Source organism: Bacteroides sp. HMSC067B03, assembly GCF_001811315.1.
Lineage (GTDB): Bacteria > Bacteroidota > Bacteroidia > Bacteroidales > Bacteroidaceae > Bacteroides > Bacteroides faecis.
The window spans coordinates 1-48,209 of record NZ_KV804493.1; the positions used below are offsets into that span (position 1 = coordinate 1).

Annotated in this window: 35 protein-coding genes and 2 pseudogenes; 18 read left to right on the top strand and 19 right to left on the bottom strand. The window is 47.3% G+C overall.

The features are described 5' to 3' along the window. Nucleotides 1–657 precede the first annotated feature (657 nt). The 3 genes from HMPREF2794_RS25670 to HMPREF2794_RS25680 all read right to left on the bottom strand — a co-directional run bounded on the left by HMPREF2794_RS25670 (nucleotide 658) and on the right by HMPREF2794_RS25680 (nucleotide 2,227). Nucleotides 658–960 (bottom strand): hypothetical protein, encoded by a 303-nt coding sequence (locus HMPREF2794_RS25670; RefSeq protein ID WP_022302283.1) that lies wholly within the window; start codon nucleotides 958–960, stop codon nucleotides 658–660. A gap of 78 nt (nucleotides 961–1,038) precedes the next feature. Then, a complete protein-coding gene (locus HMPREF2794_RS25675; protein ID WP_010536792.1) occupies nucleotides 1,039–1,251 on the bottom strand; it encodes a type II toxin-antitoxin system antitoxin in 213 nt (70 codons plus the stop codon). Between the two features lie 28 nt (nucleotides 1,252–1,279). Then, nucleotides 1,280–2,227, bottom strand: a complete 948-nt coding sequence (locus HMPREF2794_RS25680; RefSeq protein WP_070753071.1) for an SPFH domain-containing protein — start codon at nucleotides 2,225–2,227, stop codon at nucleotides 1,280–1,282. A gap of 268 nt (nucleotides 2,228–2,495) precedes the next feature. On the opposite strand from HMPREF2794_RS25680, the gene HMPREF2794_RS25685 reads away from it, so the two are divergent. From HMPREF2794_RS25685 to HMPREF2794_RS25695, 3 genes are read left to right on the top strand one after another with little or no spacing between them, the layout of a single operon-like run. After that, the gene (locus tag HMPREF2794_RS25685; RefSeq protein WP_070753073.1) at nucleotides 2,496–4,706 is read left to right on the top strand and encodes a S9 family peptidase; all 2,211 of its coding nucleotides are present in this window, start codon (nucleotides 2,496–2,498) and stop codon (nucleotides 4,704–4,706) included. After that, nucleotides 4,706–5,554, top strand: coding sequence for a lipoyl synthase (gene lipA / locus HMPREF2794_RS25690; protein ID WP_010536789.1), 849 nt, complete (start codon nucleotides 4,706–4,708; stop codon nucleotides 5,552–5,554). Before HMPREF2794_RS25685 ends, lipA begins: the two co-directional genes overlap by 1 nt. A gap of 57 nt (nucleotides 5,555–5,611) precedes the next feature. After that, nucleotides 5,612–6,733: a hypothetical protein gene (locus HMPREF2794_RS25695; RefSeq protein ID WP_010536788.1), complete on the top strand. Its 1,122-nt coding sequence runs from the start codon at nucleotides 5,612–5,614 to the stop codon at nucleotides 6,731–6,733. On the opposite strand, the gene HMPREF2794_RS25700 is transcribed toward HMPREF2794_RS25695, so the two are convergent. The 3 genes from HMPREF2794_RS25700 to HMPREF2794_RS25710 are packed head-to-tail and all read right to left on the bottom strand — an operon-like array spanning nucleotide 6,699 to nucleotide 9,327. Continuing rightward, nucleotides 6,699–7,403 carry an SAM-dependent methyltransferase gene (locus tag HMPREF2794_RS25700; protein ID WP_010536787.1) on the bottom strand — a complete coding sequence of 235 codons (705 nt, stop codon included), beginning with the start codon at nucleotides 7,401–7,403 and terminating at the stop codon, nucleotides 6,699–6,701. The two genes, HMPREF2794_RS25695 and HMPREF2794_RS25700, sit on opposite strands and share 35 nt — an antisense overlap. 52 nt (nucleotides 7,404–7,455) lie before the next feature. Beyond that, nucleotides 7,456–8,463 carry a gliding motility protein GldB-related protein gene (locus HMPREF2794_RS25705; RefSeq protein ID WP_010536786.1) on the bottom strand — a complete coding sequence of 336 codons (1,008 nt, stop codon included), beginning with the start codon at nucleotides 8,461–8,463 and terminating at the stop codon, nucleotides 7,456–7,458. 6 nt (nucleotides 8,464–8,469) lie between these two features. Then, on the bottom strand, nucleotides 8,470–9,327 hold the full coding sequence (locus tag HMPREF2794_RS25710) for an enoyl-ACP reductase FabI (RefSeq protein ID WP_010536785.1): 858 nt from the start codon (nucleotides 9,325–9,327) through the stop codon (nucleotides 8,470–8,472). Nucleotides 9,328–9,680: 353 nt separating this feature from the next. Between HMPREF2794_RS25710 and HMPREF2794_RS25715 the strand changes: the two genes are divergently transcribed. The 4 genes from HMPREF2794_RS25715 (at nucleotide 9,681) to HMPREF2794_RS25730 (ending at nucleotide 15,571) form a co-directional block, all read left to right on the top strand. Next, the gene (locus HMPREF2794_RS25715) at nucleotides 9,681–11,297 is read left to right on the top strand and encodes a glycoside hydrolase family 28 protein (protein ID WP_029425336.1); all 1,617 of its coding nucleotides are present in this window, start codon (nucleotides 9,681–9,683) and stop codon (nucleotides 11,295–11,297) included. Nucleotides 11,298–11,600: 303 nt separating this feature from the next. Beyond that, nucleotides 11,601–12,833, top strand: a complete 1,233-nt coding sequence (locus HMPREF2794_RS25720) for a DUF4861 domain-containing protein (protein WP_010536783.1) — start codon at nucleotides 11,601–11,603, stop codon at nucleotides 12,831–12,833. 165 nt (nucleotides 12,834–12,998) lie between these two features. Then, nucleotides 12,999–14,675 (top strand): glycoside hydrolase family 43 protein, encoded by a 1,677-nt coding sequence (locus tag HMPREF2794_RS25725; RefSeq protein ID WP_010536782.1) that lies wholly within the window; start codon nucleotides 12,999–13,001, stop codon nucleotides 14,673–14,675. Nucleotides 14,676–14,920: 245 nt separating this feature from the next. Next, the gene (locus HMPREF2794_RS25730) at nucleotides 14,921–15,571 is read left to right on the top strand and encodes an HAD family hydrolase (protein ID WP_022302240.1); all 651 of its coding nucleotides are present in this window, start codon (nucleotides 14,921–14,923) and stop codon (nucleotides 15,569–15,571) included. Nucleotides 15,572–15,634: 63 nt separating this feature from the next. On the opposite strand, the gene HMPREF2794_RS25735 is transcribed toward HMPREF2794_RS25730, so the two are convergent. Then, the gene (locus HMPREF2794_RS25735) at nucleotides 15,635–15,811 is read right to left on the bottom strand and encodes a hypothetical protein (protein ID WP_022302239.1); all 177 of its coding nucleotides are present in this window, start codon (nucleotides 15,809–15,811) and stop codon (nucleotides 15,635–15,637) included. Nucleotides 15,812–16,154: 343 nt separating this feature from the next. Between HMPREF2794_RS25735 and HMPREF2794_RS25740 the strand changes: the two genes are divergently transcribed. Further along, the gene (locus tag HMPREF2794_RS25740) at nucleotides 16,155–20,453 is read left to right on the top strand and encodes a hybrid sensor histidine kinase/response regulator transcription factor (RefSeq protein ID WP_070753075.1); all 4,299 of its coding nucleotides are present in this window, start codon (nucleotides 16,155–16,157) and stop codon (nucleotides 20,451–20,453) included. Between the two features lie 87 nt (nucleotides 20,454–20,540). Beyond that, entirely contained in the window at nucleotides 20,541–23,510 is a 2,970-nt protein-coding gene (locus tag HMPREF2794_RS25745; RefSeq protein WP_070753077.1) for a glycoside hydrolase family 2 protein, read from the top strand. A gap of 142 nt (nucleotides 23,511–23,652) precedes the next feature. Here the strand turns inward: HMPREF2794_RS25745 and HMPREF2794_RS25750 are convergent, their stop codons facing one another. The 7 genes and pseudogenes from HMPREF2794_RS25750 to HMPREF2794_RS25780 all read right to left on the bottom strand — a co-directional run bounded on the left by HMPREF2794_RS25750 (nucleotide 23,653) and on the right by HMPREF2794_RS25780 (nucleotide 33,595). Next, the gene (locus tag HMPREF2794_RS25750) at nucleotides 23,653–24,933 is read right to left on the bottom strand and encodes a GDSL-type esterase/lipase family protein (RefSeq protein WP_055268715.1); all 1,281 of its coding nucleotides are present in this window, start codon (nucleotides 24,931–24,933) and stop codon (nucleotides 23,653–23,655) included. A 10-nt stretch (nucleotides 24,934–24,943) separates the two neighbouring features. Beyond that, on the bottom strand, nucleotides 24,944–25,729 hold the full coding sequence (locus tag HMPREF2794_RS30035) for a sialate O-acetylesterase (protein WP_371441459.1): 786 nt from the start codon (nucleotides 25,727–25,729) through the stop codon (nucleotides 24,944–24,946). 213 nt (nucleotides 25,730–25,942) lie between these two features. Continuing rightward, nucleotides 25,943–26,614, bottom strand: a pseudogene (locus HMPREF2794_RS30040) (rhamnogalacturonan acetylesterase); the annotation flags it as partial. Nucleotides 26,615–26,820: 206 nt separating this feature from the next. Next, nucleotides 26,821–31,125, bottom strand: a complete 4,305-nt coding sequence (locus HMPREF2794_RS25765) for a hybrid sensor histidine kinase/response regulator transcription factor (protein ID WP_070753079.1) — start codon at nucleotides 31,123–31,125, stop codon at nucleotides 26,821–26,823. A 143-nt stretch (nucleotides 31,126–31,268) separates the two neighbouring features. Continuing rightward, complete coding sequence (gene rhaM, locus HMPREF2794_RS25770; RefSeq protein WP_010536774.1) at nucleotides 31,269–31,583, bottom strand: L-rhamnose mutarotase; 315 nt, start codon at nucleotides 31,581–31,583, stop codon at nucleotides 31,269–31,271. An 18-nt stretch (nucleotides 31,584–31,601) separates the two neighbouring features. Further along, a pseudogene (locus HMPREF2794_RS25775) lies at nucleotides 31,602–32,426 on the bottom strand (glycoside hydrolase family 105 protein); the annotation flags it as partial. Nucleotides 32,427–32,968: 542 nt separating this feature from the next. Then, nucleotides 32,969–33,595 (bottom strand): WG repeat-containing protein, encoded by a 627-nt coding sequence (locus HMPREF2794_RS25780; protein ID WP_224262758.1) that lies wholly within the window; start codon nucleotides 33,593–33,595, stop codon nucleotides 32,969–32,971. Nucleotides 33,596–33,854: 259 nt separating this feature from the next. Between HMPREF2794_RS25780 and HMPREF2794_RS25785 the strand changes: the two genes are divergently transcribed. The 8 genes from HMPREF2794_RS25785 to HMPREF2794_RS25825 all read left to right on the top strand — a co-directional run bounded on the left by HMPREF2794_RS25785 (nucleotide 33,855) and on the right by HMPREF2794_RS25825 (nucleotide 40,722). Continuing rightward, the gene (locus HMPREF2794_RS25785; RefSeq protein WP_008627610.1) at nucleotides 33,855–34,157 is read left to right on the top strand and encodes an immunity 17 family protein; all 303 of its coding nucleotides are present in this window, start codon (nucleotides 33,855–33,857) and stop codon (nucleotides 34,155–34,157) included. A gap of 30 nt (nucleotides 34,158–34,187) precedes the next feature. Continuing rightward, the gene (locus HMPREF2794_RS25790) at nucleotides 34,188–34,706 is read left to right on the top strand and encodes a hypothetical protein (RefSeq protein ID WP_008627612.1); all 519 of its coding nucleotides are present in this window, start codon (nucleotides 34,188–34,190) and stop codon (nucleotides 34,704–34,706) included. 223 nt (nucleotides 34,707–34,929) lie between these two features. Next, on the top strand, nucleotides 34,930–35,775 hold the full coding sequence (locus tag HMPREF2794_RS25795) for a helix-turn-helix domain-containing protein (RefSeq protein ID WP_009040051.1): 846 nt from the start codon (nucleotides 34,930–34,932) through the stop codon (nucleotides 35,773–35,775). 147 nt (nucleotides 35,776–35,922) lie between these two features. Beyond that, nucleotides 35,923–36,759, top strand: a complete 837-nt coding sequence (locus HMPREF2794_RS25800) for an RteC domain-containing protein (protein ID WP_004327325.1) — start codon at nucleotides 35,923–35,925, stop codon at nucleotides 36,757–36,759. A 238-nt stretch (nucleotides 36,760–36,997) separates the two neighbouring features. Beyond that, nucleotides 36,998–37,426: a helix-turn-helix domain-containing protein gene (locus HMPREF2794_RS25805; RefSeq protein ID WP_032581435.1), complete on the top strand. Its 429-nt coding sequence runs from the start codon at nucleotides 36,998–37,000 to the stop codon at nucleotides 37,424–37,426. Next, nucleotides 37,389–39,488, top strand: coding sequence for a bifunctional DNA primase/helicase (locus tag HMPREF2794_RS25810; protein ID WP_009040054.1), 2,100 nt, complete (start codon nucleotides 37,389–37,391; stop codon nucleotides 39,486–39,488). Before HMPREF2794_RS25805 ends, HMPREF2794_RS25810 begins: the two co-directional genes overlap by 38 nt. Continuing rightward, entirely contained in the window at nucleotides 39,463–39,822 is a 360-nt protein-coding gene (locus HMPREF2794_RS25815; RefSeq protein WP_004327328.1) for a helix-turn-helix domain-containing protein, read from the top strand. Before HMPREF2794_RS25810 ends, HMPREF2794_RS25815 begins: the two co-directional genes overlap by 26 nt. 408 nt (nucleotides 39,823–40,230) lie before the next feature. Further along, complete coding sequence (locus HMPREF2794_RS25825; RefSeq protein ID WP_008627633.1) at nucleotides 40,231–40,722, top strand: dihydrofolate reductase family protein; 492 nt, start codon at nucleotides 40,231–40,233, stop codon at nucleotides 40,720–40,722. Between the two features lie 248 nt (nucleotides 40,723–40,970). Here the strand turns inward: HMPREF2794_RS25825 and HMPREF2794_RS25830 are convergent, their stop codons facing one another. From HMPREF2794_RS25830 to HMPREF2794_RS25850, 5 genes are all read right to left on the bottom strand, one after another. Beyond that, complete coding sequence (locus HMPREF2794_RS25830) at nucleotides 40,971–41,354, bottom strand: type II toxin-antitoxin system RnlB family antitoxin (protein ID WP_005647599.1); 384 nt, start codon at nucleotides 41,352–41,354, stop codon at nucleotides 40,971–40,973. A 1-nt stretch (nucleotide 41,355) separates the two neighbouring features. Continuing rightward, nucleotides 41,356–42,417, bottom strand: coding sequence for a type II toxin-antitoxin system RnlA family toxin (locus tag HMPREF2794_RS25835; RefSeq protein WP_008627639.1), 1,062 nt, complete (start codon nucleotides 42,415–42,417; stop codon nucleotides 41,356–41,358). A gap of 130 nt (nucleotides 42,418–42,547) precedes the next feature. Further along, a complete protein-coding gene (locus tag HMPREF2794_RS25840) occupies nucleotides 42,548–43,024 on the bottom strand; it encodes a DNA-binding protein (RefSeq protein ID WP_070753081.1) in 477 nt (158 codons plus the stop codon). Beyond that, nucleotides 43,021–45,123, bottom strand: coding sequence for a type IA DNA topoisomerase (locus HMPREF2794_RS25845; protein ID WP_008627642.1), 2,103 nt, complete (start codon nucleotides 45,121–45,123; stop codon nucleotides 43,021–43,023). The genes HMPREF2794_RS25840 and HMPREF2794_RS25845 overlap by 4 nt, the downstream gene beginning before the upstream one ends. 89 nt (nucleotides 45,124–45,212) lie before the next feature. Beyond that, complete coding sequence (locus HMPREF2794_RS25850; RefSeq protein WP_008627643.1) at nucleotides 45,213–46,733, bottom strand: DUF4099 domain-containing protein; 1,521 nt, start codon at nucleotides 46,731–46,733, stop codon at nucleotides 45,213–45,215. A gap of 277 nt (nucleotides 46,734–47,010) precedes the next feature. On the opposite strand from HMPREF2794_RS25850, the gene HMPREF2794_RS25855 reads away from it, so the two are divergent. Next, nucleotides 47,011–48,141 carry a tyrosine-type recombinase/integrase gene (locus HMPREF2794_RS25855; RefSeq protein ID WP_009040058.1) on the top strand — a complete coding sequence of 377 codons (1,131 nt, stop codon included), beginning with the start codon at nucleotides 47,011–47,013 and terminating at the stop codon, nucleotides 48,139–48,141. Nucleotides 48,142–48,209: the final 68 nt, after the last annotated feature.

Here is a 48,209-nt window from a genome sequence, read left to right on the forward strand (position 1 = left end):
GAAGAAAAACACGGCATCGCCGAGACGCTTACGAAATTGCTCTGATATCGCCTATCTATCATACTATTTTGTCTTATCTCTCATGCAAATAGAAAGTAGATATGTTAGTGTTCATGTAGTTCCAAGATTAATCTCATGTAGTTCCAAGATTAGTTTCAACCGGTGAAACAAAGTGTTTCATGCCTTGGAACAAAGTGTTTCAAGCAATGAAACAAAGTGTTTCGTACGGTGAAACAAAGTGTTTCAAGCGTTTGAAACTATTTGAAACACCTGTTGAAGTTCTTTGGAGCACCTATCTACTTGATTAACTTGACTGTAGCTACTGTTTCGCTTAACCTGTTCTTTCAGGAAGTACTAAATCATTTTTCAGCCGACAATGCATGAGTTATCAGCTATTAACGCCTGATTGTCCAACTATTAACAACTGACACATCAATCATTAATAACTGACACAACAGGCGTTAACATCCTGAATGCAAGGAGTAAGTAGAAAAAAAAGATGTATTATGGCATACATACAAAGTGAGAGCAACCGCTTGCTCTCATACTGCCACCACACTTGCTACAATCGCTGTAAGGCCGATGGATAAAGGGATACAGACCAATAGTTAGAGCATGAGAGCAAAACCTATGTTTAATTCATGTGGAGGGATATTTCTATCCCAGTAACTTATCAATGATAAAATGACCGATGAAAAATAAATCACCCATGAAGACAACACTGAATATCAGAAAAGCGATAGCGGTACTCCAGCGATAATCCCCTTCGTCCTCCCCGCGCTTGATACGCAGCAGGGAGCTATACAAGCAATCGCCCGCAATGAACAGCACAAACAGACTCGGTATCAAGTCACCCCACGATACCAACCACAAGTTATCACCCTTTCCCATCAGGAAGGTCAATGCTACGGCCAACAGGAAGACAGAAGCATACTGCAAATCTTTTCTCTTCGAATTCATAGCGGTCATATTTAAAGTACTTTTCACAAAGATATCGAATCTCTTCCAATAATCCTTATCAATTCCATCTAAAAAAGATTATGTCTGATCAGAAGGTTCGGACGGACCGCTCCCCGCTCTGGCGGATTTCTTTTTCAGCCGGCCACTCTTTTTCAGCGCCTCGGCAATAATCCACTGAAGTTGTCCGTTTGTACTGCGAAATTCATCGGCGGCCCATTTTTCAATGGCATCCATCGTCTCGGCATCTACACGCAAAACAAAACTCTTGATTGAAGATTCTTTTTTAGCCACTACTTTCCTACCTTACTTTTTTTATTGATTAATGATTCAACGTACCTGTATTGACTACCGGCTGCGCAGCTTCATCCGCACAAAGAACTACAAGCAGATTGCTGACCATCGCTGCCTTCTTGTCCTCGTCCAATTCCACAATTTCCTCTTCAGAAAGTTTATGCAAAGCCATACGTACCATAGATACGGCACCCTCCACAGTCTTCTCACGGGCACTGATAATAGCCGAAGCCTGCTGACGACGCAACATAACCGCCGCAATCTCAGGAGCATAAGCCAGATAGTTGATACGAGCCTCCACAATTTCCATTCCAGCCATTGCCAGACGCTCGTTAAGCTGATGCTCCAACTGGTCGTTGATTTCATCCCCTCCGCTGCGTAAGGTCAACTCATCCGCATTCGCCTCATTATCATCGTAAGCATACAACCCCGCCACCTGACGAAGAGCAGCATCACTCTGCACACGAACAAAATCTTCAAAAGCATTCATTCGTCCGGCAACGGTTACGCTCATCTGTCCGGTTCCTTTGTTATCCGCCATCGTCTGCGCATCGATTTCGAACATTGCCTTATACGTATCTTTCAGTTTCCAGACAAGCACCAGCCCTATCAAGACAGGATTACCGATTTTGTCATTCACCTTTATAGGTTCTATATCCAGATTACGGGCACGCAAAGAAAGTTTCTTCTTATTCATGAAAGGATTCACCCAGAAGAAACCGGTTTCCGTAAACGTACCCTTGTACTTTCCGAAGAATACCATTGCCCGGGCTTCATTCGGTTCCTGAGAAAAATATCCCGGAATCATCATAACAGCCGCTGCAATAAAGAGGATCAGCAGCAAGAACAAAACAATACTCCCTTTAAAAAGGAGAAAACTCATCACAACCAAAAGGGGGAGTATCGCCAAATTAATAAACAAGGCTACAAACCCATTAATAACCACGTCATTGTACTGAAATTCTTTTGTATCCATAGCATTATATTTTGATATTATTTTGATATCACAAATATATCACTTTTTAATTTTATAATGCAAGAAGAAAGACTCTTTTTTCTCGGTTATACATCATTTTTAACTAAACAGCAGTCATCCGATACTAAACAAATTTAAAAGGTGAAGAAAATAAGGGGTTATCTCAAACTAAAACGGACATGTATTTTGAGGTATTTAAGTTTATTGTTATTTTTGCAGGGTATGAACTTAATACCTTAGACAAGTAAAATATAAAACGACCTATAAAATGAGAAAAGTAAGTTTAGCCCTGCTCCTCTGCCTTCTCTGCCTCGCCGGAATGGCACAAGGACAAAAGGCACTTGATTTAAAAGATATTACCTCCGGACGTTTCCGCCCGGAAAACATTCAGGGAGTCATCCCTATGCCCGATGGGGAGCACTACACACAAATGAGCGCCGACGGTACGCAAATCATCAAATACTCATTCCGTACAGGAGAAAAGGTAGAAGTGATTTTCGACGTAAACCAGGCACGTGAATGTGACTTTAAGAATTTCGACAGCTACCAGTTCTCACCCGACGGTGACAAACTGCTGATTGCTACCCGAACAACCCCGATCTACCGGCATTCTTACACAGCTGTACATTATATATACCCTTTGAAACGAAATGATAAGGGAGTTACGACAAACAACATTATTGAACGGCTGTCCGACGGCGGACCTCAACAGGTCCCCGTCTTTTCTCCGGATGGGACGATGATCGCTTTTGTGCGTGACAATAATATATTCCTCGTGAAGTTGCTCTACGGCAACAGCGAAAGTCAGGTTACCGAAGACGGCAAGCAAAACAGCGTTCTCAATGGTATCCCCGACTGGGTATACGAAGAAGAATTCGGTTTCAACCGTGCTCTGGAGTTCAGCGCCGACAATACCATGATTGCTTTCATCCGCTTCGACGAATCGGAAGTTCCTTCCTATTCCTTCCCGATGTTCGCGGGTGAAGCACCGCAGATTACTCCTTTGAAAGATTATCCGGGCGAATATACGTATAAGTATCCGAAAGCAGGATATCCGAATTCGAAGGTAGAAGTACGTACATACGATATCAAATCACACGTGACCCGTACGATGAAGCTACCGATAGATGCAGACGGATATATTCCCCGTATCCGCTTCACGAAAGATGCCAGCAAACTTGCTGTCATGACACTGAACCGTCACCAAGACCGTTTCGATCTTTATTTTGCCGATCCGCGTTCAACTCTCTGCAAATTAGTGTTGCGTGATGAATCACCTTATTATATTAAGGAGAATGTCTTCGACAATATCAAGTTCTATCCCGAAACTTTCAGTCTGCTTAGTGAGCGTGACGGTTTCAGTCATCTGTACTGGTACAGCATGGGTGGCAACCTCATCAAGAAAGTGACCAACGGCAAATATGAAGTGAAAGATTTTCTGGGTTATGATGAAGCAGACGGTTCGTTCTATTATACCAGCAATGAGGAAAGTCCTTTGCGCAAAGCTGTCTATAAGATCGACAAGAAAGGCAAAAAACTGAAACTGTCTCAACGTGAAGGCACCAACACACCGCTTTTCAGCCAGTCGATGAAGTATTACATGAACAAATTCTCGAATCTGGATACTCCTATGCTCGTTACGCTGAACGACAATACAGGCAAAACCTTAAAGACGCTCATCAACAACGACCAACTGAAGCAAACGTTATCCGGTTATGCGATTCCGCAAAAAGAGTTCTTTACTTTCCAGACGACGGACGGAGTGACTCTGAACGGATGGATGATGAAGCCGGCCAATTTCTCCGCATCCAAGAAATATCCGGTACTGATGTACCAATATAGCGGACCGGGTTCACAACAAGTACTGGATACTTGGGGAATCAGTTGGGAAACTTACATGGCAAGCCTCGGTTACATTGTTGTATGCGTAGATGGTCGTGGCACAGGAGGTCGCGGAGAAGCGTTCGAGAAATGCACATATCTCAAAATCGGTGTGAAAGAAGCCAAAGATCAGGTTGAAACGGCTCTCTATCTGGGTAAACAGCCCTATGTGGACAAAGACCGTATCGGAATCTGGGGATGGAGCTATGGCGGATACATGACATTAATGAGCATGAGCGAAGGAACTCCGGTGTTCAAAGCCGGTGTAGCTGTTGCCGCACCTACCGACTGGCGTTTCTACGACACCATATACACGGAACGCTTTATGCGTACTCCGAAAGAGAATGCGGAAGGATACAAAGAGTCATCTGCTTTCACACGTGCTGATAAACTGCATGGCAATCTGTTGCTGGTACACGGCATGACAGATGATAATGTTCACTTCCAGAACTGTGCAGAATATGCCGAACATCTGGTACAGTTGGGCAAGCAGTTTGATATGCAAGTATATACCAATCGCAACCATGGCATATACGGCGGCAACACCCGTCAGCATCTATATACACGATTAACCAACTTCTTCCTGAATAACTTGTAATGGCTGACAGAGTGCGTAAGCCCGAGTGGCTGAAAATAAATATCGGCGCCAACAACCGTTACACCGAAACTAAAAGAATAGTCGACTCCCACTGCCTGCATACAATATGCAGCAGTGGGCGTTGTCCCAATATGGGAGAATGCTGGGGAAAAGGAACCGCCACATTTATGATCGGGGGGGACATCTGTACCCGTAGCTGCAAATTCTGTAATACGCAAACCGGACGCCCGCATCCGCTGGATACCAACGAACCCACGCATGTGGCAGAGTCTATCGCCCTCATGAAACTAGATCATGCGGTAGTTACCTCAGTAGACCGTGACGATCTGCCTGACTTGGGAGCCGGACATTGGGCACATACGATCCGTGAAATCAAACGACTGAATCCGCAAACCACTATCGAGGTGCTGATACCCGATTTCCAGGGTAGAATGGACCTGGTCGATCTGGTCATAGAAGAGAATCCCGACATTATCTCTCACAATATGGAGACGGTAAGACGTATCAGCCCGCTGGTCCGCAGTGCTGCCAACTACGATACCAGCCTGCAAGTAATCGGTCATGTTGCCGGAAGCGGAATCAAATCGAAAAGCGGTATTATGGTCGGGCTGGGAGAAACTCCCCGGGAAGTAGAAACAATCATGGACGATCTGCTGGCAGTCGGCTGCCAGATTCTTACGATAGGACAATATTTGCAGCCTACGCACCGGCATTATCCGGTTGCCGAGTATGTGACGCCACAGCAATTTGCCGCTTATAAAACAATCGGATTAGAGAAAGGATTCAGCATTGTAGAAAGCGCTCCTCTTGTCCGCTCGTCCTATCATGCAGAGAAACACATACGATAGAAAACAAAACACATTCCCTATTTGTTTTATAGGTAAAACCGGCAAATAAACATAAAGATGGATCATAAAGGAACACTTTCTTCCGCGTTTAACATGTCATTGGGTTTTATCCCCGTTATTATTTCCATTTTATTGTGTGAATTTATAACGCAAGACACGGCTATTTACATCGGTACTAGTATAGGTATCGTAGGGATATACCTATTACTACACCGCAAAGGAACGCTGATCCCTAATTTTATTCTTTATATAGCTACCGGAATGCTGGCACTGCTCTCGCTCGCAGCCTTGATTCCCGGCGACTATGTTCCGCCCGGCGCCCTGCCCCTTACACTGGAAGTCAGTATCCTCATTCCGATGCTGATACTCTACATGCATAAAAAAAGATTTATCAATCACTTTCTGAGACAGATAGGCTCCTGCAACAAACGCTTGTACGCGCAAGGAGCAGAGGCTGCCGTTGTCTCAGCACGCTTTGCATTGATCTTCGGCATATTGCATTTTATCATTATCAGCATTGTGGTAGCCTGTCAGGACCCTTTAAGCCAGACAAGTCTGATGGTACTTTACAAAGTATTTCCACCTGTCGTATTTGTGATGGCTATCCTGTTCAATCAGATCGCTATCCGGTATTTCAACCATCTGATGTCGCACACGGAATATGTACCTATAGTCAACACCAAAGGAGACGTAATCGGGAGAAGTCTTGCCATAGAAGCGCTCAACTATAAAAATACATATATCAATCCGGTCATAAGAATAGCCGTATCCACTCACGGGATGCTGTTTCTTTGCGACAGACCGATGAACGCTATTCTGGACAAGGGGAAAACGGACATACCAATGGAATGTTATCTCCGCTATGGTGAATCGCTCACCGAAGGAGTCAACCGTCTGGTACACAATGCGCTCCCACAGGCAGCAGAAGATATCAAGCCACAGTTCAACATCGTCTATCACTTTGAGAATGACATAACCAACCGGCTCATCTATCTCTTCATCGTCGACATTAAAGATGATTCTATCCTTTGTACTCCCCGCTTTAAGAACAGTAAGCTATGGAATTTCAAGCAGATAGAAGAGAATATGGGCAAAGGCTTTTTCAGCAGTTGCTTCGAAGATGAATACGAACACTTGAAAGATGTTATTTGTATAAGAGAAAAATACAAGGAATCTTAGATAATTCGGGAACATGTCCTTTCCAGTCTTTCACTGTACGAGTTTGTATCAACTCACCTTCACAAGTGATATTGGCAGCAATGCATAGTTTTGTCTGCGGACGGCAGTTCTGCAATATATCCTCTATCATCTTATGATTCCGGTAAGGAGTTTCGATGAATAGCTGTGTCTGGCTTTCGGCGTAGACGCGTTGTTCCAGTGTCTTCAGTTTCCTGGCCCGTTCGCCCGGTTCTATCGGCAGATAGCCGTGAAAGGCAAAGCTCTGTCCGTTAAATCCCGAAGCCATCACAGAAAGAATGATAGATGACGGGCCTACCAGGGGAACCACTTTCAACTTCTTGCGCTGGGCAATGGCAACTACATCTGCTCCCGGATCGGCAACGGCAGGACAACCTGCCTCTGAAATCACCCCCATTGAGGCTCCATCCGCCAAAGGTTTCAGATAACCGGAAATGTCTTCGGGAGAAGTATGCTTATTCAGCGGATAGAATGTCAGCGAATCAATGTCAATCTCCCGATCAACCTTCTTCAGAAAGCGACGGGCAGAACGAACATCCTCGACAATAAAATGCCGGATACCACGAATAATCTCCGTATTATAAGAAGGCAACACCTGTTCAAGAGGTGTATCGCCCAATGTGACAGGCAACAGATAAAGAGCAGTTTCCACTTTGAAAATGAAGAATTAAGAATGAAGAATTAAGAATAATAAATTTGGCGGATCAGAGTTTCAGGTAGCCCGATTCCTCAAACATATTCTGATAATCGGTAAGCTCTAACAGATCCTTTATTTTAAGGTCCTTATGCTTTTTCATATACGATGCGATAATCCGCGCACCCACCCACGAACCGATCAATGCAGGCGCTTGTCCTCCCAGCATGTCAACAGTCGGCGCCGGTTTCATATAGTAACGGATCACCATCGGGTCTCGTGCATGCAAGTGATCGTTTGCACAGATATACTCCCAGATGTCCTTCTCATTTTTCTTGCACCAGTCGTTTTCCTGCTCCGAATACCCCATCACCTGACCGATATCTTCATAACCGAGCAGATGCTGCACGACGTAATTGATTTTGCCGGAATGCATCATCAGATCGACCAGGCAAGTACCTTCGTGATAGTTCAGTCCGTAACGGCTGAGAAGATAGAATGAGAAACAATCCGGTACAATCCGTTCCGGGCGCATCGAAGCACATTGATAATCGTAATAGAAACGTTTATAAAGAGGATAGTCTTCTCCCATATACTTATCGAGGCTGATCCCCAGCAAGGTATCCACCAGAATAATCGATTCATTGAATGCGGATATCTGCGAATAAATAAATGGTACTTTCGTGTCGGGAACCTCCTTCTTCAGTTTCCGGAATCCTTTGGTGAGTCCTTTTTCTACTCCGTCAAGATTAGGATATTTCGCTTCGACATCGCTCAACAAACGAAGCAATGTACTGTCCGAATAGAACTTTTGCAGTCGTTGTGAAATGGTGTCGTCCTTCACCGTACCGATAGAAAGCACATCTTCTATCAGAATCTTTGTCGGCTGCCGATAGTCCATAGTCAACTTCTGCATAGCAGAAAAGCTGTTGGAGCGAACATATTCGCTCAACAGCTTATCGTATCTCAGAACAGAAATCCCTTCATCTTTCTGCTCCGCAACCTTTCCTGTGCTTAAGCCGCAGGAGGCGAAAAGCATACCTATTAATATAGTAAGAAGAGAGATCCGTAGTTTCATAACTTTTTATCCGTAAATGATATTACCATTTTCGTCCATGTACTCATCCAGTCCTTTCTCGTAAGTAGCCATTGCACGAAGACTCATACCTACGCTGGAGAAACCACCGTCATGGAATAAGTTCTGCATAGTCACCTTACGGGTGAGATCGGAGAACATGACGATACAATAATCGGCACATTCGTCAGCCGTTGCGTTTCCGAGCGGAGACATACGGTTAGCAAAGTCGTACAGTTTATCCATACCTTTCACTCCCGAACCGGCTGTAGTGAATGTAGGCGACTGTGAAATCGTATTCACACGTACACTATGCTCACGTCCGTAGATATAACCGAAGCTGCGTGCGATAGATTCCAGCAATGCTTTGGCATCTGCCATGTCATTGTAACCGTAGAAAGTACGCTGTGCAGCTACATAACTCAAAGCTACAATAGAACCATAGTCTGCAATAGCATTCAGCTTCTTGGCAGACTGGATCATTTTATGGAATGAAACAGCTGAAATATCCAATGTTTTATCCAGCATTCCATAGTCAAGGTCATCATAAGTACGTTTCTTGCGCACGTTAGGAGACATACCGATAGAGTGCAATACAAAATCAATTTGTCCACCCAGTACATCCATAGATGTCTTGAATACGTTCGACAAATCTTCCACACTGGTAGCATCTGCCGGCACTACCTGACAGTTCAGTTTTTCAGCTAATGCATTGACTTCTCCCATACGGATAGCCATCGGAGTATTTGATAATGTAATGATCGCACCTTCTTCTACGGCACGCTCTGCTACTTTCCAGGCGATAGACTGGTCGTTCAGGGCACCGAAGATAATTCCTCTTTTTCCTTTCAACAAGTTGTTACTCATATCTTCTAATAGTTAAATTTTGTGCAAAGATAGTATCTTTCTGCATAAAAACACGAGAAGTGTGCAAATATTAGACATAAATGACAAAAAATACACGTATTCTATCAATAACTCCACATCCGCCTGCAGTTTCCCCCCTATCTTTGCCAATGATAATTAAGAGGTTTTTTCATAATATTTATTTAAGGTTAGAATTAGGTTAACATGAATTGGTCTTATTCCTTTCCGGCAGGCCGCCTGCGAGAGGTCGCCTGCCGAGGGAGATAAGCGTTATGAGAAAACCATCTTAGCAATCAGAAAAGAGAAATACCAGAAAAACAATAAATGTATAACCCTATAGAAATAGTTACTAAATGAACACAATGACAAGAAGACTCCTCTGGATGGTCGTATGTTGTTTGCCGTTTATCTCGGGATGCAAACAAAGTGAGTGCGCAATAAGCGAGAACGCAATAGACGACACCATTTACCAGAATTTACCTTTCGATATGCCGAAAGTGCAACAGCCGGTTTTTCCCGCTTATGAGGTAAATATCTCTAAATTCGGAGCCAAAGGGGACGGAATGACCCTGAATACGAAAGCCATCAATGATGCTATAAAAGAAGTAAACCAGCGTGGCGGAGGTAAGGTGATTATCCCGGAAGGTACCTGGTTGACCGGCCCTATCGAACTGCTCAGCAACGTGAATCTTTATACGGAACGGAATGCACTGGTACTCTTTACGGGGGACTTCGAAGCATATCCTATTATCCCGACTTCTTTCGAAGGACTGGACACCCGCCGTTGCCAATCACCGATTTCAGCACGCGACGCCGAGAATATAGCCATCACAGGATATGGAATATTTGACGGCAACGGAGATTGCTGGCGCCCGGTGAAGAAGGAAAAGCTAACTGCTTCGCAATGGAACAAACTGGTAAAATCGGGTGGTGTGCTCGATGCGCAGGAAAGAATCTGGTACCCTACGGCAGGTTCGCTGAAAGGTGCAATGGCTTGTAAAGACTTTAATGTACCCGAAGGCATCAATACAGACGAAGAATGGAATGAAATCCGTGCATGGCTGCGTCCGGTATTGCTCAGTTTCGTAAAAAGTAAAAAGGTACTGTTGGAAGGTGTCACTTTCAAGAACTCACCGAGTTGGTGTTTACATCCGCTATCTTGCGAAGATATTACGGTAAATAATATTCAGGTGATCAACCCCTGGTATTCTCAGAACGGAGACGCACTCGACTTGGAATCTTGCAAGAACGCGCTGATTATCAACAGTGTATTCGATGCGGGAGATGATGCGATCTGTATCAAATCCGGTAAAGACGAGAACGGTCGTCGTCGCGGAGAACCTTGTCAGAATGTAATTGTAAAGAACAATACAGTGTTGCATGGACACGGCGGATTCGTGGTAGGCAGCGAAATGTCCGGTGGTGTGAAGAACATCTATGTAGAAGATTGTACCTTTCTGGGCACTGACGTAGGTCTGCGCTTCAAGAGTACACGCGGACGGGGTGGTGTTGTAGAAAATATCTATATCAACAACATCAACATGATCAATATACCGAACGAACCGTTACTGTTCGACCTGTTCTATGGTGGCAAAGGAGCCGGAGAAGAATCGGAAGAAGATCTGCTGAGCCGTATGAAAACAGCGATTCCTCCTGTTACCGAAGAGACTCCCGCCTTCCGTGATATCCATATTTCCAATATTATTTGCAGAGGTTCGGGCCGGGCAATGTTCTTCAACGGACTTCCGGAAATGCCTATCCGCAACGTAACAGTGAAGAACGTGGTAATGACAGAAGCTACCGACGGGGTTGTTATCAGTCAGGCAGACGGTGTCACACTGGAAAATATTTATGTAGAATCCACCAAAGGAAAGAATATTCTGAACGTCAAGAGTGCCAGAAACCTGAAAGTCGACGGCGAAACTTATGAAGAGATTGACGCAAAAGGACAGATATTGAATTTCAAATAAGAGATTCCACCACAGATACATAGTTATAAATGCTGGTTTTAGAGAGAGGGAAAGCTTTAAGGAACGTAGACTAATCCTATTTCATTTTGCAGAGAGCTGTTTGAACCTACGTTTTTAAGAGAATAAAATAATCAGCATTAATCTATGGCGTCTGTGGTTAATCGCAGAAAACCACAAAATCATTATATAGAGTAAAAAGCTCAAATAGCAGACTAATTTATCCTCCAAAGATAAGCCGGTCTGCTATTTTTTCAACTACTTTTGCAAAGAGAAATACGACGTATCACATCATGTATTAAAATCATGAAGAAGAATATTTTTATCATAGCACTCCTTACCGGATGTTGCTCTTTATCTGCCTGGGCTCAAAAACAGGAGAAAACCATTACTGTAGAAGTAAATAATAACTGGAACCGGGCAAAGACGGATGAACCGGTAGTAATCAATTTACATGATCTGCATACCGGATTTAAAGTAAAGTCCGCCGTAGTCATGGAAGGAAGTACTGAAATCCCTTCTCAGCTGGACGACCTGAACAGAGACCGCAAGATGGACGAACTTGCATTCGTCACCAGCCTCCCTGCTCACGGTAGAAAATCCTTTCAGGTCACACTGTCTTCCGAAAAGAGTACGAAGACTTATCCGGCCCGGGTTTATGCCGAAATGTTTATTGCCGACCCGAGAAAAGGAAAGCATCAATCGGTGCAAGCGATTACTGTGCCCGGCACCAGCAACATATACAGTATGGTTCGCCCTCATGGTCCGGTACTGGAATCGGAACTGGTAGGTTATCGTCTTTACTTTAACGAAAAGCAGACTCCGGATATCTACGGTAAGTTCAATAAAGGACTGGAGATCAAAGAATCTCAGTTCTACCCTACTGATGAACAGTTGGCAAGAGGATTCGGTGACGATGTCCTCCGGGTATTCGACAGTTGTGGTCCGGGGGCTTTCAAAGGATGGAACGGAAAAAAAGCAACTCATATAACTCCTGTAGATACCCGCACGGAGCGTATTATCTCTTACGGTCCGGTGCGTGTCATTGCAGAAATCGAAGTGACAGGCTGGAAATATCAAAATGCGGAGCTGGACATGATGACCCGTTACACACTCTATGCCGGACACCGTGATCTTCGCATTGAGGCATTCTTCGACGAACCTATCAAAAACGAAGTGTTCTGTACAGGCGTTCAGGATATTGTCGGTACTGCGGAGTCTTACTCGGATCATAAAGGACTTGTCGGCAGCTGGGGAACAGACTGGCCGGTAAACGATACCGTAAAATATGCCAAAGAAACGGTAGGACTTGGCACCTGCATTCCCCAACGATATGTAAAATCGGAAGAGAAAGACAAAGACAACTACCTTTACACCATCACATCTCCGGGAAACAAATACTTACAGTATCACACCACTTTCACTTCTATGAAAGAAACTTTCGGATATAAAACACCGGAAGCATGGTTTGCTTACCTCCGTGAATGGAAAGAAGAACTGGCACATCCGGTAACGGTGAAAATAAAAGATATTCATTAAACAGAGCGTACAAATACAACTAAACAATCAAATACCGGAGTGTTTACCAGTTTTTATACCGACTCCGCACAATTATTACTCCTTTGTGCGGAGTCTTTTTTTTACCTTTGCCCCATGGAGAAACGCTGATTGAATCTTTAAACATTAAACTATTATACCTATATCATGAAACGATTGACACAGACTTTAGCTTTCTGCCTGCTGACTGTTTTTACAGCAGTGGCACAGAAAAACTATGTATCCGAAGTATGGGTTTCCGATCTCGGAAACGGTAAATACAAGAATCCGGTGCTCTATGCCGATTATTCCGATCCGGACGCTTGCCGCGTAGGAGATGATTTCTATATGACTTCTTCCAGCTTCAACTGTCTGCCGGGATTGCAGATTCTACATTCCAAGGATTTAGTGAACTGGACGATCATCGGAGCCGCGGTTCCCTACGCCCTCACTCCTATTGAAACACCGGAACGTCCGGAACACGGCAACCGTGTCTGGGCACCCAGTATCCGCCATCACAACGGAGAGTTCTATATCTTCTGGGGAGATCCGGATCAAGGCGCTTTCATGGTAAAAGCCAAAGACCCGAAAGGTCCGTGGACGGAACCTGTTCTGGTAAAACCGGGAAAAGGAATCATCGATACCTGTCCGCTGTGGGATGAAGACGGAAAAGTATATCTGGTACATGCCTATGCGGGAAGCCGTGCCGGACTGAAAAGTGTAATCACCATCTGTGAATTGAATAAGGAGGCGACCAAAGCCATTACGCCCTCACGCATTATCTTCGACGGTCACGAAGCACACCAGACGTGTGAAGGCCCGAAGTTCTACAAAAGAAACGGTTATTATTATATCTTCCATCCGGCAGGCGGTGTGCCAACCGGTTGGCAGGTAGTGCTCCGTTCTAAGAATGTGTATGGTCCTTATAAATGGAAGACTGTACTGGCGCAGGGTGATTCTCCCGTCAATGGACCTCATCAGGGAGCCTGGGTAGATACTCCTTCCGGAGAAGACTGGTTCTTCCACTTCCAGGATGTAGGCGCTTACGGTCGCCTTGTCCACCTGCAACCTATGAAATGGGTGAATGACTGGCCTGTAATAGGTATCGACAAGGATGGTGACGGCTGCGGCGAACCGGTACTGACCTACCAAAAACCGAATATAGGAAAGACATATCCCATCTGTACACCGCAAGAAAGTGACGAATTCGACGGATATACGCTCTCTCCGCAATGGCAGTGGCATGCAAACATCAATGAAAAATGGGCATACTATGCCGGAGACCAAAGTTATGTCAGACTGTATTCTTATCCGGTGCCACAGGATTATAAGAATCTGTGGGATGTAGCTAACCTGTTGTTACAAAAAACTCCTTCCGACAATTTCACCGCCACAATGAAACTGACCTTTACGCCTAACCCCAAACTGAAAGGTGAACGTACAGGTTTGGTAGTAATGGGCAGAGACTACGCCGGACTGATTCTGGAAAACACGGACAAAGGTCTCGTTCTGTCCCAAATCGAATGTAAAAAGGCAGATAAGGGACAACCGGAACAGACAAACTCTTCAATCGATCTTACTCAAAACACAGTTTATCTAAAGGTACGCTTCAGCTGTGACGATAAAAAGATCAAAGCCAGCGAAGGAGGAAACGACCTCATTGTGATGTGCAACTTCAGCTATAGTCTTGACGGAAAGAAGTTCTCTCCATTAGGCAACCCTTTCCAAGCTAAAGAAGGACAATGGATTGGCACCAAAGTCGGCATGTTCTGCACCCGTCCGGCTATAGTTACCAACGATGGAGGATGGACAGATGTAGACTGGTTCCGGATTACAAAGAAATAACCTATTGGTCCGGATTCAGTAAGAAGGCATTGCGCAAGCAGTGACAATAGGTTGGCACAACTGTGCCATCGCATTGGCACGCCCGTGCCACCGTACTGGCACAGTTGTGCCAATGCGGTGGCACGGCCTCTTCTCCAGATGCCTTGACTGGAGCATTCTACAGTTATCAGTAATCCGTTTTTTATTCCTATCTTTGTAAGCAGAAAGAAAGGAAAACAGGATTAACATTTAAAACAAGAAGTTCAATGAAGAAACTAGTCATTTTCGATTTGGATGGTACATTACTAAATACCATTGCCGACCTTGCACATAGTACAAATTATGCCTTGAATAAGTTAGGATATCCCACACATGAGATCGAGAAATATAACTTCATGGTAGGAAATGGCATCGACAAACTTTTTGAGCGTGCCTTGCCGGAAGAAGAAAAGTCCAAAGAGAATGTACTGCGCGTACGCAAGGAATTCGTCCCTTACTATGACATTCATAATGCCGATGACAGCCGCCCTTATCCCGGTATTCCGGAATTGCTCTCATACTTACAGGATGCAGGTGTTCAGATTGCCGTAGCTTCCAACAAGTATCAGACAGCCACTCAAAAATTAGTCGACCACTATTTCCCGGAAATTCATTTTACAGCTGTATTCGGACAACGGGAAGGAGTCAAAGTTAAACCCGATCCGATTATTGTATCCGATATTCTGGAAGTTGCCAAAGTAGCCAAAGAAGAAGTGCTGTACGTAGGTGATTCCGGCGTGGATATGCAAACGGCTGCTAATGCAGGAGTGACTGCTTGTGGAGTGACGTGGGGTTTTCGTCCGCGTACGGAACTGGAGAAATTCAATCCTTCGTATATTGCAGATACTGCCGGAGAAATCAAAAAACTTATTCTATAGTATAAGAAGAATGACCGTACGATATCTCTATGCAAGTCATATTGGCATAGATACACCTTACGGTCATTCCTCAATATCTCCGGGAAGGGCTTTTGACTGCGCTTCTTGTAAGGTGGCAAAAGGCTTGTCAAGCGTGCCCGCATTTGAATCATCACCGTTGGTAGCTACCAAATAATTCGTAGCCGAAAGAGACAGGAAACACCCCATAAAAAAAAGACTAATACCTATATGCTTCTTCATTTGCCTGTATTTTAAAACCTATTGATAACTAATTTCCATTTTACTGTTAATTGTGTGCTTCTGTGTAACCTGACTCCTCTCTTCTACTATTAAACAAATACACCGTAACGGGAGTTTCTTTCCAGTTACCGTTTTCATGCCGCTAAATTACAGCTTTCTTTATAGTTTAGAATGTACATACGTACACAAAGCCTAGAAAATCGTATTTCACCTGAGATTTACATCAAGAGTGAACGATAATACATCGTTTCCTTGTTTTTCCGTACGCTATTACATTCTCTATTCTAAAAAGAAAATTAACTTTGTAACCATTAATAATAATGTAGAATCGTAGAAATCAAATATGAAAAATGCACTGCTGATATTCGCATTCTTATCTTTCTATCTCAGTTCAGTACATGCATCTGTCGAGATACGTTCGAACAAACTGACTACCGGTGACGGACTGGCGAATAATTCCATCCGATATATGTTTCAGGACAGCAAGGGATTTATGTGGATGGGAACCGTCAACGGATTAAGCTATTATGACGGTAACTCTTTTGTCAGTATCTACCCGGACCCTAATCTGCCGGTTTCATTGGCCGACCCGCGCATCCGGAATATGGAAGAAGATTCTAACGGTTTTTTATGGATCGCCACTCTCTCTTCTTTGTATAGCTGTTACGATTTAAAACATGGGCGTTTCGTCGATTTCACCGGTTGCGGAGAATACAAACAGAGCTATTCGAAAAAAATCATAGCATCCGACCAGTCTGTCTGGTTGTGGGATAACAATAACGGATGTCGTCGTGTCGTCTATCAGGATGGCCAGTTCTCGTCGCAGGCATACAAAAAAGAATCAGGCAACCTATCTTCTGATGAGGTATTGTTTGTCTACGAAAGCAATGACAGTCCCGGACATGTGTGGATAGGAACCAGGCAAGGATTATGGAAATACCATGAAGGCAAACTGGAAGCAATGGATACACAGGGGGAAAGCTGGGAACATATCTTTTCCTATGGCCAATATACCTGCATCATTACCGGAAAAAAAGAAATCTACCGCCACTCTCTTTCCAATAACCGACTGGAGAAAATCGCTTCATTAACCGAACTCGGAGATACAGGTGTTATCACCGGAAGCCTCCGCCTGCAACATCAATGGGTGATGTTTACCGCCACCGGCAGTTACATCCTGGATCCCGTTACAGGAAAGCTGCGCCGGTTCTCCCGCCTGAATATAAAAAACGGTAATGTCACCAGAGACAATAAAGGGAATGCATGGGTACACAACTATACCGGCAATGTATGGTATGTCAATACCAGCACAGGGGATATCAAGCCCTTTCAGTTTCTTTCATCCGAGCATTTGGGATACATCGATGTGGAACGTTACTCTATTATCCATGACTCGCGGGATATCATCTGGATTACGACTTACGGAAACGGGCTCTTTGCCTACGACCTGAACACCGGTGGTCTGCAACACTTCACTTTCGAAGTCAGTCACTCCAGCCACATCAATTCCAACTATCTGCAATATATCATTGAAGACCGTTCAGGGGGTATCTGGGTCAGTTCCGAATTTTCCGGATTATCCCATCTCGAAATTCTGAATAAAGGTACGTTGCGTATCTATCCGAACGGTGAAAATGCTTCCGACCGTTCCAACACCATCCGTATGCTCTTACGGGGTAAAAACGGGAATGTATTTATGGCAAACCGCATGGGTACCTTATATGAGTATGATGCCGGACTGAAAAACATACTTCGCAAAGAGAAGTTCACACATAACGTATACAGTATGTGCGAAGATAACGAAGGACAACTCTGGTTAGGCATGCGTGGTATAGGGCTGCGTATCGGCCCTGACCAATGGTACCGGCACAACAGCAAAGACCCAGGCTCGTTATCAAACGACAATGTGTATTTAATCTACCGTGACCGCAAAGGCCGGATGTGGATAGGGACATTTGGCGGAGGACTGAATCTGGCTGTCAAAACAGACAACGGCTATCAATTCAAGCATTTCTTTCAAGACAGTTATGGGGAAAAACGGGTACGTGTCATTCAGGAAGACCGCAACGGCATGATGTGGGTAGGTACCAACAACGGTATTTATATCTTCCATCCGGATTCACTGATCCACGCACCCAAGAACTATATACTTTACAACCACGTTAACGAAACATTCCCCAGCAATGAAATCCGTTGTCTGGTAAATGATCACGAAGGAAACATGTGGATCGGCACAACGGGAACAGGCTTTGCTATCTGTAATCCGGGAGACGACTACCAGCATCTGACTTTCGATTGTTACAGTATGAAAGACGGATTGCCCAACGGGGTTATACAATCCATTGTGGAAGACCAAGACCATAAAATGTGGATTGCAACCGAATATGGCATTTCCCGTTTCACTCCCGCCACCAAGCAAATAGAGAACTATTATTTCTCTTCGTATACACTGGGAAATGTGTACTCTGAGAATACAGCCTGCATAAACACCGACGGAAGACTCCTTTTCGGAACGAACTACGGTCTGGTAGCCCTCGACACCCATAAGGTAGAAAACATGGAAAAGCCTGTATCGACTGTATTCACGGGACTCCATATCAATGGCACACACATGCTGCCCGGCATGGAAGATTCACCTCTTGACGAAACAATGTCTTATACACGTGAATTAAAACTGAAACACTACCAGAATTCATTTGTCATCGCTTTTTCAACCTTCAATTTCTTAAGCGGAGCATCCAAATATTCTTATCGGATGCCTCCTTATGATTCGGAATGGAGTATTCCCTCGGCACAGAATCTGGCAACGTACCGCAATCTTCCTCCCGGCAAATATCAGCTACAGGTGAAGGCTTGTAACGTAGCCGGAATGTGGGGAAAAGAAAGTACCCTGGAGATTGTAATAGCCCCTCCTTTCTGGCAGACAACCTGGGCCTATCTGATTTATCTGGTACTGATTGGAATTGCCGGCTATTTCAGTTTCCACATCATACGCAATTTCAACCGGCTGCGTAACCGCATCGCTATTGAGAAGCAATTGACTGAATATAAACTGGAGTTCTTCACCAACATATCTCACGAATTCCGTACTCCGCTTACTTTAATTCAAGGTGCTCTCAACAAGCTGGTCAATATAGAGAATCCTCCGAAAGAAATGCAGCGTCCTTTAAGAACGATGGATAAAAGTACGCGGAGAATGCTACGTCTCATCAATCAGCTGCTGGAGTTCAGAAAGATGCAGAAAAGCAAACTGGCTTTATCTCTGGAAGAGACGGATGTCATTGCTTTCCTTTATGAAATATTCCTGAGTTTCAAGGATACAAGCGAATCCAAACATATGGATTTCAGCTTCGAACCGTCACAACCTTCCTATAAAATGTATATTGATAAAGGCAACTTAGACAAGGTTACCTATAATCTGCTGTCCAACGCTTTCAAGTACACGCCTTCTAACGGAAAGATTATATTCAAAGTAGACATTCTGGAAGACAAGCAACAACTCCGCATCCAAGTAATAGATAACGGAATTGGCATACCCAAAGAAAAGCGTTCCGAACTGTTCAAGCGTTTTATGCAAAGCAGCTTCTCCCACAGCAGTGTCGGAGTAGGGCTCCACTTGACGCATGAACTGGTCAATGTACACAAAGGCAGCATCAGCTATGAGGATAATGAAGGGGGAGGCTCCGTCTTTACCGTCATACTGCCAACTAATTCAGAAATCTATCAAGAGAAAGATTTCCTGGTCCCCAACCAGCTATTAATCGAAGAAGAGGAGCAACAACATGCCAAAGAGTTTATCCGGGAAGAAAAGCCGGAAGAGACCTTCCAGCCTCCTGTCGATCCGTTGAACAAACGCAAAGTCCTGATTATAGAGGATGATACTGATATCCGCGAATTCTTAAAAGAAGAAGTGGGAGTTTACTTTGAAGTAGAAGTAGCTGCCGACGGAACATCCGGGTTTGAAAAGGCAAGCACGTATGATGCAGATTTAATTATTTGTGATGTCCTGATGCCGGGAATGAGCGGATTTGAAGTGACACGCAAGCTTAAAAATGAATTTACGACCAGTCATATCCCCATCATATTACTGACTGCTCTCGATATAGAAGAGAAATACCAGGAAGGAATTGAATCCGGAGCTGATGCGTATATCACGAAGCCATTCAATGTCTCTTTACTACTGGCAAGAATCTCCAAGTTAATCGAGCTACGGGATAAACTGCGCCAAAAATATTCCAACGAACCGGGATTGGCTCATTCCATTATTTGTACCAATGACAAGGATCAGAAGTTCTCGGCGAAACTAAATGAGGTATTGAATGAGCACATGACCGACACTGAATTCTCGGTCAATGACTTTGCCGGAATAATGGGATTAGGGCGTACTGTGTTCTATAAAAAAGTGCGGGGAGTAACCGGTTATTCTCCTTATGAATATTTACGTGTCATACGATTGAAAAAGGCTGCTGAAATGTTATTGACAGAAGATCTCACTATAGCCGAAGTCGCCTACAGCGTAGGTATCAATGATCCGTTCTACTTCAGCAAATGTTTCAAAAGCCAGTTCGGAGTATCTCCTTCCGCCTATCGGAAAAAGCTGCCGGAGGGTGAAAATGAACCGACAAATGACGTCGACGTATGATCTTACATGTTTTCCGTACTAATTTAAAGGGTGTTTATTGGACTGATGTGCTTTCTTTGCCAATGAAAAATTAATCATTAAGAAATCATGAGAAACAAACTCTTTTTATTTGTATTTCTGTTTGCAGTGCTGGCTATTGTTGATAGCCATGCTTTCGAACGCAAAAAATACAATTTCAACAGTGAATGGCGTCTGCAAATCGGAGACTTTCCCGAAGCTAAACAATCTCAATTCGACGATAGCCGGTGGAAAGCAGTCACTTTACCGCATGCCTTTAATGAAGACGAAGCTTTCAAAGTATCTATCGAACAGCTGACGGACACAGTGGTATGGTATCGGAAACATTTTCGAATTCCGGCTTCCGGTAAAAAACAAAAAGTATTCATCGAGTTTGAAGGAGTGCGCCAAGCCGGTGACTTCTATTTGAACGGGCAATATCTGGGCAAACATGAAAACGGAGTAATGGCGGTAGGCTTCGACCTGACTCCCTACATCAAAGAAGGGGACAATGTACTGGCAGTACGTACAGATAATGACTGGATGTATCGCGAAAAAAGTACCAACTCCAAATTCCAGTGGAACGACCGTAACTTCAACGCAAACTACGGCGGCCTGCCCAAGAATGTATTCTTGTACGTTACAGATGAAGTGTATCAGACTCTTCCTTTATACAGTAATCTGAAAACTACCGGAGTTTATATCTATGCTAAAGATATCGACGTAAAAGGACGCACTGCCACCATCCATGCAGAATCGGAAGTAAAAAACGACAGTCGTGAACCACGCCAACTCAGCTACCAGGTAGTCTTGCTGGATGCTGACGGCAAACAGGTGAAAAGCTTCGAAGGTGAGAAAGTAACCTTACAAGGTGGCGAAACTAAAATAGTGAAAGCTGCTTCCAAAGTAGATAACCTCCATTTCTGGAGTTGGGGATATGGGTATCTTTATACTGTTCAAACGATTTTAAAAGACAATAAGAATCAAGTCTTTGATGAAGTAAGTACGCGTACAGGTTTCCGCAAGACACAATTTGCAGAAGGCAAAATCTGGCTGAACGACCGTGTGATCCAGATGAAAGGGTATGCACAACGCACCAGTAATGAATGGCCGGCGGTGGGCCTCTCTGTTCCGGCGTGGCTAAGTGACTACTCTAATGGGCTGGTAGTAAAAAGCAATGGCAATCTGGTACGCTGGATGCATGTTACCCCATGGAAACAAGACGTGGAATCCTGCGACCGCGTAGGTCTGATTCAGGCAATGCCGGCAGGAGACTCCGAGAAAGACCGTACAGGACGCCAATGGGACCAGCGCACAGAACTGATGCGCGACGCGATCATCTACAACCGTAATAATCCGAGTATCTTATTCTACGAATGTGGAAACAAAGGTATCAGCAAGGAACATATGATAGAGATGAAAGCTATCCGCGATAAATACGATCCTTTTGGCGGACGTGCTATCGGCTCTCGTGAGATGCTGGACATCCGTGAAGCAGAATATGGCGGAGAAATGCTTTATATCAACAAGAGCGTACACCATCCGATGTGGGCCACAGAATATTGCCGCGACGAGGGTCTGAGAAAATATTGGGATGAATACAGCTATCCTTTCCACAAAGAAGGAGATGGTCCGCTACATCGTAATCAACCTGCAACAGACTATAACCACAATCAGGATATGCTGGCTATAGCAATGATCCGCACTTGGTATGATTATTGGCGCGAACGTCCGGGAACAGGTCGCAGAGTCAGTTCCGGAGGTGCCAAAATTATATTCTCGGATACCAACACACACCACCGTGGTGAAGAAAACTATCGAAGAAGTGGAGTAACAGACCCTATGCGTATCGAAAAGGATGCTTTCTTTGCACATCAGGTCATGTGGAACGGATGGGTAGATACGGAAGAGGATAATACCTATATCATCGGCCATTGGAACTATCCGGCAAATACTGTGAAACCTGTCTATGTAGTATCTACCGGGGAAGAAGTAGAACTTTTCCTGAATGGTCAGTCGCTAGGTAAAGGCAAACGCGAATATAATTTCCTGTTCACCTTTGATAATGTTGCTTTTAAAGCCGGTAAACTGGAAGCTGTCAGCTACAACAAGGCCGGTAAGGAAATAAGTCGCTATGCAGTAAGCACCGTTGGTGAACCTGCCAGACTGAAACTGACTACTATACAAAACCCGGAAGGATTCCATGCGGATGGAGCCGACCTGGCGCTCATACAAGTAGAAGTGGTAGACAAAGACGGAAAACGTTGTCCGCTCGATAATCGCATCATCCAATTCGACCTGAAGGGAAATGCTGAATGGCGTGGAGGTATCGCACAAGGAAAAGACAATTATATTCTTAATACCAGTCTCCCAGTGGAATGTGGTATTAACCGTGCTCTGATCCGCAGCACTACCCAAGCCGGTAAAATCACTCTGACCGCTAAAGCAGAAGGGCTTCCCAGCGCTACAATTACATTAGAAACCCTTCCCGTCAAAGTTAGCAACGGACTGAGTACGTATTTGCCTCAGATGACTCTGAAAGGTAATCTGGATAAAGGTAAGACTCCCCTTACCCCATCTTACAAGGATACGAAACGGGATATACGAATTGTATCCGCCAAAGCCGGAGCCAACAATGAGACTGTAGACCAGAGCTGCGATGATAATGAAAGAAGCGAATGGATGAATGACGGCAAACTCAGCACCGCATGGATTACATATACGCTCGAAAAAGAAGCTGCAATAGATGATATCTGTATCAAATTGAATGGATGGCGTTCACGCAGTTATCCTTTGGAAGTATTTGCCGGTAATACCATGATCTGGAGTGGAGATACGAATAAAAGTCTGGGATATGTTCATTTAAATGTGGAGAAGCCGGTACGTTCCAATCAAATTACCATCCGTCTGAAAGGTAATACCAGCGATCAGGATGCTTTCGGACAGATTACTGAGGTAGCGGCAAAAGCAGCAAATGATATGGAACTCGAAGCGAAAGCGAACAAAAATAATGCTAATCTGAGAATTATTGAAATAGAGTTTCTGGAAACAATCAAATAGAATAAAACATTCTCATTTATAAAAAAGAGGGTTGTAAAGACCCTTATAAATTAAAAATCACCCTCGCCACAGATAGTTGTAGCGAGGGTGATTTTGCTGAGAGGGGAGTTTTGCCACATCCCCTTTTATATTTTTCAGTTCATTAATTTCCATCCGGCTTTTCATTCTCCGTAAATGAACCCAAATTCCATTTGAAAGACTCAAAGCTGTCCGGTTGTGCCGGATCAAAACCGCTATAATCCGGTCGCAGGTATTTCACAATCTCCAGATCAGCCTTTTTCATTCCTTCAATTACGCATTTTGAAACTTCATAAGCTCCGTAAGTACTAAAGTGAGTATTGTCTTTAAGAGTTCTAGTCTGACCGGGAAAAGTTCCTGCCGGATAGTGTACGAATGCTTTTGTAGAATTATCCACACCTAAAGCATTGAAAAGAATAGCAGTCATACCATTTAATTCTATCAGAGGAACGTTCTCTTTTGCAGCTACCCAACGGACTGCATCAGGATAATCACCATGAGTATTTACCGACTTTCCATTCTCGTCAAAACGACGACGGCTTGTAGGAGTCACCAATATCGGATGAGCACCTTTAGCACGGGCCTCGTCTATAAAGATTTTCAGATTATATGCAAAAGAGTAAAACGCTCCTTTACCGGGTCCTTTCTGCTTTTGGTCATTATGTCCAAATTCAACCAACAAATAATCACCTTCTTTAATCTGACTCAGTATCTTTGCAAGACGCTTTCCACCGATGAATGTATTTGCAGACAGTCCTGACTCCGCATGATTGGCTATACAAACCTGATCTGTAAAGAAGCGGGGAATCATTTGCCCCCAACTTGCCCACGGTTCATTATCCTGATCAACTACTGTGCTATTCCCACAAAGATAGACTGTAGGTATGTTTTCAACCCGTTCTATCACCAAAGAATTCACACGGGGCAGATCACCATTAAACTCCAACGTCAACTTATCATCCCAGTTCAATTTCTTCTTTTCCTTCTCTTTTATGCTGACTCTTTCTTTTCCCGAAATCACAGGGTTACGTTTATTAATGGTAAACGTTTCTGTTATCATCTCTCCTTTTTTAGTCGAAAGGTTCTCAACAAACAGCCTGCGCGATTCACCACGAACTGTTGTACTGGCAGCCTCTTTTTTACTCCCCAAGGTGACGGTTACTTTATAGTTTCCATCCGGTACATTCAGTGAGAAAAAGAAAGGTTGATTACTCTTCCCATCCCATGACGGTAATAAATCATATCCATAGCCCCGTTCATTATTGAACAAAGTTTCAGAAGTCACTTTTATATAACCGTCTTTTACCTTTTTATCAATAGAAAAGTCGAATTTATAAACTTGCGCTTGCATCAGGATACTACCTGTCATCAAAATAGCACTGATTAATAATGTCAATCTCTTCATTTTTGTTATTCTATTTATTTATTAGTTTCTTTACTTCTTTGGCATAGCGTCTGCCTAAAATTATCTGGCTTGCCGCATCAAAATGAGGATCAGTCTCGTCCTTCAAAGGAGTAAGCCCTTCGGAAGAAACACAGGCACTATGAGGCAAAAAGGCGGAAATCTCTTTTATCATATCATTAAAAGGTTTTGTTCCCTCGGGGATATGAGGTTTCCTGGTCCAGTTCCATTGCGCAATCTGCCCTACTACAACAGGCAAATCAGGCATTCCCAAATCATTACGCAAATCCGTCATCAACTGAGTGATTTTCTCTCTGTATGCTTCGGAATGGTGACAATCCGCTTCTCCCTGATGCCAGATAATCGCTTTCAACGTACCATATTTCATTGCCTCTTTGGTACGTCGTACTGCTTCATCATAGTATCCGCCGGACTGTTTGGCATTTTTAACCCAGGAACGGATAGAGGACCCTCCGCGAGCATTGACTATCAGCCCTATCGGATGTTTTTTAGTAGCCATTTCCTTGGCGAAACCATATGCAGGTCCTAATTGTTGCCAGCCAAGTCCTTTTCCTATCGTAGAATAGCGATTCAAAGGATTCACTGCTGGTTCGAATTTATCTTCCGCATTCAGCAGATATACATTTCGTAAGGTGTCCATTACTTCCGGTGATAATTTTCCTCTCCCTGCCATATTCGACTGTCCAACGCAAAGATACAAATCAAGATTCTTCAACGGTTTTTCAGCATGTGCTGCCGAACTTCCCCATGATACCCCTTTTTCTTCCGTAATCTTAATTTTCTTATTCACAAAAGGCGGTTTCGGACCATACTGACCGGAACGTACCAAGACTGTACATTTTCCTTTTAACGGAATCATTTCCAAAGCTTCCTCTAATGTGAAAAAATCTCCGCTTCCATCGGTAGCAACAACATAATCATAACGCCTGATCTCTTTGCCCAAAGCCGGAATCTTTTTGCCGACTTCTTCAATTGCCAATGAAGCCACTATTCTCGCTCCTTTTATGTTCAGATGAGTATCATCTTTGCGTTTTCCAACCCACATAAAAAGCTCTTTGGATTTTTCCGGTCCCATCTGCTTTACCAAATCGTGAGTAATCTTATTCATATCTATAAAGACTACTCCCTTCTCTTCAGCTATCCGTTTCGGAGAAAGCAGATAATCTCCATGGGTATCTATTAAAGAATCCGTATATAGTCCATTTTCGTTGCAATAAAATTTACGGCGAACCATCGAATTAAAAAGCACAGGGATTCCTCCTTTTGAACGCGTCTCGGCAACAAATTTCCTTAAATTATCATCAAAAGTAGTACCCGGTTCCGTATGAAGTTTCGGATCTTCTTTCTCATCATTATGTCCGAACTGGATAAAGACATAATCACCCGGCTGAATCCGGTCCAAGACTCTCTCCCATCGTTTCTCATTGATAAAACTTTTCGTACTTCGACCACTAGCCGCATGATTATCGACAATCACTCTGTCTGTCAGGCAACCGGCAAGCATCATTCCCCAACCCCGTTCTTTATTGTTCTTATTTTGAATAGATCTGTTGGCCATTGTCGAATCACCAATCATAAAGACAGTGACAGGTCTATTACTTATAAACGAAGAAGTGGAAAATAGAATAATTGCAATCAACAGTAGTTTTGTTTTCATTACCATTATATTATCAGATTACACTTAAAATGACATAGCAAAGATAACCAGGAAAGGGGCTTGTCTTGGGCACATGTTCATTCGTATTTCAATGCAAAAATAAGCATACTTTCGCTATCAGACCATAGACAATTGTACACAAATACAGGATAGATCATTCACATCGAACACCGAAAAGAAGATTTAAAGCAAAATATAGAATAATCAGTTACTCATCTTTCTTCTGCTGCCTCATTATCTCCTTGTTCTTTCATTTCACCGCGTTGATATACGGACGGTGCTACCCCAAACTGAGTCTTAAAGCACTTGCTAAAATAGAACGGATCACTGATACCAACCTTGTAAGAAACTTCCGCAACAGTCAGATTCTCGCCGGACAATAATAGTTCAGCCGCCTTTTTCATTCGTACCACCCGCAAATATTCATTTGGAGAATAACCGGTCACACCACGCAGTTTCCTATAAAACACCGTTCGTCCCAGCTTCATCAACTGCGCAAATTCATCTATTGAAAATTCCGGACGGGAAAGATTCTGTTCCAGTACGGCAGCCAATCGGTCGGCAAACTCCTTATCACGATCGGTAGAGCATACGGCAGCACGTACAATCCCCGGCTCACTGGAGAACTTCTCCCGCAACTTGTCACGCTGTTCTATCAGTCGGAAGACACGTGCCAGCAAAAGCTTTATACTGAAAGGTTTCGCAATATAAGCATCAGCACCGGATTCAATACCTTCCAGATGTTTCTCCGGAGAATTTAATGCTGTCAGCAGGATAATAGGAATATGACTGGTAGCAAAATCTGATTTTAATTTCTTTGTAACCTCAAACCCGGTCATTCCCGGCATCAGTACGTCACAAATAATCAAATCAGCATCATAAGTACGAGCCTTTTCAAATCCGGCTGTTCCGTCAGCAGCTACTTCTACTTCAAAATATACGCCAACCTCTTCTTTTAAGAATTCACGGATATCATTGTCATCTTCTATAATCAGAACTTTACGTTTATTCAAAGGCTCCGCTATTTTCTCCGGCTCCGGCAGTTCTTCCGAAAGTTCCAGCAAATGATGCGCCTGTCCGCCTGCCTCTTTCAACAAGACATTGCCGGGGATGAGGAAATCTTTTTCCGAATAAATTGTTTTATCTGTCGGGATACAAACTGTAAAGACAGAGCCTCCACCTTCATTGTCTTTGTATTCAATTGTACCTTTATGAACTTGCACCAGTTCATGACTCAAATGCAAACCAACCCCGATACTATCTCCGGAGAAACTACTCTGCATGAATCTCTTGAATAACTCATTTTGTTTCTCTTTAGGAATACCCACTCCAGTATCGGACACTTGAATCTGCAACATCTTGTTCACTTCATCCACAGTGACAGAAAGTATAATCGTACCGTTTGAAGGAGTATATTTAAAGGCATTAGACAATAAGTTATAAGTCACTTTATCCAGATTGCCCTTATCAAGAAACATTTTGTAAGATGGTATAGACGGAATAAAACGGAAATTCATGTTCTTTTGCTCCGCAACATCGCCGAAACTCAGGAAGATTTCATAAAGAAAAGCAATCACATCCGTCTCTTCCAAAGAAAGTGCCAGTTTGTTATTCTGCATCTTCCGGAACTCCAATAACTGGTTAATCAGCCTCAACATGCGTTGAGTGCTTTTATCCATCGTTTTGAGCGGATGTATCAGATCACGGGGAATATCAGATACCCGCTGAATCTTTTCCAATGCCCCCTGTATCAAAGTCAACGGAGTGCGGAACTCATGAGAGATATTGGTGAAGAAAACCAGCTTATACTCTGTCAGCTGTTTCTCCACATTAATACGGTTACGTAAACCATTGAAATTACGCACAATACGGAAAGCAAAATACAAAGTTACAATTAGCAACAATACATACCCCAACATTGCCCAGTTCGTTTTCCAAAAAGGAGGCACTATGACAATCTTCAAGGTCGTTTCGCTTTCGTTCCAGACTCCTGCTCCATTACATGACTTCACGTGAAGTATGTAAGTACCGGGATTCAGGTATTTAAAAGAAGCAAAATTCAATGATGAAGGAGTACTCCAACCTTTATCATAATTTTCCAGCCAGTACATATACTTGGTACGTCCACTATCCGAATAGTCAAAAGTAGAGAAATCTATTAAGAATGAATTTTGAAAATACTTCAAAGTGATTTTATCCGAATAAGCCAGAGATTGTTTCAAAGGAGAGTCCTCCATAGTAGGATTTACCTGAGTACCATTCACATGCAGGTCTGTAAAAACAACAGGAGAAAAAGTTTCACTGTCCTGTATCTTATCCGGATCAATGACAAGCAGCCCATAATTAGTACCGAAAAGTAATTTACCGTCTACCCCCACACAAGCACTGTTCTCACTATAAACATTACCTAATGTATAGGAAGAAAAGAAATAATTCTCAAAGGAGTGATTGTTTGGGTTGAACTTAGAAATACCATATTCAGTGGCAACCCATAAGTTTCCGTTATTATCTCCTAAAATAGACTGAATCACATCATTGACCAACCCTTCAGAAGTTCCGTAATGCTCATATTTCAATGAACGGTAATTATCTTGAGGCTCACAGAGATTCAAGCCGGAGCCGGAAGTTCCCACCCACATACGTCCTTTTGTATCCCGGTAAATACATCTGATTTCATTGCTGCAAAAAGTTCCGTTGGTATAATTGAACAGATGATAATCATCACTATTAGCTATCAATGAATCCGGATGAAAGATGCAAACGCCCTCACTGGTACCCACCCAGATCATGCCATTATCGTCTTCTTCTATCACCCGTATCATACGCAGACCAAATTTCTGCTGTAAAAAATGACGGAAGTTATATTTACCATCCTGCATCGGTTCGGCCAGTTCAAGCCCGCCTCCAAATGTACCGATCCACATCCTGTCTTTTCGATCCTTATAAAGAGAGAATACATTATTATCTGCTAATGAAGCTGGATTTGAAATGTCATTGCGGTACCATTCTTCTCCTATTTTCAATCCGTTTCCACGGGTTCCTACCCACATCTTACCCCTATTATCTTCTGCGATCGCATAAATATTGGAATGGAAATATTGATTGGTCATTTTAGAATGAAGATTCGAATCAAATGTGTACAATCCGCCTTTACGCGTTCCAACCCAAATATCTCCATCCGGCATTTTTGTCAGCATACGAATTGTATTCGAACGGTCAAACAACTCACGGGACTCCGGGTATATGCGTGAAGTACCCTCATTCAATACAGAAATGCGGGACAAGCCGGAATATTCGGAACTTACCCAAATGCCACCGGCACGATCTTCCATTACATACAATAGAAAATCAGAACTTATGTGACTTTGATCATTTATATTTGCCAGAAAATGTTCTAGTTTATCCTCTGTTGTATCATAAGCAAAAAGTCCGTTACCATAAGTAGAAATCCAGATAATTCCCCGGGAATCATGAACCATGTGATAACGTTCATAATCAATATACCCCAGTTTATCCTCAGGAATCAATTGAAATTCTTTTTTTGCCCCATTCTTGGCAAGAATGTAAGTGACATGACCGGTATGATTATATATCCAAAAGTCTCCGTGATTATCACGAATGACTTCACCATTTTTAACATTGAGGTCTGCATCCACGCTGATCCGATGCGAATTAAGATCATAGTTGTAAACTCCCGTATTAGTCAGTATTACCCACTTATTCTTTAAAAGAAAATTGCCTGTAGGAGCCGTTTTACCTGCAATAGTCGAAAGAGCAGCTACCTTTGTTATTTTCTGACTGGCAGCCTGGTGGCAATAGACATCGCCGTCTGCCGTTAGAAAATACATATTATCTTTAAATGCCAGAGAAGAAGTAAAATGAAGCAAACGATCTTCCACTTTATACTGACCGTCAGATACAGATACCAATCCACGTTGCGTTCCAATCCAAATTCGCCCACCGGCATCTTCATTAATAAATTGTACCCGGTTATCCGGCAAATTACCACGTTCCGTCTTAAATTCAGTAGATACCATTTTCCTGTCTTCCTGGTGGACGATTCTACGACATCCATTGGCCGAATGCCGAAGCCATACATCCCCATTGGCAGCAATAAATACAGCTGAGTAATTCTGCTCCAACGCACCGGTTCCTGTATAATCAACAAAGCAAGCACGCTGCAAATCATAACAACTGAATAGTTCCGGAGTAGTAGAAATCCACAGAAAACCATTTTTATCTTCAGTCAGGTCATAAATCCGGTTATCTGCCAGTGAGACTTTCTCGCCGGACTCCGGACGGAAGGTCAGGAAAGAATTGCCATCATAGCGACTTAATCCGTTCAAGGTAGCTAACCACAGAAAGCCTTTACTGTCCTGATACATGTACCGAACCGAATTATTCGGTATACCGTCACTCGTTCTCATTTGTTTAGAACGGAGCTCAATACCCCCATAAACCGTATTGAAGATAAGAGTTATGAAAAGTGCGACAAGTAATAAGCGCTTTTGTGTCATAATAGATTCCAAGATTAATGATAAATGCCAGACAAAAGTAATCAAGATAGTTGAAATAATAAAGAAACAATCATAAAATAGTATTAGGAGGATGCCTGTTTTTTATCAAACATCCTCCTAAGTCTGAATCTGCTTAGAGAGTTTTAATCCATATGAAATACTTCCGGCAGAGGAATCGAAACGGGTGAATTATCCGGATTCACTTCCATGATATCTGCCATATAGTCCCACCATTTCTGTACAATCTCTGTAGTTCCCAAGTCCTGCGAGCCTCCCTCACCTTCCGTTTTCTGGAAAGCAAAAAGGATGTTGGTTTCTCTATCCCAATATATAGAATAATCTGATACTCCATTTTTTGAAAGCAGGGCTTTTAGTTCAGGCCAGATAGCGGCATGTCTTTTTTCGTATTCTGCTTCATAACCCGGTTTCAAATACATTTTAAAAGCTTCTCGTTTCATGGTTCTTATAGTTTAAAGTTATTCTTTCGTGTCTTCCTTATCTACGGCAAAAATAGGAGCTGTTGTCTTTTGCTTTTCCTGATAATACTGCACGGCACTATCATTCATCTGAGGATGCTGAGTGTTCAGCAAACGAATCATTTCCGCACCGGCCCAAAGTACCGGTCCATATCCGTGCGCCGCATATACATTGACCGGACGATAATAATAGAAAGCCGAATCAAAAGCCATGCCAGTCCCCACACAAGTACCTTCTACCTGTCCTTCTTCGTTTATCTTTCCGGCTACGGCATGCCATCCCAACTGGGCAACAGGACCATAAGCAATTGCGTCAATCCAACCTTTATTGATAGCATGTGCCAGACAATATACATAAATCGCAGTGGCAGAAGTTTCCAAATAAGAATCATTCCGGTCGAGCAACTGGTGCCAAAGCCCTTCTCCGCTTTGCAAAGCCGTCACTCCACGTACATGGGCACGGAAATAATCCATCACTTTCGGACGCTGAGGATAATCTTCCGGTAATACATCCAGCAATTCACAAGCTGTCAGCATCGCCCATCCATTCGCACGTGCCCAACAAAAAGCCGGATGATCCGTACTGCTCTCTACCCATCCATGTCTGTACAATCCTTTTTCAGGAATAAACATGCGATCGGCAAATTGCAGGAATTGCTTTACCGCTTCAGCCAGATATCGGTTCTTTGACTCTTTATCATAACAACTCATCTGTGCTACTGCCGGAATCCCCATAAACATGTCATCCAGCCAAAGAGTATTCCGCTGAGGACGATTACGTGCAAATGTCCCGTCCGCCAGACGATATTCTTTATTGATAAAAAACAATCGTTTTTTTGTAATCGGTTGGTAGATAAGACTTAAAGAGTAGAAAGTTCGGTAGCCGGTAGCGATTTGGTAGCTGTGCGGGTTTCGCTGCATTGCTTCGCTCTGCTCTTGGAACTGATGCAAATATAGGAATTTTGACCGAAAAAGGGAAATGTTTCGGGGATTTTTTATTTTTCGGGATTACCGGATTACAGGAAAAGCATAAAATCAGGAGGCGGTGCAAAAAACGAGGTTGCACCCGTGGTTTTACTCGAAGTGTAAAATGTTGATTTTCAGTGTGTATTTCTGTGGTGCAAGGTGCAGCTATATTTATATATATAGCTGCACCTTGCACCAGCCACACAGGGCTGTTTTGCGGCTTGCACCGATATTCTTTTAAGTTTCTGTAAATGAGTTGGTTTTGAGTTTTGGTGTTTGTTTCGGGGGAAAGGTGGGATGAACGGGATGTTCCGATAGGGCTTGGCGGCTTCGTGTTTGCCCTGCAAGGGCTTGGCAGGTGGGGTGGCTGGAATGTCGGGCTTAGGGCAGTCTTGGGGCTTTTATTCAATCCTTTGCCCTTTGCGGTCGATGTAATACCAATCATCGCTTTCCCAATAGTGGTATTCCCCATCCGAACCGGGAGCTTCTTCCAGTTCTCCCGTGTCGGTTACTTTCGCCTTCCCGTTCTCGAAAGGAAAGCCAAAAGCGAAGCGTGGTTCTACGAGGGTATTGCCATGCTCGTCCGCATATCCGATACGCCCTTTTTCATCGACGATGCGGTAAACGCCTTCCTGCACGGGGTCGTTGCCGTTGTCATACCGGTACGGGACATAGAGGCTTGCGGGATGGCTGTTGCCGGAGGATATGGCCGTGCAGCGGTCATGATAAAGGGTGAACAGCCGTATTTCAAGCAGGATGGCAAGGACTGCAAGCACCGTGCAGACAAGGAAACGGAGGCGATAGCGTTGCCGTACCGATACATGGAACGCCCCGTAATAGTCGTGCATCATGCGGTAACGCTCCTCGGTATAGATGCGCATATTCCTCCAGAGCAATACGGGGAACGGCAGTATCAGCGGGAAAAGCGTAAGGCGGTCGTCTGTTTCGTAAAGGAAGCGGACAGCCGGAGTGCCCAAGAACTGTAAAGCGATGGCGACAGGAAACAGGAGGCAGGCGAACTGGACCACACTGATGACCGCAAAACTACGATCCGGGAAGCCGTGCCGACAACTGCGCCACGTCCAATAAAAGAGGTGGTCGAAGAATCCGGGGAGCTTCGGCCGACTGGTTCTTTTATGTGGGGAGGCTTTCTTCATACGTTGCGGCTATATAGGTGCAAATAAAACGTATTTCTTCCAAACGGAAAAGATTTTTGCGGTGAAACTTTTTGAGTGATTGGACTTTTCACTATTTTTGCTTTGATGTATAACGGTTCGTCCGTAAGGTATGAATTTGGCTTTTTCTGTTATTGCTATGGAATGGTTCGATAAGATAAGCGAGTTTATGGAGGGTCTGCCGGAGTGGTTGCAGGCGCATCCGAGGTACGGCTACCTGATCGTGGCGGGAATCCTGCTGCTGTGGCTTGTGGGGATTGTCTGCGGATGGCGGTGGACGTACTCCCGTCCGGGAAGTTGGGAAGGGAATTTCTGGCTGGGTACGCTGGGTGAAAGGAGTTACCGTTTCTGGCTGGGGCTGATCGTTGCCGCCGCAACGGGATGCGCCCTGTTGCTGTTCTTCGTAACGGGATAAGCAAGCGGAAAACAAGGAAAGGAGGAAGCTATGTTCAAGGAACCGGCATACTGGATGTATTACTTCTGGAGCAAGAACAAACGTGCAAGGAAAGACAAGGCGGTTATCTCCAATGCCACGTGGACGATGGCAATCCTGTGGCTTCTTAACCTGATGGCTCTCCATCTTTTGTTCGAGGCATGGGGATGGGATATGCTGACGGGCTGGTTCTCTTCCCTGACGGACAAGGTGGAATGGAGCAGGTTCAACCCGGTTGCCTATCTGTTCGCCGCAGCGACGCTCGCTCCTTTTATCTGGATTGCCAGAAAGTTGTATTACCGTCCTGCGAAGCTGAAAGCGATGCAGGCGAAGTACGAGACAGTGGGCGAATACCGGAAATTGCTCGGTCAATGCCTGTTCTGGCTGTATGTTATCGGCAGTTTTGCATCGTTCTTCATTATAGCCGAACAAAAGAACCATTCCAAGGAGCAACCACTGATCGAAAGGTTGCAGGAGATACGGGACGGCAAATATCCCGTTGAAAAGACGCACTCACCAACCGGCGAATGACTTTCTTCCGGCTCCCCCTGCTTACTGTCATGCCGTTCTGCGGGTGGAACCGGTACAGCCTTTCTGTTTTTTCACGACTGAATATCCGAACCTATGGAGCAAAATCCGAATCTGTAATTCAAGGAAATATCGTGACCGATACGGGGTGTCGGCAGGACATCTATTGCAAACAATTTGTAATTTCGTGTAAGATTTGTATTATTTAATATCGTGTTGAAACAAAATGAAACAGAATCTTACACTAATTCTAATGAATGAAGCCGTCCGGGAGGGATGGCGGGAATGGATGGAAAAGGTACGCAGGGTATTGCCGCAAACGGATGCGGAGCGTCCGGTGACATGGATTGCGGCGGAACGGCTCGCACGGGAGAACGGACGGATGGTGCGGCTGGTGGAGCTGCTGCGGGAACACTGCCCCGTACTTTCGTGCCGGGTAAAGGAGGAAGCCGGGCTGCTGATACTGGTCGCCTATCACCGCCACGGAAGCTCGTCAGACTTCCTGCTGGAAACGGCGGAGGCGTATTTCCGGGAGAAGGACTGCAGAGGATTCCTGTTCCTCTGCCGGATGCAGGCAAGCATCAACGCCTACGACGAATACCCGCACCTGAACGTGCTCTGCAACCGTCTGGCGGGACTGCTGTTCCGCTTCCGCCGTGAACGGGCGTCCGAGTACCGCAAGGGCATACCGCCGATGTTCGGCAAGGCGGACTTGCAGGAGGTGGAAAAGTACCTGCCGCACCTGCGGGGCTGCTCGTTCCGGGAAGAAATCGCACTGGCTCTGCCCAAGGTGAAGAACGTGGAGGAACTGGCACGGGAATGCGCCATGTCGGTCAATACGCTGGGACGGCGTTTCAAGGAGGAGCTGAACACCACTCCGCACCGCTGGCTGACGGAACAGCGGAAAGCGCACGTAACCTCCCTGCTGGCGGACACGGACATGCCCCTTCAAGAGATTGCCGACGTGTGCGGCTTCGCCACTCCGAGCTACCTGTGGGACTTCTGCAAGAAGCACCTGAAGGCTACTCCTGCCGAAATCCGTGAAATCGCCCGGTGCGCCCGTACAGTTTAGCCTCCCTTTTCCAGCCCTGCCGTGAAAAACCGACCGTCCGGGGCCGATTGGCGGACAATCCGAATCCGGCGGTGAGGATTCAGAACGTCCGTTTCCCTGCCGTCCGCTAACTTTGCGCCCTTATAAACAACATGAAACAAGATTTATATGGAAGAATATTTTAACGGGCTGCTGAAGGAGGTGGATCAGCGCATGGCGACCACAGCCCCCGGCATGGACGGCAAGGAGGTGATAGGCGTCTGCCGTGAGATGGTCTCGTACCTGAAAGGCAAGAACCGGGAACTGAAGGAGTACGCCCTCGCCCATCCGTTCGCCGGGGACGCGAAGGAGATCCTCTACTTCAAGTATTACAAACCCGCCCTGACGGGCAGGCTGCTGTACTATTACCGGGTGTACCAGATAGAGAGCGGCTGCCCCGCCTGCCTGCGTGTCGCCGAACCGTACTACCGCAAGGCGATGGAGCGTGCCGAGCGGATGATGGAACGCTACCTGCCCTTTTACCAGTATTATCACAGCGGGGCGACGTACCGGGACAGCTACTATTTCCTGCGGGCGAAGGGCGAGCTAAGCCCCGAGAGCGGCAGCTTCGTGCTGGACGAGGAGGCGGAGTTCTCCACGGGCTACGACATACTGGCGGCACGGCTGATCTCGGTGGAGATGCTGCTGGTACACTTGAGCCGCCGGATGGAGCGTGCGGCGCAGGGGACGGAGACGGAAGCCGTGCCGGAGAAGGAACACCGCTGGACGAACACGAAGGTTGCCGCCATACTGCTCGTCTATGGCATACACGTGACGGGAAGCGTGGACGAGGGCAACGCCGAGATCGGCGAGCTGGCTGCGCTGTTCGAGAAGCATTTCCACGTGGATCTGGGCAACGTGTACCACGCTTTCGGCAGGCTGCGGGGGCAACAGAACCCGACGGCGTTCTTGGACGAGATGAAGGAGAGGCTGCTGAAAAAGATGCGGGACATGGATAGCCGGTAGCAAGTTGGCAACGGGGCGGCAGAGACGGCAGGACACGGGAAGGGAGCGTCCGAAGGGCTGGAAAGAGCCTTCCGGACGCTCTTTTTTACCCCGTCTCGGTCCTTTTTACCGCCCGGAACGGCGGCAAGGGCGAAAATGCGCCCCGAAAAAAAATCTTTGCCAAGGTGCTGGTATAGTGGCAGGAAAAACCGGCGAATCGGGCGACATTTGCGGCAGAAACCTAAAAATGAGTACGACAATGGAAATAATGACCATCGAGAGCAACGCCTACCGCCTGCTCGTGGAGAAGATCGAGAAGATAACCGCCTACGTGGAGGAATCCCGGAACCGGGAGGAAACGGAGCGCAAACGGAAAGAGGAAGCGGAAAGCCCTGTGACCAAGGGACGGAAAGCCGACCCGAAGTGGATGACGCACAAGGAGGTGTGCGAGGCGCTGGACATCAGCCACCGCACCCTGCAACGCTACCGCCAGAAGAACATCGTCCCCTATTCGATGATCGGGCGGCAGATACGCTATCCCCGGCAGGCTGTCGAGAGCCTGCGTGAGCGGTGGATGGTGGAGACGCCCGCCGCCAAGATCGACCGGATGATAGCGGAACATCCCCTGCATAACCGAAAAAACGGAAGCTATGGTAAGAAAGGAAGAAGTGCTGGCAAGAACCAGTAACGGGCTGGACGTGTTCCGCCACTACCTGCCCGTGAAGTGGCGGGTGGGCAGGAACTTCCTGAACCCGCTGTACGCCGACAGCAAGGCTTCGTGCAACGTGTATTACGACCGCCGGAGCGGTACGTACCGGATGAAGGACTTCGGCAACGGGGACTATTCGGGAGACTGCTTCTTCCTCGTGGCGAAGCTGAAAGGGCTGGACTGCCGGAACGCCGCCGACTTCGTGGAGGTGCTGCACACCATCGACCGGGAGCTGTGCCTCGGACTGGACGGGGACAGCCCGACCGACGGGACGGTGGGAACCGGGGGCTGTCGGAGATTGCGGCTCGTGCCGGGCGCAAGGGGCGGCGGTGCCGGGGAAGCCGGAACGGACACGGAAGAGGCGGCTGTGTCCGCCGACCGTCCCGAACCGAAGCCCTACCGGGCGGCGGAGAAGCCCTTCACCGAGGGGGAGCTTGTCTACTGGGGCGCATCGGGCATCACCGTGGAGGTGCTGCGCCGCTACGGGACGGTATCGCTCGCCGAGTACCGGGGCGAGACGAGGGAGGGCAAGGCGTTCGGCTTCAGTTCCACCCCGGCGGAACCGATGTTCGGGTACAGGGGGAAATGGGGCGTGAAGGTCTATCGCCCGATGTCGGAGGTGCGCTTCGTCTATGGCGGGCACACGGGCGACAACTACTGCTTCGGGCTGGAGCAACTGCCCTCGAAGGGCGACCTGCTCTTCCTCACGGGCGGCGAGAAGGACGTGCTGACGCTGGCGGCGCACGGCTTCCACGCCATCTGCTTCAACTCGGAGACCTCGGTCATCCCGGCGAAGACCGTGCGCAAGCTGGTCTATCGCTTCAAGCACATCGTGCTGCTGTACGACACGGACAAGACGGGGCTGGAATGCTCGGAGAAGCACCGTGCGCAACTGGCGGAGTACGGGGTGAAACGGCTGGTGCTGCCATTGTCGGGGACGAAGGCGGAGAAGGACGTGACGGACTACTTCAAAGCCGGGCACACGAGGGAGGAGCTGATGGGGCTGTTCCTGAAACTGCTCGACACGCTGTACGGGGACACGCTGGCGATGCTGAAATCGTGCGAGATCGACTATGACCACCCGCCCGAACAGGCGGTCGCCATCGTTACCGCCGGGGACGTGCCGTTAGGCTCGGAAGAGAACATCCTCTGCATCACGGGCGGTGAAGGGACGGGCAAGAGCAACTACACCGCCGCACTGGTCGCCGGGGCGATCATGGAACGGGAGACGGACGCCGATCTCTTGGGGGTGCGGGTGGAACCGAACCGCAAGGGGCGTGCGGTGCTGCTCTACGACACGGAACAGAGCGAGCAACAGCTCCACAAGAACACGGGGCGGCTGCTGCGCCGTGCCGGGCGTGAGCGGATGCCGGAGTATCTGCACGTGTACTGCCTGACGGGGATGTCGAGAAGCGAGCGGTTGACCGCCATCGTGCAGAGCATGGACCGGTACTACTACCTGCACGGGGGCATCCATCTGGTCGTCATCGACGGGGTGGCGGACCTGATCCGCTGCGCCAACGACGAGGCGGAGAGCGTGGCGCTGATTGACGAGATCTACCGGCTGGCGGGAATCTACCGCACGTGTATCGCCGCCGTGGTGCATTTCGTGCCGAACGGACTGAAGCTGCGGGGACACCTCGGCAGCGAGCTGCAACGCAAGTCCGCCGCCATCCTCTCCATCGAGAAGGACGAGAACCCGGAGGTGTCGGTGGTGAAGGCGTTGAAGGTCAGGGACGGCAGCCCGCTGGACATTCCGCTGATGCAGTTCAGATGGGACAAGCAAGCCGGGATGCCCGTCTATGTGGGCGAGAAGCCGAGGGCGGAGAAAGAGAAGCGCAAGGAGAAGGAGCTGGCGGAGATGGCACGGGAGGCGTTCGCCCGGCAGGAGAAGTACGGCTACATCGAACTGTGCGAGCTGATACAGGAGATGCTGGAAGTGAAGGAACGGACGGCGAAAGGCTACATCCGCTATATGCGGGAAAAGGAAATCATCGAAAAGGAGGGCGACTGCTATGTACACGGACAGGGAAGAGTTTGAGGGCTGGATGGAGCGCATCATGGAACGCTTCGACCGGACGGAGAAATTGCTGGAAAGGGTGCTGAAGAAGAACAACACGCTCGACGGCGAGGAGGTGCTGGACAACCAAGACCTGTGCCTGCTGCTGAAGGTGGGCATCCGCACGCTGCAACGCTACCGTGCCATCGGGGTGTTGCCGTACTTCACCATCAGCGGCAAGGTGTTCTACCGCACGAAGGACGTGCACGAGTTCATCCGCACCCGTTTCGCCGACGTGGAGGAACGGGCTGCGAAACGCAAGGAGAAGGAAGCCCGGAAAGAGGAAAGGCGCAGGAAAAGGGGGTTGTTCCCGTGAAAATGACATTTTTCTGACGGTGCTTTTGGTGGATGAAGCCCTGCCGGATCGTGAGATTAGGCGGGGCTATTGTTTTGTTATTCGGGAAGTTTCGCTATCTTTGCTCCACGAAGACAGAAGGCGGTGCTTTCGGGCACGCCCGCTGTCGTGACATAGAAGATTCATGCCCGGCTTGGAAACAGGCAGGGATTGATATACATATTGTACGTTCGCTGAACGTCTTGGAATAGAAAACTGGTAATTTTTGACAAACAGGACGGATGGTGTAATGCACATGCTGTATGCTTATACGGCGTGCGCTTACCTATTCTGTTTGTCGGGTATACCAGTGCCTCTATTCCGGAATAGCGTGAGTTCACGCCGTTCTTTTGGGTGCGAGGCGGACATAATCCTTAAAAACACATTGATATGAAACAGATTACCTTGCACGTGTACCAATCCATTGACGGTTGTCCGGTCAGATCGGACAAGTATTTCGATGCGGCGGTGGACGCCTCCGGCTGCGTGCTGATCGACGAGGAAACCTACCTGCGCATTTACCTGAACCATCTGGGCTGGCCGCTCACGGCAAAAGAAACTTTGGTCGTGACGGACGGCTGTATTGATTTGACGGAGAAGGAACGGGTGCGGTTTGTTACAGGGGATGCGGCAGCGGAACTGCGGGGAATAAAAGCGGACGGCGAAGGTACGGTAACGGCTTACGGAGCGGAAACCGGGGCTTTGCTCTTGGATAACGGGCTGGCGGACGAAATCGTGGTGATAACCGTGCCGGTACTGGTCGGCGGCGGTGAGAAGGCACTGGAGTGCGGGCTGAATGACGACAGGACGTGGGTCGTGCGGTCGAGCAAGGTATTGGAGGACGGGAAAATCCGGACGGTGTACGGAAGGGTATGCCCATGAAATGCAAAAAGCCACTGAAAAGTGGCTTGGGTCATTCAGGAAAGGATGACGGGTTATAAAAAAACGACCCGCCGATTTGAGCATTATCAAGAGGCTTGGCGGGTTCTATTGGTGCAAAGATAAGGTAAATTCTTTGAAAGACAAAAGAATATTAAATTTAGGTAATACCGTTGCCTAAATTTGAGGTACAAAATAACAAAGGTGCATCAATGATGCACCTTTGTTGTATAATATGTAACTGACAAACATTACAATGCCGTTGGCAATGACTGAGTGTCAATAATTCTCTTTTTATAAAAGATTTTTTGGAAAGAAGACAATACACTACTGTCAATCCATTTAGAATGTGAAGCAAAAAAAGTATCGGCAACCTTGATATATTCTTTGGGTGCCTCACATTTTCTTAATGAATTGGAAATTAACATCATCCCTTTAAGTTTAGACTTAAAGAATCTATTTTTTAATCCATTGCGGTACAGAAAATCAAAATAGACCTCTGCATCGGCAATGTTGAGATTTGCCAATTCAGTCTGAAGCTCTTTCCAGTAGTAGTTCGTCATTTCTGACGATAAAATAACCACTAACAAGCTCCGTCCTTGCAAGGGGATTATTTGAAATTCTTTATTTTCCATTTTACCAATTATTACATATATTATTAATAATAACAAGGCAGTCCTTAATAATGTTTACGGCTTCATCGTATTCAAGGGTTCTACTTGTTTCCACATTAAAACTGTCCACATGGAATGTCGAGTGCCTATGTTGATTGAAGAATGAATATCCTTGTTCCAAAGCCTGCTTCAAATGTAGATTGTTGTCATACGTTCCGATACCACTTTTAAAGCAATACGCCCCACTATTATTTTTCTGAAAATATGTCCCGTATTCGTCAAAATCAGGCGCATCTTCCAAAAGACGAGTGCGCAATACCGCATCTAACGCTTTCAAAATGCCAAAAGTATAACATCCATAATCATCCACCTTAACCGCAGAGTTAGCCAAATTGATTGAAGTATTGATAAAGTTTTCTATCACACTTCCATCAATATGCTCTCTGTTTCCAATATACTTGCTAAGATCGTTGTCTAATGCATAGCCAGCACGTGCTTGGATAGCAAACACTTCTTCTATAGCTTCGGAAGGAATGGAAGATATAGCTTGCAACACTTCGGTTATAAATTCCACATAAAATGATGTGATACATCCTTGTACCATTAATGTTCCGTTATTATAAAAGATAACAGAAACCTTAGCATCGTATTTCCCTTTCAGATGATATTGGTTCCGGATGTTCGGACTCTTATCCGTGTTTACTTCGGAAACAACAACATTATTATATTCTTTTACCGCTGAAATCAATGTATCAAAATCATCGCTCCTTACACCTTTCAATTTGAAGCATTTTTGATCCATATCCGGTATCGCAGTCTGTTCCACAATATACTCCCAACAATCCTTGCAAATTCCATTCAAAGTTCCATTTTTGCCTTGTATATTATGAGAAACTTGTCCACCAGTAATAAAACAATTTAATGTGCTTTTTTCCTGATTTTTTATATTGATAATCTCTATCTGCTTTTGCTTTCCTTGGTTACATTCCTTTATGTGAAGCGTATAAGCAGGGCGGGCAGCAATAAATTCTTTTGCTACTTCATCTATTTTCTCAATAGCCAGAGAGTATTTTTTAGTCGCCATTACATTCAAATTGGTCTGCAAAGTTATACATTTTATTTATATTACAATGTAGATCAGTATATTATTAACTATATTATTAATTTACAAGAGAACTACATGGTTGTTTTTTAACAATTGTGCTTAAAAGCCTTTACGGGTACAAGATCTTGAAATCCCGTGGGCTGCCGCCGTCTGTCAAGCCGTCCTGCCGGAGCCGCCGGAGGGTCTCGGCTGCCGATCCGCTGCCGAAGTTGCGGACACAGTACAGGCGGGAGAAGCGGAAGCGGTGGAGGTGGACGAGCAGGTGCTCCACGGTGAAGACGCCCAACTCCCGGCACGCCCGGACGATGCGCTGCGACAAGCCGAAGGTGTCGAGCGGGGTATCGAGCAGGCGGCGGAGCCTGCCCGGTCTGCCGGGCTTGCCCCGCTGTTGCGCCACGTCTTCGTAGATGGTGGCGACCCGGTTGCGGCTGAACAGGGCGGCAAGGGATGCGCCGTCGATCATCAGGATGCCGTCGAAACGGGCGTAGGCGATGTGGTTGCCGTTCATCCAGAGGGTGATGCGCAGCTCGTCCGTGCCGCAGAGCCGGGCGGCTTCCGCCACGGTGATCCAACCGATGCCGTTCATCGCCTGCGCTCCTTTCCTTTGGGCTTGTCCGTGCGGGGCGGGAACCCGTACACGGTGCGGAAGTCCTTGTCGAAGGTGAGGTACGCATCGAAGGGCTTGCCGTCCCTGCTCCTGAAGCCTTTGATAAGGGATGTTTTGCCTTTGGTCACGAGGTCGGCAATCTGGCTGTCGGTGAGCTGCTTCTCCCCCTTGTTGCGGAAGACGGTAAGCCCACAATCGACGTTGCTGCACTTGGCGACCTTCGGGTAAAGGAGGATGCGACCGGAACGGCACTTGGGACACGGGATATGTCCGCCGTCCGCCACCGATACCTGCACTTGCAGGAGTTCTTCGGTAATCTGGGCGGCATAGACCTCGATGCCCTTGCGGAAGGTGTCGGGATTCATCTCCCCGCTCTCGATCTTGGCGAGGGCGGTCTCCCACTGCCCGGTCATCTCGACATCGGCGATGCGCTTGTCCTTCACTATCTGGTACACGGCAAGCCCCTTGCCGGTCGGTACGAGGCTCTTCTTCTCCCGGCGCACGTAGTCCCGGGCAAAGAGGGTCTCGATGATGGAGGCACGGGTGGCGGGCGTGCCGATGCCGTTCCCTTTCAGGCTGTCCCGCAGCTCGTCGTCTCGCAACTCCCTGCCGCAATGCTCCATCGCCGAAAGGAGGCTGCTCTCGGTGTGCAGGGGACGGGGCTTGGTCTGTTTCTCCACGCACTCCGCCGATTGCAGGGGGAAAGCCTCGCCGGGCTGCAAGGGCGGCAAAGCGGCTGTACCCTCGTCGTCCTCGTCCCGCTCGCCACGCACGGCACGCCATCCGGCAGACCTGACGACCGTTCCCTTGGCGGTGAACACGCTGTTTCCCGCCGTGAAGGAGACGGTGGTAACATCCTTGAGGCAACGGGCGGAGAAGGCTTCGAGCAGGCGGGCGGCTACCATGTCGTACACCGTGCGCTCGTCGGCGGACAGCTCGCCGGGCAGACACTCGGTGATGATGAGCGCATGGTGGTCGGTAACTTTCCCCGCATCCACGCTGCGGCGGTTGAGCGAAGCTCCTTTCAGGGCGGCGGCATGGGCGGCGAAAGCCGGGTACCGCTTCAGCAGTGCGATGCGGTCGGGTATCTCGTCGAACACATCGTCCGAGAGGTAGCGGGAGCCGGTACGGGGATAGCTCAACACCTTCTTCTCGTAAAGCGACTGGGCGACGGAGAGGGTCTTGTCCGCCGAGAAGCCGTACCTGCCGTTCGCCTCTTTCTGCAAGGCGGTCAGATCGTAGAGCAAGGGAGGCTCTTGGCTCACTTCCCTGCGCTGCACGTCGGCAACCTGCACCGTCCCCGTTGCGGTAACAGCGGCGAGGGCGGCGTTTGCCGCCGGAAGGGTTTCGTAACGCAATTCAGAGATGGCGGCGAAGGGCGTGCCGTCCTTTTCCGCCGTAACCTTCAGCCGGAAATAGGTCTGCGGGGTGAAATCCCTGTTCTCCAGATAACGGGAGCAAATCATCATCAAGGTGGGCGTCTGCACCCGTCCGAGGGAGTAGATGCCCTGCCCGGCGGCGATGGAAAGCGCTTGAGTCGCATTCAATCCAATCTCCCAGTCGGCGATGGCACGGGCTTCGGCGGCACGGTAGAGGTTGTCGTAGTCGCTGCCGGGTCTGAGGTTGTCCAGCCCTTCCCGGATGGCACGGTCGGTCAGCGAGGAGATCCAGAGGCGCAGGCAGGGTTTGCGGCAGCCAAGGTAATTGTAGATGTACCGATGAATGGCTTCGCCCTCACGCCCGGCGTCGGTCGCCACGACGATACGGTCGGAACGGTCGAAAACCTCCCTGATGACCTTCAACTGTTTGAGCACGCCGGGGTCGGGCTTGTACTCCTTGCCCTCCCGTATCTGGCGGGGGATGTACTTGAACTCCTGCGGCAGAATGGGCAGGTTCTCACGCCGGAAGCCCGTGTAGCCGTATGCTTCGGGCATGGCGAGCTGGACGAGATGGCCGAACGCCCAGGTAACGAGGTAGCCGTTACCTGAGAGGTAGCCATCGTGCCGCTCCCGGACATTCAACACGTTTGCTATATCCTTCGCTACGGAAGGCTTTTCAGCGATGACTGCTGTAATCATATTTCTTTAAAATTTAACGGTTTGACAAAAGTTATCCCGCCGCTCGGACGGGATAACCGGGTAATTCATTTACAGAATGGCGGGGGAAATCATCGACGGACACCCCGGCTGCGCTTGGGCTTGTCGGGCTGTTCCTGCTTCTGTGCCTGTTTCCGGTCCTCTTTCTGCTCCTGCCTGCGCTCCTGCTGCTGTTTCTGCTCCCCGGTGGGTCGCTGCTGTGCGGATTGCAGGGCTTCTTTCAGGTTGCGGGTCGCCTCGACGGTCTTGCCCTCGGAATTGACCGCCACCTGCACCTCGTTCTCCACGGCGGGCTTGACACGCCCCTCTTCGAGCGCCGCCTTGTAGTCCTTGGGGAACATGAAGGCGGGCTTCTCGCCGGGCTTCCATGTGATGTAGCCTTGGTAGGCTTTTCCTTTCTTGTCCACCAAGCCGGAGACCTTGACCGTTCCCCCGGCTTCGAGTTCGAGGCGGGACTTCTCGGTAAGCTCCTGCTTGCGGAAGGTCTTCGGTACCTCCTGATTGGCGGTCTGTTTCAGGTTCGCCTTGTACGCATCCATCGCCAGCCTGCCCCGGTCGCCGAAGAGAAATTCGAGCTGCATCTTGGCTGCGCTGAACTGCACGGGTGCCGGGTAGAGCTTGGGCTGCTCCCCCTCCTTGGCTCTGGAAAGGAACTGGCAGACCACCGCCTCGCCCTGTTTGAGCCGGGCTATCTCGTCCGGGGTGAAGGTATGCCCGTTCTTCTCCGCCGGGATATTGACCTTGGAGAGCGGGAAGGCGACCAGCTCGTTGGTCTTGAGGTTGCGGCTGACAAGGGCTTCGACCTGCTCGCCCGCCCGGTTGGTGACAGTCGCCGGATGCCCCATGTTGCCCGTCTGCCGGAGCACCTGCTTGTCGGAGTCGGTGATGTCGTAGCCGAAGAACTGCTTCTGCATCTTCTCCGGGTCGAGGATGCCGTGGCTGCACACGGTCAGCCTGCCGTCCGTGCCGGGCTTGAGCGAGAGCTGGCTGTCGTTGCTGTGCGAGATGCCGTCGAAGTGGAAATGCACCCGGACGGTCTTGTCGGTCTGGAAGCCCCGGAGCATCTGGTCGAGCATCCCGTTGCCCTCGATCTGCTCCCGCTGCACGCCGAGGGCGGCGAGGCTGTTCCAGTCGATGTCCTCCGGGCGGTACTTGTACTGCGGGTTCTGTTCGGTCTGCCCGGCGGACTGCTGCGGCGCACCCTCCGGCTGTTGCTGCTGCCCGGCTTGGGTCTGCTGCTGCGCCTGCACGGGCGGCTGCACCTCGTACTGTGCAACGAGCGGCTCGCCCGTCTTGACGGACTGGCTCTCCCGTTGCCGGAAATCGGCGGCTACCCGCTGCACCTCCTCTTCCGGCACACGGAAGAAGTGGAAGCGGGTCGGGTCTTTCAACTGGTTCCAGAGGTTGGAAAAGAAATTCGAAAACATATCGCCGTGGCGATCCACCCGCAGGAGGTCGTTGTTGTCCTCCAGCGGGTTCTTGGTCTGTAACTCGCCGTCCTTTACTCCGCTGACGGCTTGGAGCGTGCCTTTCTCGTCCATGACGAGCAGGATGTCCATCAACTGCTGGCTGCTGTCCGGTCGTTCGTCCATAATCTAATGTTTTTAAATGGTGAATACTATTGGTTCTCAAGTGAAACCGGGCGTAAATATAGAGGGAGAAACACGGGGAACGTGCAAGTCCGGGGCGGGCTGTCCGCACTTGTCGTCCGGTTCGCAGGTTTGTCGCAGCCCTTTCCTGTGAAAAATACAAAAAAATCATGCCCCACACGCATTTTTCTCCTCCGGAAAACGGCGATAATTCGTTGTTTTCTCTATATTTGTAAAATATGGGTAATGAGGGACACGGTCTGTCATTGCCACCCATGCGATGCGTATGAAAGTTTATCAGAGCAAACCGAGAATAACGCTTTCACCTGCCATCCGTGACGGGCAGAAATACGTGGAAGTGGAGTTCGACGAGGACGATGCCATCCGGCTGTCGCTGTCGAAAGAGAAGGGCGTGCGGTTCGAGGGGGACAGAGCCTACCTGCCGGAAGAAGGCTTCGACCTGTCCGGCTTTTTCGACCGCCATGTGGAAACGGCGTATATCAATTACTCCGCCCTGAAAAACACCTTGCCCAAGAAGAGCGGGAAAACCAGCCCCGCCATCCCGCCCGGCTATGCCGAGACGCTGCGGCAACTGCGGTACAGCGAGCATACCGTCCGTGCGTACACTGTCTATTTCAGGGAGTTCCAGCAATACTTTGCGGGAAGAAACCTTCGCTACATCCGACCGGAAGAAATCAACGCCTACATCGTACACCTGATTGACACACGGAGGATCTCGTCGTGCCAACAGAACTTGCGCATCAACTCGATCAAGTTTTATTTCGAGAAGGTGCTGGGACAGGAACGGAAATGTTACGAGGTAAAGCGAGCCAAACGGGAACGGACGCTGCCCGACGTGCTGAGCAAGGAGGAGATAAAATCCATCCTTGACGCAACCGGTCCGGACATCCGGCTGTTCTGCATGTTCTCGTTGCTCTACTCCGCCGGGTTGAGAATCAGCGAGCTGCTGGACTTGAAGCCCCACGACATCAACGTGAGCCGTTCGCTGATACGGGTACGGCAGGGCAAAGGGAGGAAAGACCGCTACACGCTGCTGTCGAAGCCCCTTGTCAGGAAGCTGACCGAGTACACCAAGCTGTACAAGCCGCAGGAATGGCTGTTCGAGCGGTACAAGGGCGAGCCGTTCACGGAGAGCATCGTGTCGAAGAAGCTGAAAGAGGCGGCGAAGGAAGCCGGAATAACCAAGCGGGTGTACCCCCACCTGTTGCGGCACTCGTTTGCCACGCATCTGATCGAGCAAGGCACGGACTTGAAAATCGTGAAAGAGCTGTTGGGACACAACCAACTGAAAACGACGGAAATGTACGTGCATATAGCCGACACTTTCAAGAGCAGCATCCGCACTCCATTGGATGATATTCTTGAAAGTGGTAATGAGATAGTTAAATAAGAAAATAACAGCGAAAACCGCTGATAATTACATGTTATGGTAGAAAAATGAACAATAGCAGGATTAAA

Excerpts from the sequence above, each read along its gene's own strand:
- HMPREF2794_RS25725 (WP_010536782.1), top strand. The coding sequence starts at position 12,999 with ATGAAACGATTGACACAGACTTTAGCTTTCTGCCTGCTGACTGTTTTT.
- HMPREF2794_RS25750 (WP_055268715.1), bottom strand. The coding sequence starts at position 24,933 with ATGAAGAGATTGACATTATTAATCAGTGCTATTTTGATGACAGGTAGT.
- HMPREF2794_RS25845 (WP_008627642.1), bottom strand. The coding sequence starts at position 45,123 with ATGATTACAGCAGTCATCGCTGAAAAGCCTTCCGTAGCGAAGGATATA.
- HMPREF2794_RS25765 (WP_070753079.1), bottom strand. The coding sequence starts at position 31,125 with ATGACACAAAAGCGCTTATTACTTGTCGCACTTTTCATAACTCTTATC.
- HMPREF2794_RS25710 (WP_010536785.1), bottom strand. The coding sequence starts at position 9,327 with ATGAGTAACAACTTGTTGAAAGGAAAAAGAGGAATTATCTTCGGTGCC.
- HMPREF2794_RS25720 (WP_010536783.1), top strand. The coding sequence starts at position 11,601 with ATGAAGAAGAATATTTTTATCATAGCACTCCTTACCGGATGTTGCTCT.
- HMPREF2794_RS25795 (WP_009040051.1), top strand. The coding sequence starts at position 34,930 with ATGAAACAGAATCTTACACTAATTCTAATGAATGAAGCCGTCCGGGAG.
- HMPREF2794_RS25855 (WP_009040058.1), top strand. The coding sequence starts at position 47,011 with ATGCGTATGAAAGTTTATCAGAGCAAACCGAGAATAACGCTTTCACCT.
- HMPREF2794_RS25670 (WP_022302283.1), bottom strand. The coding sequence starts at position 960 with ATGAATTCGAAGAGAAAAGATTTGCAGTATGCTTCTGTCTTCCTGTTG.
- HMPREF2794_RS25730 (WP_022302240.1), top strand. The coding sequence starts at position 14,921 with ATGAAGAAACTAGTCATTTTCGATTTGGATGGTACATTACTAAATACC.
- HMPREF2794_RS25815 (WP_004327328.1), top strand. The coding sequence starts at position 39,463 with ATGTACACGGACAGGGAAGAGTTTGAGGGCTGGATGGAGCGCATCATG.
- HMPREF2794_RS25740 (WP_070753075.1), top strand. The coding sequence starts at position 16,155 with ATGAAAAATGCACTGCTGATATTCGCATTCTTATCTTTCTATCTCAGT.
- HMPREF2794_RS25805 (WP_032581435.1), top strand. The coding sequence starts at position 36,998 with ATGGAAATAATGACCATCGAGAGCAACGCCTACCGCCTGCTCGTGGAG.
- HMPREF2794_RS25715 (WP_029425336.1), top strand. The coding sequence starts at position 9,681 with ATGAACACAATGACAAGAAGACTCCTCTGGATGGTCGTATGTTGTTTG.
- HMPREF2794_RS25745 (WP_070753077.1), top strand. The coding sequence starts at position 20,541 with ATGAGAAACAAACTCTTTTTATTTGTATTTCTGTTTGCAGTGCTGGCT.
- HMPREF2794_RS25810 (WP_009040054.1), top strand. The coding sequence starts at position 37,389 with ATGGTAAGAAAGGAAGAAGTGCTGGCAAGAACCAGTAACGGGCTGGAC.
- HMPREF2794_RS25685 (WP_070753073.1), top strand. The coding sequence starts at position 2,496 with ATGAGAAAAGTAAGTTTAGCCCTGCTCCTCTGCCTTCTCTGCCTCGCC.
- HMPREF2794_RS25830 (WP_005647599.1), bottom strand. The coding sequence starts at position 41,354 with ATGGAAAATAAAGAATTTCAAATAATCCCCTTGCAAGGACGGAGCTTG.
- HMPREF2794_RS25840 (WP_070753081.1), bottom strand. The coding sequence starts at position 43,024 with ATGAACGGCATCGGTTGGATCACCGTGGCGGAAGCCGCCCGGCTCTGC.
- HMPREF2794_RS25705 (WP_010536786.1), bottom strand. The coding sequence starts at position 8,463 with ATGAAACTACGGATCTCTCTTCTTACTATATTAATAGGTATGCTTTTC.
- HMPREF2794_RS25680 (WP_070753071.1), bottom strand. The coding sequence starts at position 2,227 with ATGGATACAAAAGAATTTCAGTACAATGACGTGGTTATTAATGGGTTT.
- HMPREF2794_RS25825 (WP_008627633.1), top strand. The coding sequence starts at position 40,231 with ATGAAACAGATTACCTTGCACGTGTACCAATCCATTGACGGTTGTCCG.
- lipA (WP_010536789.1), top strand. The coding sequence starts at position 4,706 with ATGGCTGACAGAGTGCGTAAGCCCGAGTGGCTGAAAATAAATATCGGC.
- HMPREF2794_RS25785 (WP_008627610.1), top strand. The coding sequence starts at position 33,855 with ATGAATTTGGCTTTTTCTGTTATTGCTATGGAATGGTTCGATAAGATA.
- rhaM (WP_010536774.1), bottom strand. The coding sequence starts at position 31,583 with ATGAAACGAGAAGCTTTTAAAATGTATTTGAAACCGGGTTATGAAGCA.
- HMPREF2794_RS25835 (WP_008627639.1), bottom strand. The coding sequence starts at position 42,417 with ATGGCGACTAAAAAATACTCTCTGGCTATTGAGAAAATAGATGAAGTA.
- HMPREF2794_RS25790 (WP_008627612.1), top strand. The coding sequence starts at position 34,188 with ATGTTCAAGGAACCGGCATACTGGATGTATTACTTCTGGAGCAAGAAC.
- HMPREF2794_RS25735 (WP_022302239.1), bottom strand. The coding sequence starts at position 15,811 with ATGAAGAAGCATATAGGTATTAGTCTTTTTTTTATGGGGTGTTTCCTG.
- HMPREF2794_RS25800 (WP_004327325.1), top strand. The coding sequence starts at position 35,923 with ATGGAAGAATATTTTAACGGGCTGCTGAAGGAGGTGGATCAGCGCATG.
- HMPREF2794_RS25850 (WP_008627643.1), bottom strand. The coding sequence starts at position 46,733 with ATGGACGAACGACCGGACAGCAGCCAGCAGTTGATGGACATCCTGCTC.
- HMPREF2794_RS25695 (WP_010536788.1), top strand. The coding sequence starts at position 5,612 with ATGGATCATAAAGGAACACTTTCTTCCGCGTTTAACATGTCATTGGGT.